We start from the raw sequence: 54,879 nt of genomic DNA, 5'->3' as shown, positions 1-54,879 counted from the left end.
GTGCTCTGAAGGGGCATGGGGCGGGCTCTGATCGACGGAGCCCGTTTTTTATTCTCGGTGGACGGACAAGTCAATTCCTTAACTGACTGGCATTAGGGCAAGCCCGGCTCCCACGGGGATTTGCGATCCGCCTGAGACGGTTATCTGTGGGAGATTCTATGTTGGCCTGCAAGGGTGGTACCGGTGGGAGCGAATTCATTCGCGAATGCGTCTTTTCAGGCGACAGAAGTATTGAATCTGCCGGCCCTTTCCCGAATAAATTCGGTCCCACAGGTTTTGCATAAGCTTGAGATGCACCGCTCCCACGTAAAACAGTCACCGCATGTTATTCGTCGTCGAAGTTATAACTGCCTGGTGCGAGGTTTTCAAAGCGGGTGTATTTGCCAATGAACGCCAGCCGCGTCGTACCAATAGGCCCGTTACGCTGCTTACCGATGATGATCTCGGCGATGCCTTTATGCTCGGTTTCCGGGTGATACACCTCGTCCCGGTAAACGAACATGATGACGTCGGCATCCTGCTCGATCGCTCCGGATTCCCGCAAGTCGGAGTTGATCGGGCGCTTGTTCGGACGTTGCTCCAGGGAGCGGTTGAGCTGCGACAGGGCAACCACCGGGCAGTTGAATTCCTTGGCGAGGGCTTTCAACGAGCGGGAAATCTCGGAAATCTCGTTGGTCCGGTTATCACCGCCTGAACCGGGGATCTGCATCAACTGCAGGTAGTCGATCATGATCAGGGCAATGTCGCCGTGTTCACGCACCAGACGCCGCGTCCGGGCGCGCATTTCCGACGGACTGATACCGGCCGTATCGTCGATGAATAGCTTGCGCTCGTTGAGCAGATTGACCGCCGACGTCAGGCGTGGCCAGTCATCGTCTTCCAGGCGACCGGCCCGGACCTTGGTCTGGTCGATACGGCCCAGCGAAGACAGCATACGCATGATCAGCGATTCACCTGGCATCTCAAGCGAGTAAACCAGTACCGCCTTGTCGCTGCGTAAAACGGCGTTTTCCACCAGGTTCATCGCAAAGGTAGTTTTACCCATGGAGGGACGACCGGCAACGATGATCAAGTCAGCCGGTTGCAGGCCGCTGGTCTTCTCATCCAGGTCGGTATAACCGGTAGACAGGCCGGTAATCGCGTTGTCAGTGTTGAACAGGGTATCGATACGGTCGATGGCCTTGGTCAACAGGTCGGTCACGCTAACCGGGCCACCGGTCTTCGGACGCGCTTCGGCAATCTGGAAAATCTGCCGCTCGGCTTCGTCGAGGATCTCAGCAGCGTTGCGCCCTTCCGGATTGAACGCGCTGTCGGCGATTTCCGTGCTGATGCCGATCAGTTGACGCAGCGTCGCCCGTTCACGGACGATTTGCGCATAGGCCTTGATGTTGGCAACCGACGGAATGTTTTTCGCCAGTTCGCTGAGGTAACCCAGCCCGCCAACCTGCGAGGTCTGGCCTTCTTTTTCCAGCTGCTCGGCCAGCGTGACCACGTCGATGGGCTGGTTCTGGTCAGCCAGACGGGCGATGGCGCGAAAAATCAAACGGTGGTCATGTCGATAGAAATCGCCATCCGACACCTGATCGAGCACGCGCTCCCAGGCGTTGTTGTCCAGCATCAGACCACCGAGTACGGCCTGTTCGGCCTCGATGGAATGCGGCGGCACCTTCAGCGCGGCGGTTTGCAGATCATATTGCTCAGGGGCGGAGATATCGTTCATGACCACTCAGAATCAGGGGTTGTGAAAAAACCAACTGTACAGAAAGACAAAGGGCACGACCTGTAAACAGGATCGTGCCCGATGTTAATCCTCTAGCGAGCAAGTCGCCAGACGATTACGTACTGCTTAAGCAGCCACCACAACAACGCGAACGGTTGCTTCTACGTCGCTGTGCAGGTGCACGGCTACGTCGAATTCGCCAACGTTACGGATGGTGCCGTTCGGCAGACGAACTTCGCTTTTTGCAACTTCAACGCCAGAGGCGGTCAGTGCATCAGCGATGTCGTGGGTGCCGATCGAACCGAACAGCTTGCCTTCGTCACCAGCAGTGGCAGTGATAGTCACTTCCAGCTCAGCCAGTTGGGCAGCGCGAGTTTCGGCAGAAGCTTTTTTGTCTGCAGCCAGTTTTTCCAGCTCGGCACGACGCTCTTCGAACGCAGCAATGTTAGCAGCGGTCGCAGCGGTAGCTTTGCCGTAAGGCAGCAGGTAGTTACGACCGTAACCGGCCTTAACATTTACTTTGTCGCCCAGGTTGCCCAGGTTCGCGACTTTTTCCAGAAGGATCAGTTGCATGTGAAAATCCTCTTAACTTTTAACCTTCACCGTTCGCGCTATCGGAGTCTTTCGATCCCAGACGACCGCGAAAATCAATCAGGCTGTCGACAATGGCAATAACCACGAGCAACGGACCTATCAGGTGCATGAATGGCACCAGCGTGACGTACATCCCCACCAGCCAGAAACTGGCCAGTTTTTTCTGCGCCACCAGCCCGTGAATCAGGGCTAGCCCGGCGAAGGCCAACGGTATGCTCAACAACGGCAACAAAATCAACATCTGTACGCCAAGCATCGGCCCTACAAACATCGCTGCCAGCAACGATAACGCCAGTCCTTTCGGGATTCTGATCTGACGAAACTCGCGACCAAAACCACCGGGGTTGTACAACAACGCCTGCCAATAGCGCCCAAGAATCAGGCACAACACACTGAAAACCTGAAGCGTAACCGCCATCGAACCGATGATCAGGGGTGGAATCAGTGAAGCGAAGGTAACTCGCTGGTCGGCCGAGAGTTTCTCGTAGACCTCACCGAAAGCCTGAGGCATGAGTTTCTCGAACTCCTGACTCAAACTGTCAACCATGGGACTGAAAACCGTTCCAAAGCTCACTGCACACAACAACCCGACTACCACGCTGACCAGCAGCGCGCGATTCCAGGTGTGGCCTGCGCGTAAAACCAGCGACAGACCACAAGCCCCAAGCAACACTAAAAGTGCACCGGGATCTTTCTGGAAGTACCAGCAAACCAACGCTGAAAGCACTCCCACACCAATGACGCCAATGGCGTCCGAACCGCGCCGCAGTAGCACAAGGCTAGCTGCAGCGGCACCCACACAGTACAACAACGGCAATGCCGCAAATCCGGCCACAACCAGCATGGCCTGCAAGCGTCCCCGCATGATGAATTCAGCCAAGGCGCGCATGCATTAGATCCTTACTACTTTGTCGACTGCCCGGTCTCAGCGGCCGTGGCTGTCGGTGTAGGCCAGCAGGGCCAGGAAGCGGGCACGCTTGATAGCGGTGGCCAGCTGACGCTGATAACGTGCTTTGGTACCAGTGATACGGCTTGGAACGATTTTGCCGGTCTCGGATACGTATGCTTTCAGAGTGTTGAGATCTTTGTAATCGATCTCTTTCACGTCTTCAGCGGTGAAGCGGCAGAATTTACGACGACGGAAGAAACGTGCCATGTGATTGGCTCCTTAAAAGGTCCGTGGATTACTCGTCAGCGTTATCGCTGTTGTCGCTGTCATCACCATCAACGCCATCGGCGCTGTCGGAGTGCTCAGGACGGTCGCGACGCTCACGGCGCTCACTGCGGTTTTCTTCAGCCTTGAGCATCTCGGACTGGCCAGTTACGGCTTCGTCACGACGGATGACCAGGTTACGGATCACTGCATCGTTGTAGCGGAAGTTGTCTTCCAGCTCGGCCAGAGCCTTGCCAGTGCACTCAACGTTCAGCATCACGTAGTGAGCCTTGTGAACATTGTTGATTGCGTAAGCCAGTTGACGACGGCCCCAATCTTCCAGACGGTGGATTTTGCCGCCGTCTTCTTCGATCAGCTTGGTGTAACGCTCTACCATGCCGCCGACTTGCTCGCTTTGATCCGGGTGGACCAAAAAGATGATTTCGTAATGACGCATGAATGCTCCTTACGGGTTGTAGCCTGCCGCCAATAAGCGGTCAGACAAGGAGTGAATGACACTGTTAGTCTTGCTCAGGGACAGGCACATGAGCGCCTGCCGTGACAGCAAGGGGCGCAATTGTAGAGAAGGGGATGAAGAGGCGCAAGGCAATTGGTGAATATTTGAGCAATTACCATAAACCACCGCAGGAGGTGCCAAAGGCTGCGAAGGTCCGATGGACCCTCGTCGCGATTGAAGGCCAATCGCAGCCTGCGGCAGCTCTCCTGCGGGGATATTACTTCTTGGTTCCCGCCGCCTTTACGTTGCGCTGACGCAACGCTTCAAACAGGCAAACGCCGGTTGCAACCGAGACGTTCAGGCTGCTGACGCTACCCGCCATCGGCAGGCGCACCAGGTAATCGCAGTGCTCACGCGTCAGACGGCGCATGCCTTTGCCCTCAGCACCCATGATCAGGATGGTCGGGCCCGTGAGGTCTTGCTGATACAACTCCTGCTCAGCCTCCCCCGCAGTACCGACAACCCACAGGCCGCGCTGCTGGAGTTTCTCCAGGGTTCGCGCGAGGTTGGTCACGGCAACCAACGGGATCACTTCAGCCGCGCCGCAAGCCACTTTACGCACTGCTGGCGTCAGGGTTGCAGACTTGTCTTTGGGCACGACCACCGCCAGCGCTCCGGCAGCATCGGCAGTGCGCAGGCATGCGCCGAGGTTGTGCGGATCGGTTACACCGTCAAGCACCAGAATCAACGGCGCGCCTTCGGTACGATCCAGCAACTCATCGAGCATTGCCTCGCCCCAGACCTGACTAGGACTGACTTCCGCAACAACGCCCTGATGCACCCCCTCGACCCATGCGTCCATCTCACGCCGCTCGGCCTGACCGATCGACACGCGATTTTCACCAGCCAGCGCAACCAGCACCTGCACACGAGGATCATTACGACCCTCGGCCAGCCAGATTTGCTTGACCCGCTTGGGGTGGTGACGCAGTAGCGCTTCTACGGCATGCACGCCGTAGATTTTTTCCAACGAACTCATGACTTGGCCTTAGGCTTGCGCGCCCCGCCGCTTTTCGCGGCTGGAGCAGAACCCGCTTTCGGCGGGCCTTTACGGTGTTTGCTAGGTTTAGCAGGTCTGTCCGATGATGGCGCAGAACCGGCTTTACCGGACTTTCCCGACGATGCCTTGCTACCACCCTTCGCTTCAGCCAACAGAGCCTGTTTCAGTTCGCGACTTTTGCGCACTTCAGCGTTTTTCGCGGCTGCATCACTAGGCCGGTAGGCCTCTGGCTCAGCGCTGGCCTTGGCTTTAGCCTTGGCCGGACGCTTGCTCGGTGCGCGCTCTGAAGCAGCGGCTTTTTCAACTGGCTGCGGCTCTGCACCGCGACGCTTGCGGCCAATTGGGGCGCTGATGGTTTTCTCGGCCATCTCGAAGTCGATCTTGCGCTCATCCAGATCAACGCGCATGACGCGCACTTCAACGGTATCGCCCAAGCGGAAGCTACGACCGGTACGCTCGCCCGCCAGGCGGTGATGCAGCGGATCGAAGTGATAATAATCGCCCGGCAAAGCAGTGACGTGCACCAGACCTTCGACATAGATATCAGTCAGTTCTACAAATAGACCAAAACCAGTCACAGCGGTGATCACACCAGGGAAAGATTCGCCTACGCGGTCTTTCATGAACTCACACTTGAGCCAATTGACCACGTCACGCGTAGCTTCATCGGCGCGGCGCTCGTTCATCGAACACTGTTCGCCCAACTGTTCGAGAATGGCATCGTCATACGGATAGATACGAGCTTTCGGGATTACCGCGGCGCCCGCTCGGCGCACGTGCGGGGTGTCCTGCTTCGAGCGGATCACACTGCGGATTGCGCGGTGAGTCAGCAGGTCCGGATAACGACGAATCGGCGAGGTAAAGTGGGTATACGCCTCGTAATTCAGACCGAAGTGGCCGTTATTGTCAGAGCTGTAAACCGCCTGACTCAACGAACGCAGCATGACGGTCTGAATCAGGTGATAGTCCGGACGATCACGTACGGTTTCCAGCAACGCCTGATAATCCTTCGGAGTTGGACCGTCCTTGCCTTTGTGAAGAGACAGACCCAGCTCACCCAGGAACGCACGGAGTTTTTCCAGACGCTCAGGCGGCGGGCCATCGTGCACGCGGTAAAGCGCAGGAATTTCGTGCTTCTTGAGGAACTCGGCAGTGGCGACGTTAGCAGCCAGCATGCATTCCTCGATCAGCTTGTGAGCATCGTTACGCGTAGTCGGGCGGATTTCAGCGATTTTGCGCTCGGTCCCGAAGATGATGCGGGTTTCCTGTGTTTCAAAATCGATAGCGCCACGCACATGACGAGCACCGAGCAACACCTTGTACAGCGCATAAAGCTGCTTCAGGTGCGGCAGCACGTCAGGGTATTCGCCACGCAACTGGCGAGCGTCGCTGCTTTTCGGCTGTTCCAGCATGGTACTGACCTTGTTGTAGGTCAGACGCGCATGGGAGTGGATGACAGCTTCATAGAACACGTAATCAGTCATCTCGCCGGTTTTGGAGATGGTCATCTCACAAACCATGGCCAGACGATCAACGTGCGGATTCAGCGAGCACAAGCCGTTGGAAAGCTGCTCAGGCAGCATTGGCACAACCCGCTCGGGGAAGTAAACCGAGGTGCCACGCACCTGCGACTCGGCGTCCAGAGCAGAGCCGATCTTCACGTAGCTCGACACGTCAGCGATAGCGACGTAGAGCTTCCAGCCACCCGAGAACAGACGCAATTTGCCGGGCTTGGCTTCGCAATAAACAGCGTCATCGAAGTCGCGAGCATCTTCACCGTCGATGGTGACGAACGGCAGATGGCGCAGGTCGACGCGATTTTCTTTGTCTTTTTCTTCCACTTCCGGCTTGAGTTTGGCGGCTTCTTTAAGCACGGCCTCTGGCCAGACGTGAGGAATATCGTAGGTACGCAGCGCGACATCGATTTCCATGCCGGGCGCCATGTAGTTGCCTACGACCTCGACAATATCGCCCTGAGGCTGGAAGCGCGGCGTTGGCCAGTGGGTGATTTTCACCTCGACGAACTGACCGATCTTCGCGTTGTTATTGCGACCGGGAGTAACCAGCACTTCCTGCTGAATTTTTGGATTGTCAGGAATGACAAAACCAATGCCGCTCTCTTCGAAGTATCGGCCGACCACGGACTCGTGGGCGCGGGAAATCACTTCGACGATCACGCCTTCGCGGCGACCGCGGCGGTCCAGGCCGGAAACGCGCGCCAGGGCACGGTCTCCATCGAACACCAGACGCATCTGGGCCGGACTCATGAACAGGTCATCGCTGCCATCGTCAGGAACCAGGAAGCCGAAACCATCACGATGCCCGGAGATTCGCCCCAGGATCAGGTCCAGCTTGTCCACCGGGGCATAGGTGCCACGACGGGTGTAGATCAACTGAGCGTCGCGCTCCATTGCTCGCAAACGGCGGCGCAGGGCTTCGAACTGATCTTCAGTTGTCAGGCCAAATTCTTCCACCAGCTGCTCACGGCTCGCAGGCGAACCGCGATCGGAGAGGTGAGCCAGAATCAATTCACGGCTGGGGATAGGGTTTTCATATTTTTCCGCTTCACGAGCGGCCTCGGGATCGAGGGACTGCCAATCGGCCATTAGATAGTTTTCACCTTGTCTATATGGGGGCTAGTTTGGCATACACCTATTGAAACGGGAAATTTCACACTCGAACATCGCCTGAAAAACCCGTGACCGGATGCAAAAAAGCCTTTAAATACACCGCCTGCGAATTTTTTCAAATATTTTAACCACTGGGGGTTTACAGTGCAAAAGGCGCTCCGTATAGTGCGCGCCATCGACAGGTAGACGCTTGTCGATATTGCCCAGATGGTGAAATTGGTAGACACGCCAGCTTCAGGTGCTGGTGACCGCAAGGTCGTGGAAGTTCGAGTCTTCTTCTGGGCACCAATTCAGAGCAGCAGATTAAATCTGATGACTCTCCCAAAAACCCGCGAAAGCGGGTTTTTGCATTTCAGGGTTTAGGTTTTGTGCTTTTGATTATTGCGTCTGTTGCCGATTTTGTTTGCCTCAGCGGAAAAACCATTTATTAAAACCAAAACAGGGGTTTACAGATCAAAACCCGCTCCGTATAGTGCGCTCCATCAACGGCGTGCAACGCTGCTGATGCTGCCCAGATGGTGAAATTGGTAGACACGCCAGCTTCAGGTGCTGGTGACCGCAAGGTCGTGGAAGTTCGAGTCTTCTTCTGGGCACCAATTCAAACAAAACCGAGCCATGTGCTCGGTTTTGTGCTTTCTGGGGTTTGGAAAATAGCAGCTCACCCGTGAGAGCAAAGCTTGGTCTGCTCCCACAAGGTTACCCACCAAGCAATCCCGGCAATCAAGCCCTGAATTGCCCCAGACTCGCCTTCAACTGCGCCGCGAGGCCATCCAGCACTTTGCCGCTCGCCGTAGTTTCTTCAACGACCTGCGCCGCACGCTGGGCCTGGGCGTGAATCACTTCTACGCGCCCGCGAACCGCGTGCGCGCCTTCTGCCTGATGCACTGCCGCCTTGGTTGCCAGACCAATCGCCGTATGGACCTGCTCAACAGACTCCTGCACGGATTGCTGCAACTTGACGCTGTTGCGCAGTACCGCCAGCCCCTCATTGGCCTGCCGCCCCGCCAGACCAATCGCCGCAACGGCCTCTTTGGCACCCGACTGCAACGCACCGATGTGCGCCTGAATATCCCCCGTGGAGCTTTGGGTCTTGCTCGCCAAAGCACGAACCTCATCGGCCACCACAGCAAAACCGCGCCCTGTTTCCCCAGCCCGCGCAGCCTCAATGGCCGCGTTCAGTGCCAACAGGTTAGTCTGTTCGGCAATGCCATGAATGACCTCCAGCACCACTTCGATCTGCTCGCTCTGCTGCGCCAGCCGCTCGATGACTTTAGAACCGGTTTCAACCTGCCCCGCCAGCGCCTCAATCAAGCCGCCCACTTGATTCGATGTGCGCGTGTTTTCATCAGTCGCCTGACGAATATCCACCACCTGCCTCAAAGCAGCCTGCATGGCATGGCTCTCGGACTGAGCCTCGTCGGCCATGTGCTCAAGCGCTTGCAGACTGGCAGCCACTTCATCGCGCTGCATCGCGGCCGCAGCACCTGCACCCGCATTGCGCTGACTCATCGCATTGATCTCAACACCGGTGCGCTGCGCAACATCTCCGGCCTCGCGAACAATGGGCTGTAGCTTGGCAACAAAACGATTGACTGCTGCCGCCATGTCCCCGATCTCGTCATTACTGTCGATTTTGACGCGCTTGGTCAGATCGCCCTCGCCCGCCGCCAGATCATCCAGCGCCGCGATCAACAGCAGCAGCTTGTTGACTACCCTGCGCCCCAGCACTACCGCCAATACCAAAAGGACGCCCAACCCAACCAGGGCCAAGCCCATGCCTATCCGCCAGCGCAGTGTTTCAGACGCTTCCTTTACCGCTGATGTCGTGTTTGTAGCCATGGCAGAAGCCGCGCCTTGCGCAGAATCAAGTCGTGAACGCAGTGCGGCCGAGCTTTCTTTCGAAGCGCCGGTCAGGCTTTCGGAAACCAGTTGCCCGCCACTGGTAATCAGCGTCGCAAAACGCTTGTCGAGAGCGACGAGGTTTTCTTCAACGGTGGCAGTGGAAACACCCATGCGCACCTTGCCGATTTCAACACCGTTAGGGCTGATGGATGCCTCGACGTAGTAAACCGAACTGTCGGTCCTGGCAGCGTTCAGCACTTTATCCATTGCCCGCTCGCCCTCGCCCTTGGCAAGCAACGCCTGGATCAGCGGGTTTTCGCGGTTCAGATAACGGGTCAAGTGCTCGCCCGCCGCGTCGTCATAAATCACGAACAACACATTAGGATTGCGCTGCGCGCGACGAGCGAATTCGGACAACGTCGGCGTATCGTTATCCCACATGGCGCGGGGCGCCACAGCGGCCAGCAATTCAGCCATATCGGTGGCTGAGTCTCTGAGGTCTTTTTCCAGTGTGGCGCGCAGCTGTGCCTGCTCATCCTTCAGACGAGCGGCAAGGCCCGTACTCAAGCGCTGACTGGTACTGGTAGCAAGATTATCGAGACTGGAGGTTACTTCTCGACTTGCCTGTTCCAGTTCAGCGGACAAGTGTTGCGAATCTACACCCAGGCGATTGGCCAAATCAGCTTCAAGCGCAGCAACAGTGCTCCGGGTGAGAGCAACGGCGACCAGCACCTGCACCAAAAGAGCGATGCCAAGTGCAATAAACACGGGCCGCAGCAAGCGGCTCCGCAAAAGAGAGAGGACAGCTGACACGGGGAATCCCTCCACCACCGGCGCCATTAAAATGATGGCACCTTTTCTGACGCTTTTTACAGCAATCGCCGTGCCGTTCCAGTGGCCACGGTCAAACCAGAAAAAACAAAGGGCCGCATCTGCGACCCTTTGTTTTTACATCAACAACTTATCAGCCAAACGGATGACGCAACACGATGGTTTCGTTGCGATCAGGGCCCGTCGAAATAATGTCGATAGGTGCGCCCACCAGCTCTTCCAGACGCTTGATATAAGCGCGAGCGTTAGCTGGCAGCTCTTCCAGAGTCTTGGCACCCAGCGTCGATTCAGTCCAGCCCGGCACTTGCTCGTACACAGGCTTGAGGCCCAGGTAGCTGTCAGCGTCGGTCGGTGCTTCGATCACTGCACCGTGCTCGTTCTCGTAACCGATGCAAATGTTGATGGTTTCGAGGCCATCCAGCACGTCGAGCTTGGTCAGGCAGATGCCGGAGATGCTGTTGATTTCGATAGCGCGACGCAGGATCACGGCATCGAACCAGCCGCAGCGACGAGCACGGCCAGTGGTTGCACCGAATTCGTGCCCACGCTTGGCCAGGAATGCACCAACGTCGTCGAACAGCTCAGTCGGGAATGGACCCGAACCTACACGTGTGGTGTAAGCCTTGGTGATACCCAGGATGTAATCCAGGTACATCGGACCAAAACCCGAACCCGTGGCGATACCGCCCGCCGTGGTGTTGGAGCTGGTGACGTACGGATAAGTACCGTGGTCGATGTCCAGCAGCGAACCTTGAGCGCCTTCGAACATGATGTCTTTGCCGTCGCGACGCATTTCATGCAGCGCAGCAGTAACGTCGAGCATCAGCGGCTTGAGCAGCTCGGCGTATTCCATGCACTCGTCGAGAGTTTTCTGGAAATCGATGGCGGGCTCTTTGTAGTAATTGACCAGCACAAAGTTGTGATAGTCGAGCAGCTCGCCCAGCTTGGCGGCGAAACGCTCGCGGTGGAACAAGTCACCAATGCGCAGGCCACGACGTGCAACCTTGTCTTCATAAGCCGGGCCGATGCCACGACCGGTAGTACCGATCTTGAACTCGCCACGGGCCTTTTCACGCGCCTGATCCAGCGCAACGTGATAGGACAGGATCAGCGGGCAGGACGGGCTGATGCGCAGACGCTCGCGCACTGGAATGCCTTTCTCTTCCAGCTTGATGATTTCGCGCATCAGCGCATCCGGCGCAACGACCACACCGTTACCGATGAGGCACTGCACGCCTTCGCGCAGCACACCGGACGGAATCAGGTGCAATACGGTTTTTTCGCCGTCGATCACCAGAGTGTGACCCGCGTTGTGGCCACCCTGGTAACGCACTACAGCGGTAGCATGTTCGGTCAGCAGATCAACGATCTTGCCTTTGCCCTCATCACCCCATTGGGTGCCCAGGACTACGACATTCTTACCCATAACACTTGTCCTCATTCACGCAAACTTGGTGTCGGCGGCCGCCGACAGGAAAACTCAAGAAGCCAGCGGCACGACTTGCCAACGCTCGCCATGCTGAATCAATTGCCGATCGCAATCGGCCTCACGCGCTGCGGCCACCTGTTGCCCAGGCAATGCCTGCACAACACGCTGACCTTCACTGCGCAACTGACAAACCTGCTGCCAGAGTGCTGCATCCGTACTGTCCGGCATCCAGATACCGCCGGAAGGCAATTCGATTTCTGCACGACCCAGTGTCACCAAAGTCTTCAGGTCCGTGGAAAAACCGGTGGCCGGGCGAGCCCGACCGAAATCCGCACCGATGTCATCATAGCGACCGCCCTGAGCAATGGATTGACCCACGCCCGGAACGAAAACAGCAAAGACAACACCCGTGTGATAGTGATAACCGCGCAACTCACCCAGATCGAAATACAACGGCAGCTCAGGGAAACGGGTCGCAAGGCGCTCAGCCACGGTCAACAGGTCATCAAGCGCAGCCAGCACTGGCGCTGGCGCGTTGGCCAGGCGATCACGCGCAGCCGCCAATACTTCACGACCACCGCACAGATCGACCAATGCACGCAGCATCGACGCCAGATCGGCAGGCAGATTGGCTGTCAGCTCGATCACTTCGTCGATGGCCTTGCGTTGCAGGGCATCAAACAACAGCTGTTCAACCTCGCCAGACAAACCAGCTGCGCGGGCCAGGCCGCGGTAGATACCGACATGCCCCAGATCCATGTGAACGTCTGGAACATCAGCCAGTTGCAGCATGGCCAGCATCAGGCTGATGACTTCGACGTCACTGCTCGGGCTTGCATCGCCATACAACTCGGCGCCCAGTTGAATAGGGCTACGCGAAGAAGACAGGGCACGCGGCTGCGCATGCAGCACGCTACCGGCATAGCAAAGACGGCTCGGCCCTTCACGACGCAGGGTATGCGCATCGATGCGCGCCACTTGCGGCGTGATGTCGGCACGAAAGCCCATTTGCCGACCCGACTGCGGGTCGATCACTTTGAAGGTGCGCAGATCCAGGTCCGAGCCCGCGCCAGTGAGCAAGGATTCAAGGTATTCGATATGAGGGGTGACTACGAATTCATAGCCCCAGCTCTGGAACAGATCCAACACCTGACGGCGCGCTACTTCTATGCGCGCCGCTTCAGGCGGCAGTACTTCTTCGATGCCATCTGGTAGCAGCCAGCGGTCAACCGTTGCCATTACGCCTTTCCCCTATGATCCGGGCGACCCGCGCCGAGGCGGGCCTTGAGTAAAGCAGAGAGTGGTCAGGTGCTGCGCCCGTTACTGCGGGCACGGCAAGCGCCCGAGAATGGCTGTTTCAGACCACTGTCCTCGAAAATCATGCCACTGCTGTGGCCAATCAATCGTGCAGACGCAAAAAAGCCGGGAATTTCCCGGCTGCCGCATCATACACACGTTTTACCGCATGATCACCCCGCCGGACGGTTTTGCCGCCCGGCGGGTAGATTACGGCGTTCAGATCACGGCTTGGATTTTTCCAGATAGCGGAAGAAATCGCTGCTCGGATCCAGAACCATCACGTCACTCTTGTTCGCGAAGCTTTCACGGTAGGCGCGCAGGCTACGGTAGAACGCGTAGAACTCCTGATCCTGGCCGTAGGCCTTGGAGTAGATCGCGGAAGCTTGGGCATCACCATCACCGCGGGCCTCTTCAGACTCACGATAGGCTTCAGCCAGCAGTACGCGACGCTGACGATCGGCGTCGGCACGGATGCCTTCAGCCAGCTCGTTACCCTTGGCGCGATGCTCACGCGCTTCACGTTCACGCTCGGTACTCATCCGTTCGAAAACGCTGCGGTTCACTTCTTTCGGCAGGTCGATAGCCTTGACCCGAACATCGATAACTTCGATGCCCAGCTCCTTGTTTGCCATCGCGTTCAGCGAAGCGGTGATGTCAGCCATCAACGCATCACGCTCGCCCGACACAGCTTCGTGCAAGGTGCGCTTACCGAACTGGTCACGCAGACCGGATTCGAGACGACGAGACAGACGTTCATCAGCGATTTGCTTGAGGCCCGACGTTGCGGTGTAGAACACTTCCGCGTTCTTCACACGCCACTTGGCGTAGGCATCTACCATGACCGCTTTCTTTTCAAGCGTCAGGAAGCGTTGGGTCGGAGCATCCAGCGTCAGCAGGCGACCGTCGAACTTGCGCACCTGGTTGACGTAAGGAATCTTCACATGCAGACCCGGCTGAATATCGGGTTCAACCACGCGACCAAATTGCAGCATTACGGCACGTTCTGTCTGGGACACGATAAACAGGCTGTTCCAGGCAACCACCGCCAGCACTACAGCAACAATCAGGGCGATCAGCGATTTATTGCTCATCAGCGAGTCTCCCTTGTACGCGGCTGCTGAATCTCTGCGGCGCGAGCACCGACATCAGCTCCTGCAGTGTTAGCACCGGTAGTCGGGGCATTGCTGTTACCGCTACGGCCGTTTTCGATCATCTTGTCCAGCGGCAGATAAAGCAGGTTGTTCCCGCCTTTATCGCCAGTCACGAGAACCTTGCTGGTATTGGTGAACAGCTCTTGCATAGTGTCCAGGTACAGACGTTCACGCGTGACTTCTGGAGCCTTGCGATACTCGGCAACCAGCTTGGTAAAGCGATCAGCTTCACCCTTGGCGCGGGAGATCACTTCGTCGCGATAACCGTTGGCGTCTTCGATGATCCGCTGAGCCTGACCACGTGCTTCCGGAATCACACCGTTAGCGTAGGTTTCAGCCTGGTTACGGGAACGTTGCTCGTCTTCACGTGCACGAATCACATCATCGAATGCTTCCTGAACCTCACGAGGTGCAGCAGCGCTCTGTACGTTGACCTGGGTCACCGTGATACCGGTGCGATAAGTGTCGAGGAAGCGTTGCAGACGCTCCTTGATCTCACTCGCCATCAGTTCACGACCTTCAGTCAGCACCTGATCCATGGCCGTGGAACCCACGACATGACGCAGCGCACTTTCAGTAGCGTGTTGCAGACTGACTTCCGGTTGATCAACGTTCAGCACGAAATCACGCAGGTTGGAGATTTTGTACTGCACGGTCAGCGGCACTTCGACGATGTTTTCGTCTTCAGTCAGCATCTGGCCCTGTTTGCTGTAGGCACGTTCGCGAGTCACGTTTTCCATGTACTTGCGATCGAACGGCGGGAAATAGATGTTCAGACCCGAACCTACGGTTTCGTGGTACTGACCGAAGCGCAGCACAACGGCCTGCTCCTGCTCGTCCACGACGTAAATGGCGCTGTACAGCCAGATCGCAACCAGCACGACCAGGCCAATGCCCAGCAAGCCGAAACCGCCACCCTTGCCAGGGTTGCCGTTACCACCACCGTCACCACCACTGCGTTTCTTGCCACCACCGAACAAACCATTAAGGCTTTCCTGCAGCTTTCGGAAGGCCTCGTCGAGATCCGGTGGCCCCTTGCGGTCGCCGCCCTTGCGCTTACCACCCCAAGGATCCTGATTATTCGAGTTGCCACCCGGCTCATTCCAAGCCATAGCGCTCTCCATCTGATAAAGCAAAGACGCGCCCGCGGCGCGCCGACCAATGCTACAGAATGCCTGAGAGAGCCGTACAACGGCTTTCTCACGCTTTTATTGCAAAGTGTGTTGCTCGATGAATTCCAGCGGCTGCAGTCCTTCGCGACTCACCAGACGATTGAACTCAACGCGCGGTAAACGTACTGCCAACAAGCTGCTGCCCTGCTCGTCATACTCTTCGCTCTGCACCGCACCCAATTCGAAAAACTGGGCGCGCAACCGGGCGAAATCCTGAGACAGGTGCAAAGTACCGACAAACAGATCGTCGCCGAGCAATTCGGCAACCGCCTGTTTGAGCAGGTCCAGCCCTCGACCATCACGGGCGGAGACCCAGACACGTTGCGGTTTGCCATCGGCATCGCGCTGTATCTGCGGCTCTACCCCTTCGAGCAGGTCGAGTTTGTTATAGACCTCAAGTATCGGCAAGCCCTCGGCACCGATCTCGCCAAGTACCGCCATGACCTGTTCGATCTGCTCCATGCGATCAGGCTCGTGAGAGTCGATGACGTGGAGCAGCAGATCGGAGTTGCTGGACTCTTCGAGCGTGGCGCGAAAGGCTTCGACCAGTTTGTGCGGCAGGTGGCGAATAAAGCCCACAGTGTCAGCCAGCACGATAGGCCCCAGGTCGTCGAGTTGCAGACGGCGCAGGGTCGGGTCGAGCGTGGCGAAGAGCTGATCTGCAGCAAACACATCGGAATCAGTCACAGCATTGAACAATGTCGATTTGCCGGCGTTGGTATAGCCCACCAGAGAAACCGAAGGGATGTCGGCGCGCTTGCGCCCGCGACGAGCCTGCTCACGCTGGCTGCGAACCTTTTCAAGACGGCCCTTGATCTGCCGCAGACGAACCCGCAACAGACGCCGGTCAGTTTCCAGCTGGGTTTCACCGGGACCACGCAGGCCAATACCACCGCCCTGGCGTTCAAGGTGAGTCCAGCCGCGAACCAGCCGCGTGCTCATGTGCTCGAGCTGTGCCAGCTCGACCTGCAATTTGCCTTCATGAGTACGCGCGCGCTGCGCGAAGATGTCGAGGATCAACCCCGTGCGATCAAGTACGCGACACTCGAAAACGCGCTCGAGGTTACGTTCCTGACTGGGTGTCAGCACGTGATTGAAGATGACGATATCGATTTTTTCGGCTTTGACCTGGTCGCGAAGTTCCTCGACCTTGCCACTGCCAATCAGATATTTGGCCGATGGCCGATGACGCGGCACGTTGACGAACGCGACGGTATCGGCGCCAGCTGATATGGCCAGTTCCCGAAACTCCTGCGGATCTTCACGCGCCTCAGGGTCCTGACCATCCAGGTGAACGAGTATTGCGCGTTCACCACCACTGTGGCGCTCAAAGAACAAAGCAGACTCCTATCAGGCGTTACCTGGCTCAGCGTCGCCCTGCTCACCTTCGGTTGCGCTAGGCAGACGAATCGGGCGAACCGGAACAACGGTAGAGATTGCGTGCTTGTAGACCATTTGGCTGACAGTGTTCTTCAGCAAAATAACAAACTGGTCAAAAGACTCGATCGTGCCTTGCAGCTTGATGCCGTTGACGAGATAGATCGAAACCCCAACCTTCTCTTTACGCAGGGTGTTCAGGTAAGGGTCTTGTAGCGAATGCCCTTTTGACATGTGCCGCACTCCTTTAAGGATCAATAATAATTCGAATTCAGTTGGCTTGAACCGCCACCCCCCAAGGATAGACGGCTATTGCAAGGACTCAGCTCAATATGGAGACCGACCCCAGGTATTTCAAGGCGCGTGGCAAATTGTCGCTGGCCAGACTGTCCAACCAGTGTAAATCGTCCCAGCTGCGTAGCCAGGTAAACTGTCGCTTGGCCAGTTGGCGCGTGGCAATGATCCCACGCTCCTGCATCTCAGCCCATGTCAGCTTTCCATCCAGATGATCCCAGACCTGACGATAACCGACGGCTCTTATCGATGGCAGACCCGCATGCAGGTCACCTCTTGAGCGTAACGCCAGAACTTCGTCCAGGAATCCCTGGTCCAGCATTGTTGAAAATCTTGATGCTATACGGCCATGCAACACCTTGCGATCTGCCGGAGCAATGGCCAGGCTGGCGACAGTATAGGGCAATTGCGGTCTACCAGAAGCCGCAGCATCAGTAGTTTGCGCACTTTGTTGCTTTCTATGCGCCGTCATGCTCAACCCACTGACCCTGTAAACCTCCAGCGCACGTATCAATCGCTGCGGGTCATTGGGGTGGATTCGCGCCGCAGACACCGGATCCACTGCCGCCAACTGGTCATGCAACGCCTGCCAGCCATGGGCTGCAGCCTGTGCTTCCAGTTCTGCACGAACACCTGAGTCAGCAGCCGGCATGTCTGCCAACCCGTCCAATAGAGCCTTGAAATACAACATAGTGCCGCCAACCAGCAGCGGAATTTTTCCGCGGGCGGTTATTTCTGCCATGGCAGACAGCGCATCTGCACGAAAATCAGCCGCCGAGTAGCTTTCGGCAGGATCGAGAATATCCACCAAACGGTGGGGAAACTCGGCCAACTGCGCCTTGGAAGGCTTGGCAGTACCAATATCCATGCCGCGATAAACCAGCGCCGAATCGACACTGATCAGCTCGCAAGGCAGGACTTTGCAGAGTTCCATGGCCAGATCGGTTTTACCTGAAGCCGTCGGCCCCATCAGAAAGATGGCCGGAGGTAGAGCGCTCATTCAGCGACCGCGCAGGAAGAGTTTGTCCAGATCATCCAGCCCCATTTGGGTCCAGGTAGGTCGGCCATGGTTGCATTGACCGCTGCGCTCGGTGTTTTCCATGTCGCGCAGCAGACCGTTCATTTCCGGGATGGCCAGACGGCGATTGGCCCGGATTGCCCCATGGCACGCCATGGTGCCCAACAATTCGTTCATGTGAGCCTGAACCCGGTCACTGGTGCCGTATTCCATCAGGTCGGCCAGCACATCGCTGACCAGCCGATTGGCCTCGGCCTGTTTCAACAGGGCCGGAATCTGCCGGATCGCCAGACTTTCAGGACCGAGACGTTGCAACTCGAAGCCCAGACGCTGGAATGTCTCGATGTGCTCTTCAGCGCAATCGGCTTCGCGCTGACTGACTGCAATGGACTCAGGCACCAGCAACGGCTGACCGCTCAGGCCTTCGCTTGCCATCGCAATCTTCAGACGCTCGTACATGATCCGCTCGTGGGCGGCATGCATGTCTACCAGCACCAGACCGTGAGCGTTCTCCGCCAGAATATAAATACCCTTGAGTTGCGCCAAGGCGTAGCCCAGCGGAGGAATGTCGCCCTGAGTCTCCGGCAACGACACGGCAGGCGTACCGGGCAACGGTGCATAAAACTCGCGATAAGCGCTTTGCGCTTCGGCGGCAGGCAACGTCGCTGTAGGGCGCGGCGTGTACTGATATTGATAACCAGCGCCTGCACCTGAACCGGCTGGCGGCGCATAGGGCTGAGCCTGGGGTTGCTCCAGCAGATTGTTGGCCAGGCGCATTTCACCCTGCGGGCCGAACTCACCGGCTTGCGGGCCGGTGGGTCGCTCGATGGCAGTCACTGGCGCAGCGCCTGCCAGTTGATCTTCGGGACGCACATCGCCCAGCGCGCGGTGCAAGGTGCCATAAAGGAAGTCGTGCACCATGCGCCCGTCGCGGAAGCGGACTTCGTGCTTGGTCGGGTGCACGTTAACGTCAACGACGGCGGGATCAACCTCGAAAAACAGCACGAAGGTCGGATGACGGCCATTGAACAGCACGTCGCGATAGGCTTGGCGCACCGCGTGAGCCACGAGCTTGTCGCGCACTGCCCGGCCATTCACAAAGAAATACTGCAAGTCCGCCTGACTACGGGAAAAAGTCGGCAACCCGACCCAGCCCCACAGATGCAAGCCGTTGCGCTCGATCTCGATGGGCAGCGCCTGCTCCAGAAAACCGGGGCCGCAAATGGCTGATACGCGTCTGGCGCGAGCCGTGTCGTCGTTGGCTTCATGCAGGCTGAGAATCGTCTTGCCGTTGTGCCGCAAGTGAAACGCCACGTCGAAGCGCGCCAGTGCCATGCGCTTGATCACTTCCTGCAAGTGATCGAATTCGGTTTTTTCCGCCTTGAGAAACTTGCGCCGCGCCGGGGTATTGAAGAACAGGTCGCGGACTTCAACGGAGGTCCCCACCGGATGCGCCGCAGGCTGAACCCGTGAAGCCATATCGCGGCCTTCGGTTTCCACTTGCCAGGCCTGGTCAGCGTCACGTGTTCGGGAGGTCAGCGTCAGTCGTGCCACAGAGCTGATCGACGCCAGCGCCTCGCCGCGAAAGCCAAGGCTCATGACGCGCTCAAGGTCTTCCAGCTCGCGAATCTTGCTGGTGGCGTGACGAGCCAGAGCCAAAGGCAGGTCATCAGAAGAAATGCCGCTGCCATCATCACGGACCCGCAGCAGTTTGATACCCGCCTGCTCAACATCGACATCAATGCGCTTGGCACCGGAATCCAGACTGTTTTCCAGCAACTCCTTGATGACCGATGCTGGCCGCTCGACCACCTCACCCGCTGCGATCTGGTTGGCCAGCCGTGGGCTGAGCAGTTCGATCCGGGCAGCATTTAGAGCTGCAGCGCTGGCAGAAGCCTGTACTTCAGGCTCGATACTGTCGAGAAGAAGATCGGTCATGGTTGAGCCGCCACCTCGGAGCTAGGGATTTTCAGGTCCTGCCCAATGCGCAGTTCATCCGTTTTCAGGTTATTGGCGCTGCGCAGAGCCGCAGCGCTCATGTCGTAGCGAGCCGCCAGCATGGCCAGTGTTTCACCCGAGCGAACCACGTGATTACGCGGCCCCTGGGCGAGTTTGCCGTTATCGCGCAGCCACGCGATGTAAGTACCTTGCGGTGGATTCTGCTGGAAGAATTGCTTCACGCCAGAGTTGATCGAACGCGCCAATGCCTGTTGGTGCGAAGCAGCGCTGAGCTTGGCCGCTTCGGCATTGTTGGAGATGAAGCCCGTTTCGACCAGAATCGACGGGATATCAGGCGACTTGAGCACCATAAAGCCTGCTTGCTCAACCCGGGATTTGTGCAGCGACGTCACTCGACCAATGTTGGTGAGGACTTTCTGCCCGACATTGAGGCTTGAAGACAGCGAAGCGGTCATGGACAAGTCCAGCAACACCCCCGCCAGCATGCGGTCCTTGTCGTCCAGACTCACGGCACCGGCACCACCGATCAAGTCGGAACGGTTTTCACTGTCGGCCAGCCAGCGGGCGGTTTCAGACGTGGCGCCACGCTCGGACAGAGCAAATACCGAAGCACCGAACGCAGCCCTTGAAGGCGCAGCATCGGCGTGAATCGACACAAACAGATCCGCGCCTTTGGCTCGGGCAATTTCCGTACGCTTGCGCAGCGGGATGAAGTAATCGCCGGTGCGGGTCAGCTCGGCGCGGTAGCCTTTTTCAGCATTGATCTGTCGTTGCAGCTCTTTGGCGATGGCCAGTACCAGATTCTTTTCTTTCTGACCGCTACTGCCGGACGCTCCCGGATCTTCACCGCCGTGACCGGCATCAATCACGATCACAATGTCGCGCTTGCCGTTGGGCACAGGTGTGAGTTTGATCTCGGGCTTCGCCGGACTGACCGGCACGGCAGGCGCAGTGTTCGCGGCCGTGTCAGGAATGGTCGGGCTCGGATTGGCATCGCCCGGCTCGTCGAACAGATCGACAACCAGACGGTTACCATATTGCTGGTTCGGGGCCAGGGTGAAGCTCTTGGGCGTCACGGCCTTTTTCAGGTCGATGACCACGCGCAAATCCGTCGCGGTGCGCTGGGCAGAACGCATGCTGGTAATGGGCGTATTGGCCATGGGTACATTCAGCGGACCACCGAGGGTCGCACCGTTGATATCGATAACCAGTCGATCAGGAGAAGTCAGGGTGAACACGCTGTGCTGGACGGGTCCGGAGAGGTCAAAAACCAGTCGTGTGTTATCTGGTGCGCGCCATAGGCGGACACTTTTTACCTGTGTTGCAGCCAGCGCATCAACAGCCAGGACTGTCAAAAGCAGACCCACTACAGTAACCAGCGCGCGAATGCGCATACCTAACCCCATTTCTATTTGAATTCCAACGCCAAAGCGGCACACCAGGTTTCGCCACGCGAGCCAATCGGGCTCAAAGTCAGTGCTCGACCTTGCGCATGCGGCCTAATGGTAATGGTCAGGTCAGGCTTTGGCAAAAAGCCTGCACCGAGCTGGGGCCACTCGATCAAACAAAGTGCATCGCCTTCCAGGTAATCGCGGATCCCCAGGTACTCCAGCTCCTCTGGGTCAACCAATCGATACAGGTCAAAGTGGAATACACGAACCGGGCCTATTTCATAGGGTTCAACCAGGGTGAAGGTCGGGCTCTTGACCGCACCTTCGTGCCCGAGGCCACGGATGATGCCCCGCGAAAGCGTGGTTTTACCTGCCCCCAGATCACCTTCCAGAAAAATCACGCCTACCCCTTTGGTGACCTCGGCAATGCGCTCACCAAAGTGGGTCATGGCCTCTTCACCGACCAAATGCAGCGTTAACTCAGACACGGTTGCTGCTCCTCCAATAACTGACGAATGGCTGGAATCAAATCACTGGCCCCCAGCCCACGGCCCGCTTCGCCCAAGCGCTGCCCGGCGCTGGCATGCAGCCAGACCGCCAGAGAAGCTGCATCGAACGGCTTCATTTTTTGCGCCATCAATGCGCCGATCAGCCCGGCGAGCACGTCGCCCAAACCAGCGGTCGCCATGGCCGGATGGCCGCGATCACAGAGCATCAACTGACCGTCGACATCAGCGATCAGGCTACCGCTGCCCTTCAATACACAAACCGCCTGGTACTTATCGGCCAGCGCTCGCGCAGCAGCAGGGCGGTCCGCCTGGATTTGTTTAGTCGTCACCCCCAGCAAGCGCGCAGCTTCGCCGGGATGCGGGGTAATGACGCTGCCCTCGGGAAGCGAAACAAAACCTTGTGCCAATTGGTTAAGGGCATCGGCGTCCCACACTTGCGGACGTTGAGCGTTGGCGGCGGCTGAAAGCAAGCTGCGCCCCCAGGAACCTTGACCCAGCCCGGGGCCTGCCACCAGAACACTGGCGGGTTCAATCAATGCCATCAACTGGTTGGCAGAACGGATAGCCGCGCTCATTACTTCGGGCATGCGAGTCAATGCAGCAGGAACATGTTCGGGTCGGGTCGCCAACGTGACCATGCCTGCGCCACTGCGCAAGGCACTTTCAGCGCTCAGCAGACAGGCCCCGCCGAAACCATGATCGCCACCAATGACCAGCACTCGGCCATACAGGCCTTTATGAGCAGTACGAGGGCGTGCAGCCAGACGCGGCAGATTAAATGTATCAAGACGAGTCGCGCTGCGAGTGGTCTTGGCGACAACGGCCGGATCTGCCTGCAAGTCGTCAAACACCAACTCGCCGACCAGGTCCGCGGCATCACCGGTAAGGAGGCCGAGCTTCAAGCCTATATAAGTCACCGTCAGATCGGCTCCCACCGCAACGCCAAGGATACGTCCGGTATCGGCGCTTAGCCCGGAAGGAATATCCACCGCCACGACCGGCAAAACACTGGTATTAATCGACTCGATTGCCGCCGCGTAGGGCTGGCGAACGTCACCGTTCAAGCCAGTTCCCAGCAGCGCATCCAGCACGATGCCGCGCAAAGGTTGATCGGCCCACGGTTGAACATCGAGACCCGCAGCGATTGCCGCGCCATAAGCGTCAGCGGCATCGCCAGCCAGTGTCGCGGGATCGGCCACGCTGAACACATGAACATTCCACCCGGCCTTTTGCGCCAGCGTCGCAATCAGATACCCGTTGCCAGCGTTGTTGCCGCGCCCGGCCAGTACGCTCAATTCCCGCGCTTCGGGCCAGCGTCGACGCAGCGCGCGCCACGTCGCATGGGCGGCCCGTTGCATCAATTCACTGCCGCACGTTCCCGCAGCAATGAGCTGTGCGTCCAGTTCGCGGACCTGCGCGGCGCTGTACAGTGCGTCGGGTAATTGGGGATTCGTGTCGACCATGCGTTTCTTGGCTCCGATGTCTGGCAGAATTATACGCACCTCCACCCGGTTTCTCCTTGCGCATGCCCGTTATTACTGTTGATTCGCCCAATACTGTTGACCTCGCCACCCTCGCTCAATCGATCAAGGAGTGGGGCCGCGAGCTGGGCTTTCAGCAAGTCGGGATTGCCGGGCTGGATCTCGCCGAACACGAGCAACACCTTGAGCGCTGGCTTGAGGCGGGCTATCACGGCGAGATGGACTATATGGCAGCGCATGGCAGCAAACGTTCGCACCCTGAGGAACTGGTGCCGGGCACCTTGCGGGTGGTCTCGTTGCGCATGGATTACCTGCCCGGCGACACCGAGATGACTCAGCGTCTGACCGAGCCGGAAAAAGCCTACGTGTCCCGCTACGCGCTGGGCCGCGACTATCACAAGCTGATCCGCAAACGCGTGCAGCAACTGGCCGAACGCATCCAGCAGGCCATTGGTCCATTCGGCTATCGCGCCTTCGTCGACAGCGCTCCGGTGCTGGAAAAAGCCATTGCCGAACAGGCCGGACTGGGCTGGATCGGCAAGAACACGCTGGTGCTCAATCGCAAGGCGGGGAGTTTCTTTTTCCTCAGCGAGCTGTTTGTTGACCTGCCATTGCCCGAGGATCCACCTCACGCCACTGAACACTGCGGTCGCTGCACCGCGTGTCTGGACATCTGCCCTACCGCTGCATTCGTCGGGCCTTATGTGCTGGATGCGAGGCGCTGCATTTCTTATCTGACCATTGAACTGAAAACCGCCATCCCGGAGGAGTTACGTCCGCTGATTGGCAACCGGGTGTTCGGTTGCGATGACTGCCAGATCGTTTGCCCGTGGAATCGCTTTGCCCGCCCCACCGACCAAAGTGATTTCCAGCCACGCCACAATCTGGATAACGCCGGTTTGGCCGAGTTATTCATGTGGGACGAGGATAAATTCCTCAGCAACACGGAAGGCTCTCCCCTGCGCCGGGCCGGTTACGAACGCTGGCTGCGCAATCTGGCAGTAGGGTTAGGCAATGCGCCATCGACGATCCCCGTGCTGGAGGCGCTTGAGGCAAGACGGGAGTATCCGTCGGAGCTGGTGAGGGAACATGTGGAGTGGGCGTTGCGGCAGCACCAACACCGCTGAGCCGCCTGCGATCATCTATGGGGTTCTATGATCCCACTACACCCCGGCAGCGCAGAACCTGTAGGCGCCGAGCTTGCTCGCGATAAGGCTGGATCCGGTCCACTTTAGATCGCATCCAGCCTTATCGCGAGCAAGCTCGGCTCCCACGCCCAAAGGGCGTAGCTCAATGCTCATCGCCCTTGTAGACAAACTTCGGCATGTTCCAGTTAAAGCGGATAGCCATTAGCCGCAGCAACAGACCGCCGAACAGGGTGATAAGGATGCTCTGCTCTTCTGGCAATTGCAGGTGCTGACACAGCAGAAAGCACCAGGCCGCGAGGAATGACACGCTGGCATACAGCTCGCGACGGAATACCAAGGGGATGTCGTTGCAGAAAATATCCCGCAGGATGCCGCCAAATACCCCGGTGATTACGCCGCACACTGACGCCACCAGCAGACCGGTCCCGACTTCGAGTGCGGTCATCGTGCCGATCAGGGTGAAGGCCACCAGCCCCAAGGCATCGAGTACCAGAAACAGCGAGCGCAGATGGCGCATCAACGGCGCAATGAAAATGGTCAGCAGTGCCGCAACGCTGGTCAGGATCAGATATTCGGGGTGCTTGACCCATGTCAGCGGGTAATGACCGAGCAACACATCGCGCACCGAACCGCCGCCAAGGGCTGTGACGCACGCGATCAGTACCACGCCAAACCAGTCCATGCCCCGCCGTCCGGCAGACAGCGCGCCAGTCATGGCTTCAGCGGTAATAGCGATCAGATAAAGCATCAACAACATGGCGGCAGTCCCTGCGACGAAGCCGCGCAGTGTAGGGCAAGCACCAAAAGAGGGCAAAGAGCGAAACTACCGATCACAACCAATTTCTGTAGGAGCTGCCGAAGGCTGCGAAACCGTCGCATCTGACACGCCGCAATCGCAGCCTTCGGCAGCTCCTACAGGAATGATGTAAGCATCAGCCTTTAATGAAATGCTCGCGATAGAACCGCAGCTCGGCGATTGACTCGCGGATGTCGTCCAGCGCCAGGTGGGTGCTGCCCTTCTGGAACTTCAAGTCAGGCGACCAACGGGCGGCCAGCTCTTTGAGCGTGGAAACGTCCAGATTGCGGTAGTGAAAGTAGTGCTCCAGGGTAGGCATGTGCCGATAAAGGAAGCGACGATCCTGGCAAATACTGTTGCCACAGATCGGTGAACTGCGTTCCGGCACCCATTGCTTGATGAACTCCAACGTCTGGGCTTCCGCTTCAGCCATGCTGATGACACTGTCGCGAACCCGCTGGGTCAGGCCCGAACCGCCGTGCTGACGGGTGTTCCACTCGTCCATTCTGGCCAGGGTTTCATCACTCTGGTGCACAGCGATGACCGGGCCTTCAGCCAGGGTGTTGAGTTCGCTGTCAGTGATGATCGTCGCCATTTCGATAATGACGTCGGTGTCCGGGTCCAGGCCGGTCATTTCCAGATCGATCCAGATCAGGTTCTGCTTGTTCTGCATATTGGGCTCCTCAGCGTAGGCACGCAGTTTAGCTCACCCCGCCGTGCTAGACTCCCCCGCGTTTACTTATCAGCTGCTTTATCACTCGGAACACCCATGGCCAAACGCCAACTCAATCGTCGTCAAAACTGGCGCATCGAAAAAATTCAAGGCGAGCGCGCTGCCCGTGCCGCCAAACGCGAATCACAAACCCTGGAAACACTTGAGGGCGGCGATCTTGGCCCCGAGCAAACCGGGTTGGTGATCGCTCACTTCGGCGTACAAGTCGAAGTGGAAGCAAAGGAAGGCGACCAGGCAGGTCAGGTTTTCCGCTGCCACTTGCGCGCCAACCTGCCTGCACTGGTGACCGGCGATCGCGTCGTCTGGCGCGCTGGCAATCAGGGCATCGGCGTTATCGTCGCGCAACTGCCGCGCACCACTGAGCTGTGCCGTCCTGATAGCCGTGGGCAACTCAAGCCGGTTGCCGCCAACGTCGATCTGATTGTCATTGTGTTCGCGCCGATGCCTGAGCCTCACGCTAACCTGATCGACCGTTATCTGGTGGCCGCCGAGCACGCTGGCATTCGTCCGTTGCTGCTGTTGAACAAGTTCGACCTGATCAACGAACAGAATGCTCCGGCACTCAACGCGTTGCTGGAGGTTTACCGGACGCTGGGTTATCCAGTTCTGGAAGTCTCTGCGCACCACGGCGACGGCATGCAACAGCTGCAAGCCCAGCTGGACGGGCATATCAGCGTGTTTGTCGGTCAGTCTGGCGTCGGCAAGTCATCCCTGGTCAACAGCCTGCTGCCTGAAGTCGAAACCCGCGTCGGGCCGCTGTCCGAACTGTCCGGGCAAGGCACGCACACCACGACGACTGCCCGCCTGTTCCACTTCCCCCGTGGCGGCGACCTGATCGACTCCCCGGGTATTCGTGAATTCGGTCTGGGTCATGTAAGCCGTGCGGATGTCGAAGCGGGCTTCATCGAGTTCAACGACCTGATCGGCACCTGCCGATTCCGCGATTGCAAACACGACCGTGAACCTGGCTGCGCTCTGCTGATCGCCCTGGAAGAAGGCCGCGTGCAACAACAGCGCATGAACAGCTATCGCTCGATCATCGCCAGCTTGCCGGAAAGCAGCTACTAGCTGCGCCTTGTAGGAGCTGCCGCAGGCTGCGAAACGCGTACTGTCTGGAAGAATGCCTTCGCAGCCTTCGGCAGCTCCTACAGATTTGCGGCCGACAAAAAAGCCCGGACTCTCACGAGTCCGGGCTTTTTACTTGCAGCTTTAGGCTTGTAGCTTGCGGCTAGAACGCTAGTTCTTCGTCTCATCCAGCTTCAACGTGCCGTCTTCAAACAAGTTCAGCTTTTGCCGAATCTCGTGCGGCTGGGCGTAGGCCTGTGGATCATCCGGCGGCTGGATTCTAGGATTGACTGGCGCAGCCGGTGCAGGCTCAGTGGCCGTGGCTTTGCCCTGGCCGCCCCTGTAAACCTGACTGCCTTCAATACGCTGCATGGCCTTCTTGGTCAGAACCATGATATCGATGCGCCGGTTGACCGGGCTTTGCGGATGCTCGCCGTCATACAGCATCGACGATGCATAGCCGACTACCCGCGCCACCTGGTTTTCCGGGTAGGTGCCGGCAACCAGAGCGCGACGTGCCGAGTTGGCCCGATTAGCCGACAGCTCCCAGTTACCGAACTCGCCGTTACCCACATAAGGCTTGCCATCTGTGTGCCCGCTGATGCTGATTTTGTTGGGCACCGCTTTGATGGTATCAGCCATGGCCAGCAGAATGTCTTCGAAATAGGGCTTGAGGCGCGCACTGCCCAGGTCGAACATCGGCCGGTTATCAGCGTCTGTAATCTGGATCCGCAGACCATCCTGAGTAATCTCGAAATGGATCTGGTCCTTGAATTTCTGCAGTTCAGGATTCTCTTCGATCTTGTTCTGCAACTCCTGCAGCAACAACTCCAGACGCTCTTGCTCGACCTCTTCCGCCTTGGCCTCTGCGGTCTCGGCTTCGATAGGTACAGTGTCCGGTGTCGGGGTGTTCTTGATTTCCGGGTTCAAGGTCTGATCAGGCGACATTTCCGGCGATCCACCTAGATCAATCACGTAGGGCGAACCACTGTCCGAGAACCCGACCGGGTCTTTAAAATAACCGGCGATAGCGACTAACTGCTCCGGGGTTGCCGCAGACAACAGCCACAGCACCAGAAAGAACGCCATCATGGCGGTTGCAAAGTCCGCGAAGGCGATTTTCCAGGCGCCACCGTGGTGACCGGCTTCATAGCGCTTGACGCGCTTGATGATTATCGGCTGATTATTTTCCATGACTCAGCGACCGCGAACCGCTTGTTCCAGCTCACTGAAGCTGGGCCGGTGTGCCGGATAGAGAACCTTGCGGCCAAACTCGACAGCCAGCGAAGGAGGCATGCCGGAGGCGGATGCCACCAGCGAAGCCTTGATCGCCTCATAGACGTTGAGCTCTTCTTTGGCATCGTGGGCAAGGCAGCTCGCCAGAGGACCGAAGAACCCGTAGGCGGCAATGATACCCAGGAAGGTACCCACCAGCGCTGCACCCACGTGGTTACCAATGGCAGCCTTGTCGCCGTCACCCAGGGAAGCCATGGTGATCACGATGCCGAGTACTGCCGCCACAATACCGAAACCGGGCAGGCCGTCGGCGATACCGGTTACGGCGTGGGATGGATGACCCAGCTCTTCCTTGATGCTCTGCAACTCCATGTCAAACAGGCCTTCCAGTTCATGAGGAGCCATGTTGCCGGATGACATGATGCGCAGGTAATCACAGATGTAAGCGGTCATGCGCTCATCTTTCAGCACGCCGGGATACTTGGCGAAAATCGGGCTCGCCGACGCGTCTTCGATGTCCCCTTCAATCGCCATCATGCCTTCACGACGGCTCTTGTTGAGGATCTCGTACACCAGGCCCAGCACTTCAAGATAGAAGGCGTGCGTGAAACGCGTACCGAACATCTTCAGCGACTTCTTCATGACGTGCATGGTCATGTAGCCTGGGTTGGCCTGCAGAAATGCGCCAAGACAGGCACCACCGATGATCAACACCTCGAAAGGCTGGATCAGCGCGCCAATCTTACCGTGAGAAAGTACGTAGCCTGCGAGAACACTCGCGAAGACGACGATGATGCCGATAATTTTAGCCATAGGTAGAAAGTACTTACTGAGTCGGGTTCAGGGACATGCGCGGAAGTTCATGAAACTCTTGTTCTACTTATCGGCATATGTGGGCCAGACTGTAGCCAGAAAAATCGAAAAGCCAGTTAACCGGTGAACGGGGGCCCGTAAATTAGGGTCTTACCCATTGATTTCGCAGTGTCCACTGCCTACATTTTCAGTCGCACGGGCCATGATGCATGCCTCCAGAAACGTCGCCACAGCTTCCCGTCCCGAACACGCTCGATGCGTGGCTCAAGCAATTGGACAGCATTGCATTGCCGGTCCCTCTGCCCAGCCACAATAAGGTCCGTAGCGCACTGAATGATAGCCGCCGTTCCCTGCGCGACATCGCCGACATGATGCAGGACAGCCCGGCACTGGTCCTGAGCGTGATGCGCGAAGCCAACCATCAAAGCACCGGTCTGACCGAACCTGCCGAAAGCCTCGAAGTGGCGATCACTCGTCTGGGCCTGGGGCGCACCGAGGTGCTGCTCAATCGCCTGCCCGCTCTGGAAAACGAGAAGATTCCGACCGCGTTCCGCCAGTTGCTACTGATCAGCCAGCACGCTACGCAGCAGGCCAACGGACTGTTCGCAGCTCGCCTTGCGCGGCTCTGGCAGGATATCCACCTGGGTAGCCTGTTGTTTCTGGCACCGCTGTGGCCAATGGCACTGGCGCACCCGAAATTGCTTGAAGAATGGGAACTGCGGGTTATCCACAAAGGTGAGTCTTCCCGCTCAGTGGAGAAAGCACTGTTTGGCGTCAGTCTGCTAGAGCTCTGCATGGAACTGGCGACCTTGTGGCGCCTGCCTTTATGGGTGACTCAAGGCTACAAGCTACTGATCAGCGAGCGACGCCAATTGGTGAAGGCTCTGCATGTGGCTCGGGCTAACGACGATCCATTGCAACAGCAACAGTTGATGGACGCAGATCCAAACCTGCGTCGCTGGTTCAATCAACCCGCCAATACCGTATTGCTGGGCAACGGCCTGGCGCTGGCCGCTCAACAGGCATGGGACAGCCCGCACTGCCTGCGCTGGGAGTTACTGAGCAGCCTGTACTTGCAGCAATCCATGGACAGCGTGCAACAGCAGGCTCACCAGAATGCAGTCAGCAGTGCTCGCAACCACAATGACCCGAGTCTTTGGCACCCTGCCGAAGCTCTGATCTGGCCGTGGGCAACCCGCCGGATTCATAGCAAACTGCAAGCAGCACCGCCGCCATCGCCCGATGCCTTGCAGAGCTGGCGCAAGCTATGCGCAGAATTGCTGGCCAACCCGAGCCCCTTCAGTAACGCCATGCACCTGACTACCACGGCGCGGGACGCTCTGGTTTCCTGCGGCATGGAGCGCGTGATGTTGCTGATGGCAGACAAGACCGGCACCCAGCTGCGCGTCCATCAGATCGCCGGGTTGAGACCTGAAGCAACGTCGCTGGCGCTCTCTATAAAGGAAAGCACCGTGCTGCAGCGTTTGCTGGCACAGCCGACCCAACTGCGCATGACACCCGCCAACATCGATCAATTCTCGGCACTGCTGCCGGGTAATCTTCGGGCTTTGTTCCCGGGCAAACACTGGCTGATCCGGTCGCTGAGCAGCAACAACAAGGTGTTGATACTGGTGGTGGCGGATCAGGGCGGCGGACAGTTTTCGGAAACTTCGGTGCAGGCGTTCGGTAAAACCTGCCAATGCATCGAGCGGGCGCTGACGAGCTTTAGTAGTCGCAAAGCCTGACAGCTGGGCTACAATTCGCCTCTTTTTTTGAATTGGAGGCTGCACATGTCCGTCTTCTTTGGCTTGCCGCTGGTTATCGAGCCAAGCGACCTGAAGGATCGCCTGGATGCTCCGGAACTGATCCTGGTGGACCTGACCAGCAGCGCCCGGTACGACGCCGGACACATACCCGGCGCGCGTTTCGTTGACCCGAAACGCACTCAGTTGGGCCAGCCTCCAGCACCAGGTTTGCTACCTGCCCATGCAGACCTGCAAGCGCTGTTCGGTGAACTGGGCCACAACGCCGATGCGGTGTATGTGGTCTACGACGACGAAGGCGGCGGCTGGGCCGGACGCTTTATTTGGTTACTGGATGTGATCGGCCACAGCCAATATCACTATGTCGATGGCGGCCTGCTGGCCTGGCAGGCCGATGGTTTGCCCTTGTCCACTGCGGTTCCACCTTCGGCAGGCGGGCCTGTTGCCTTGCAACTGCATGAAGAACCCACCGCCACACGCGAGTATCTGCAAAGTCGCCTGGGCGCTGCCGATCTGGCAATCTGGGACGCGCGTGGCCCGCTTGAATATTCCGGCGAAAAAGTCGTCGCGGCCAAAGGTGGACACATTCCCGGCGCGATCAACTTCGAGTGGACCGCGGGCATGGATAAGGCGCGTGACCTGCGCATCCGTGAAGACATCGCGGAGATCCTCGACAGCCTGGGCATCACTGCCGACAAAGAAATCATTACTCACTGCCAGACACACCATCGGTCGGGCTTCACGTATCTGGTGGCCAAGGCGCTGGGTTACCCTCGGGTCAAAGGCTACGCCGGCTCCTGGGGCGAATGGGGCAACCACCCCGATACGCCAGTCGAACGCTGAAACCCTGTCCACTTCAAGTATTACATTCAGGAATTTTGATGAAAGAGCGTCTGTTTATCCTCAGCCAGTACCTGCTGCCGCATCACTTGCTGTCACGCCTGGCTGGCTGTGTTGCCGAGTGCCGCGTGCGCTGGTTCAAGAATGCCTTCACCGCATGGTTCGCCCGTCGCTACCAGGTCAACATGTCCGAAGCACAAGTCGAGGACTTGAGCGCCTATGAACACTTCAACGCCTTCTTCACTCGTGCTCTGAAACCCGGCGCACGTCCGCTCGATGAAACGCCCGGCGCAATCCTCAGCCCGGCGGATGGCGCAATCAGCCAACTGGGCCGCATCGAACAGGGCCGAATCTTCCAGGCCAAGGGCCACAGTTTCAGCGTGCTGGAATTGCTGGGCGGTGACCCGGCGTTGTCGGCGCCATTCATGGGTGGAGAATTCGCGACTGTCTACCTGTCGCCCAAGGACTACCATCGCGTGCACATGCCATTGGCCGGTACCTTGCGTGAAATGGTGTATGTGCCTGGCCGAATCTTCTCGGTTAACCAGACCACAGCCGAAAACGTGCCTGAGCTGTTCGCCCGTAACGAGCGCGTCGTCTGCATCTTCGACACCGAGCGCGGACCGATGGCCTTGGTGCTGGTTGGCGCGATGATCGTTGCTTCCGTCGAGACGGTCTGGGCCGGCTTGGTGACACCGCCAAAACGCGAACTGAGGACTTTCCGCTACGACGAAGCAGCACGTGCGCCGATCCACCTGGAGAAAGGCGCAGAAATGGGCCGCTTCAAGCTGGGCTCCACCGCCATCGTCCTGTTCGGCCCTGAGCAAGTGAAATGGGCCGAGCAATTGACTGCGACTTCACCCGTGCGCATGGGTCAGGCCCTGGCATTGCCCGCACAGGTTTGAAACAGTAAATAGTGGCACTATGTGCCACTATTTATCATCAGGTGGTTGTACCATGGCTGTTTTCGCTTGAGCCTGAGCTGATAGATTCGTCTGCGGTTGCTGCGACTATTGGCCAATGCTGCTAGAGTCCCAACACCGGCCCTGTCGGAAACCTGCATTTTATTGATGTAGATTTCGGCACCCGTCGGGAACTGTTATCGCTGCATCGATTCAAAGCAGCCGCTTGGTCCCGAGCGGGCAGTTGGAGTTAGCCTTTCACATGAGTAATTTGAGCCTTCCTGTGTTGTTGCGTGTTCCCGCGCCAACGCAGTCGAGCCTGACATTCTGTGAAGCGACGCCCAAAGATCTCAAGCGTTGGATCTCAACGCTGCCTAAAGCAAACCTGGGTGAAACGGCTCGTCAGCTCTACCAAGGCCTGACTGAACTCAATCAACTGCTGACGCCCAGTGAAAATCGCCTGCAACTGCTTGAACTGCTGCGTCCCGAAGTGCATTTCGTCTGCAAACATCTGGAACGCCACTTTCTCAATCAGGCTGTGGTGCTTGACGAACGTCCGCGCAAAGTCGCCAATCTTTGCCAGGCGCTTCAAAACCATCTGGCGGTCGGCTACAAACTGATTATCGAGCGAGTCAGCTCAAGACTCAGCAGAGACCGCATCCCGCTACTGACCACTGCACTGCAACGTGCAATTCAGTGTCTGAACGGACCGCTGATTCGTGCCAATCAACTGTACTGTCCTGTGCAGGAAGGCCTGTGGCTCGAGCTGCACAAGATCTATCAGATTGCCTGCGAACATCAATTGCAGAATCTACCGGTGGCCGATGAACAGGCGATCCACTCCCGCTCGCTGACGGTAGAACAGACTTACACCATTGCGCTGCTGATGGGCTGCTCGCGCTGCAACCAGATGCGTCAGCTCAACATCGGTCGGCTTGCTGATGTGCTGGATGCCTGGAGCCCGTTTGTGCGGCTGCAGTCACCCACAGACGAAACCAGCCTGTATGCGCTTTCAGCAAGACAGGACAAACCGCCGCTCTACAAATCACTGTTTCCCGAAGACCAGTACCCTACCCTGCTGGGTCTTAACACCCAGACTTTGGCAGCGATGATCACCCGCTATCTGGAAACCCCTGTAGATCAGCGGGCACAGTCACCGCTGTTGGTTCCACAAGGCTTTCCCCCTGACCTGCTGGAACATCTGGCTACTGCATGGGGCGATGTCGCAGAACGGACCTTTCAACGCACGCCCGGCCAGGGCACTCTGAGCCTGTGCATAGGCATGAGCGCTCTGCATTTCTATCTGGGCGGCAAACGCTCTTTCAGTGACATGCTGCAAGTCCCGGCTACCAAAGCCGCCGAGTTCAGCCTGCAGGTCGTGGACGACAAAGCTGACGACCCTTGGGCCAGCGCTTTTGACACCCAGCGCGGCAACACCTCGGCGCTGATGCTGCCTTACGAAGAAATCCAGTATGAACAGCCTGACGCCGATGGCGTAGACGCGGCGTCCAACGCCCAGCAGACGTTCCCGACCTTTGACCTGAACATCGTCAACCACAGCCCAGGCGGCTACTGCCTTGCGTGGCCAAAAGAGGTGCCTCAGCAGTTGCAGGCCGGAGAGTTGGTCGGGATTCAGGATGATGCCGGTCAGGGCTGGAGTGTTGCGGTGGTCCGTTGGGTGCGCCAGGTGCGCAGCGGTGGCACACAAATGGGTATCGAGCTAATCGCGCCATTTGCCCAGCCTTGCGGCTTGCAGGTCGTCCGGCCTGAACTGAACAGCCCTTACATGCGCTCTTTGCTGCTGCCGGAAATTCGCGCGATTGAACAGCCGGCGACGATACTGGCACCGCGCTTGCCCTTTAAAGAAGGCAATAACGTGATGATCAATATTGCCGGAGAAGAACACAGCGGCCTGCTGGGTCATCAACGCACCAGCAGCGGCAGCTACAACCAGTTCGAGTACGAGACCTTCGAACTGCCCGGCCAAACGGGCGGCGACACGCCAAAAGCGGAGCAGGAATTCGATTCGTTGTGGTCGTCACTGTAGAACTCCGACGTCCTCCCGGCGAAAGCCGGTCCTATGGGACTGCGTCGGTTCTGTAGGAGGGAGGCTTGCCCGCGATACAAGCACCGCGGTCTATCTGATAAACCGCGGCGCCCTTATCGCGGGCAAGCCTCGCTCCCACAGGTTCCGGTGCGATTCGGCGATTTCATTTTTGGTGGAGGGTTTTCACACAGCCTGCACCGAGGCTGTTACCGCCTTTTAGCCGCGCCCTTCTCGCTCCCTTACCCCCAACAGATAAAGCACGCCATCCAGACCCAGGGTCGAAATCGCCTGTTTGGCTGACTGCTTGACCAGTGGCTTGGCGCGAAACGCGACGCCCAGACCTGCGATGGCGAGCATTGGCAAGTCGTTGGCACCGTCACCCACTGCGATGGTCTGCTCAAGACTCAAACCTTCCTTCGCCGCCAGCTCCCGCAACAAATCGGCCTTGCGCTGGGCATTGACGATAGGCTCGATGGCCACGCCTGTGCACTTGCCATCCACGACTTCCAGCTCGTTGGCGAAGACATAGTCGATACCAAGTCTTGCCTGCAACTGCTTGGCAAAGTAAGTGAAGCCACCCGACAGAATCGCCGTTTTGTAGCCCAGACGCTTGAGCTCGGCAAAAAGAACCTCGGTCCCTTCAGTCAAACGCAGCGAAGCACCAATTTCGTCCAGCACGCTGACGTCCAGACCTTTGAGCAAGGCCAGACGCTCTTTGAAACTGGCACTGAAATCCAGCTCACCGCGCATGGCGCGCTCGGTGATTTCCGAAACCCGATCACCTACACCATGAGCTTTGGCCAGCTCATCGATAACCTCTGCTTCAATCAGGGTCGAGTCCATATCGAAAACCGCCAGACGACGATTGCGGCGATACAGCGAGTCCTGCTGGAAAGCGATGTCCACGTTCAGCTCTTGAGCAACCTGCAGGAACTCGGCCTGCAAGGCCTTGGTGTCAGCGGGCTCGCCACGCACGGAAAATTCGACGCATCCTTTGCCTTGATCAGTAGAAGCGTCCAGCGGCATGCGTTTGGACAAACGATCAATCTTGTCAATGCTCAGGCCGTGTTGCGCCGTGATGGCGCTGACACGTTGCAATTGCCCGGCAGTGATCTTGCGGGTCAGCAGCGTCACGATGTGTCGCGGGCTGCCCTGGTCATCTACCCACTTCTGATAGTCCGCCTCGGACACAGGTGTAATGCGCACCTGTTGATCCAGCTTATGCGCCGCAGCCTGAATGTCCGCGAGGACCGAAGCCCCCTGCTCAGTGCCAGGGATTTCGACAAGAATGCCGAACGACATGACGTCGTGAATCACCGCCTGGCCAATATCAAGGATGCTCACACCACCTTTGGCAAGCACGCCGGTGATGGTCGCAGTGAGACCGGGACGGTCTTCACCGGTGATGTTAATCAGGACGATTTCGCGCAAGGGACACCCCAGCAGTGGAAAAAAACCGCATTCTAACCACTTTCAGTGACCATCGGGCGAAGGCAGCGCTTTGCCGCCACTGGGTCGGTCGTTATACTGCGCGGCAACTTCTTCGAAAGAGCCGTGCTCTGTGAACCGGCCTAAGCCTGTTAAAACCGATAATTTCTTCCTGCTGATCTTCCGTGCACTGCGTCATCGCCGTGTACCGATTGCATTGCGCATCGCTAGCCATAACGTGATTCTCGTCTCCCTGGCGCTGATGATCTACGCCGGTGTGATGGGCTTGCAGTTCAAGCAGGCCATGCATGAGCAGGCCGACGCGCTGGGTCAGGCACTCACCACGCAAACTGCGACCTCCGCCACGGAGCTGCTGGTGTCCAACGACATCCTCAGCCTTAACGTGCTGTTGGGTAATCTGGTGAAGAACCCGCTGGTGGCGCATGCCGCGATCTACAGCGTGGACAATCGTATTCTTGCGGAAGCCGGTCAGCGCCCGAAAAACGGTCTGCTGGGTGAGGCCGAAGGGCTTTACGAAATCAAGATTACTTTCCAGGACACCATGGCCGGGCATCTGCGCATCAGCCTGGACATGTCCCAATTCCAGCAGCCGATGACCATCAGCCTGCAAAGCATGGGCATCCTGGCGGGTATTTTGCTGGCGCTCGCCCTGGCGTTGAGCCTGCGTCTGGGCCGACACATTTCCACTCCGCTGCTGCAATTGCGAATCTGGCTGCGTGATATCGATCCGTATACCCCGGCCATCGAGCGTCAGGACGAAATCGGTGATCTGGCCCGCCAGTTGCGCACGTCCTTTGCACCGCCGATGCCGGAACCGGAGCCTGAACCAGAGCCGGAATACGCCGAGGACGAGTCGGATGACCACTATGCTGAAGATGAAGCCGTAGAGCCCGCCGCCAAAAGCCGCTCTGCCCGCGAGCCAGGTTTTGACGATGCGCCCAAGCCACGCCTGCCTGCGCCGCCCGTACAACGCCGTCTGGTTGCCGAAGAAGATGAAGAAGACGAGGACGACCCGTTTGCCGACCTGCGCGACAGTTCCGACGCCGCGCCTCAGGTCACTAGAGCTGTGGCTCCGAGTACGCCGCAACCCAGCGCCGTGCTGGCCGTACAGCTCGGCTCCCAGGATCAACTACGTCGTTTGCCCCGGGCTCGCCTGACGGAGCTGCTGCAACGCTATCGCGATTGTCTGGATCAGGCTTCTTCGCTGTACGAAGGCGAACTGCATACCCTGAACGATGGCAGCACACTGATGCTGTTCCACAGCCAGGAAAGCGGTGAGGATTACCTCACCAATGCTATCTGCTGCGGCGAGCTGTTGCGTGCGCTGAGCCATGCATTGCAAATCGAGGTCGCAGACAGCGGCATCACCCTGCAATTGCAATTGGGTCTGACGCTGGGCGAAGGCCTGGCAGGTCTGAGTCAGATCGACTTGCTGCTGACTGAAACCGCACAGGATGCGCTGGCCCTGTCGCAACACAGTCGCAACCTGTTGCTGGTAGAGCGCAAGATCAATGACGACGCACTGATCCGTCAGCGCGCCCGAATCCGCCCGATTGCGAGCCCTGAAGGCGCTTGCTGTGTAGAGCGCCTGATGGAGCCTTACCCATCGATGCTAGAGCGCCAGTTGGCGCGTATGCATGAGACGGCACGCAAGGTGTGATCTGAACCTTGCTAGCTCTGCCATAACGGTAGGAGCGAACTTGTTCGCGAGGGGCCATTCAGGAAAAGCATCATTGGATGACCCTCCGCCTCGCCAACAAGTTGGCTCCTACAGGAGCACAACCCTGATCACCACCCACAAAAAAGCCCGCATCGCTGCGGGCTTTTTGTTTGCGCCAATCCTAGAAGCGGAACACTTCAAGATCAGTACGTATCGGTGAAGCCATTGGAATCTTTGGTTTATCAGGCTCTTTGGCCCGAGCTACCGGGGCTTTCTTCGGTTCTTCCAGAGGCTGCCAGGAAATCGGCTTGACCGCAGAACTCACCTGATCCGCCAGACGCTGAAGCAGCAGGCCTTGGGCACGCACCTGATCGGCAGACGTCCCGGCATGCAGCTCTTCAAGGTGCACAATCCGGCTGTCACGCACATTGCCCTTGCGGTCCACCAGACGCCATTGGGCATCGAGAATCGCAGGCTGCTTCGCGCCCGAGTCCAGACGGCTGATGGACAACACCACTTGCACATCAGGCGTGAAGTTTGCCGCAGCAGGTGCCAGCACTACGCGCTGGCTGTCCAGCTTCCACGCCAGTTGGCGCAGCAGCAGTTGGTCGATATCCGAAGACAGGCTACCTGCCCAACGACCGTCGGTCGAAGCGGTCAGGCTACCGTCAGGCTGACGCTGCAACAGTGTTTCGCGCTGCAGGTAATCCGCCACTGAGACTGGCCCAAGTAAAACTGCCAGGCCCTTATTGTGCGTAGGTTGCCCCGGTGTGCCGCTGTCGAGCTGATAAAGCGAGGTCGGTTGGTTCACACTGCAACCAGCCAGACCCAAAACACCGGTCATCAACAAAACAAAGGGAAGGCGTAGAAGATTCATCGTCCCATCCAGGTGGCCGCCGTCAAGCAAGCCACAGTGTATAACTCAACAAAAGTCGTGCAGGCACTCAGCCACGCTTGCGCCTCAAGACGTCATATCATCCGTGAATATGCGTCATGACTCCAGCGATTATGCGTCGATCTTCATGGCAAAACGAAGACCGATAGCTCTAAACGAGGATTAAGAGGCGTTTTCCACCAAAAGCGCATCAACCCTCTGGAAGCCTCGCGGCAGCTTATTACCCCGACGTCCACGCTCCCCCTTGTAATGTTCCAGATCATCAGGCTTGAGTGACAGGTTACGTTTGCCTGCCTGCAAGACCAGTGTCGAACCTTGCGGTATGACGGCGACATCAGTCACATATTCTTCACGACTGGCCACTCGATCACCCGGAATCCCGATGATCTTGTTGCCCTTGCCTTTGCTCAATTGCGGAAGGTCACTGATCTTGAAGATCAGCAGACGTCCTTCAGTGGTCACAGCGGCGAGCCAGTTTTGCTCGCGATCAGCCACTGGACGCGGCTGCATCACCTTGGCCCCTTTCGGCAGGCTCAACAGCGCTTTACCTGCCTTGTTCTTGGCCTGCAGATCCTCGCCTTTGACCACGAAGCCGTAGCCTGCGTCCGACGCGATGACATAAAGCGCGTCATCTTCAGGCAGCAACACACATTCAAATGTCGCGCCCGGCGGTGGCTGAAGCTTGCCGGTCAACGGCTCGCCCTGTCCCCGCGCCGATGGCAAGGTGTGCGCCGCCAGCGAATAGCTGCGCCCGGTAGAGTCGATAAATACCGCGTATTGGTTGGAGCGGCCCATTGCAGCGGTCTGGAACCCGTCACCCGCCTTGTAGGAAAGCCCGGTCGCGTCGATATCGTGGCCTTTGGCAGAGCGTACCCAGCCTTTTTCCGACAGTACGACGGTCACTTTCTCATTCGGCAGCAGGTCATGCTCGGTCATGGCCTTGGCTTCGGCACGCTCCACGATAGGCGAGCGGCGGTCGTCGCCATAAGTTTCGGCATCTTTAAGCAGCTCGGTGCGGACCAGCTTCTTCAGCTTGGCTTCGCTGCCCAGCAGCGCCAATAATTTGGTTCGCTCTTTGTTCAGCTCATCCTGTTCATTGCGTAGCTTCATTTCTTCGAGACGCGCCAGCTGTCGCAGGCGGGTGTCCAGAATGTAGTCTGCCTGGATTTCGCTCAGCTCGAAGCGTTCGATCAGCTTCGCCTTCGGATGCTCCTCAGTACGGATGATATGGATCACTTCATCCAGATTGAGGTAAGCGATCAACAAACCGTCCAACAGGTGCAGGCGACGCTCCACCTTGTCCAGGCGGAATTGCAGGCGGCGACGCACCGTGCGGACACGGAACTCCAACCACTCCACCAGCAATGCACGCAGGTTTTTAAGTTGCGGTTTGCCATCCAGACCAATGATGTTGATGTTGACCCTGTAGCTGGACTCCAGATCGGTGCTGGCAAACAGGTGCTGCATCAGCGCTTCGTGATCGACCCGGCTGTTCACCGGAATGATCACGATGCGGCAAGGGTTTTCGTGGTCCGACTCATCACGCAGGTCCGCGACCTGCGGTGCTTTGGAAGGTTTGGCCTGCATCAGCCCGGCAATCTGCTCCAGCACCTTGGCGCCGGAAACCTGATGCGGCAGCGCCGTAACGATGATGTCGCCATCTTCCACGTGGTACACGGCGCGCATGCGCACCGAGCCCTTGCCGGTTTCGTACATTTTCAGCAGGTCGGCACGCGGCGTGATGATCTCTGCTTCAGTCGGGTAATCCGGGCCCTGAATGTGTTCAACCAGCTGTTCAACGGTGGCTTTCGGCTCATCAAGCAAACGAACACAGGCCGTCGCGACCTCACGCAGGTTATGCGGCGGCACGTCAGTGGCCATGCCCACGGCGATTCCGGTGGTGCCGTTAAGGAGAATGTTCGGCAAACGTGCCGGCAAAACCGCTGGTTCATCGAGAGTACCGTCGAAGTTCGGCACCCAGTCCGCAGTGCCCTGACCCAGTTCGCTGAGCAGTACTTCGGAGTAACGCGACAAGCGCGCTTCGGTGTAACGCATGGCAGCGAAGGATTTCGGATCATCCGGGGCACCCCAGTTGCCCTGCCCGTCTACCAGCGTATAGCGGTAGCTGAACGGCTGGGCCATGAGCACCATGGCTTCATAACAGGCCGAGTCGCCGTGGGGGTGAAACTTGCCGAGCACGTCGCCGACGGTACGCGCCGACTTCTTGTGCTTGGAATCAGCGTCCAGGCCTAGCTCGCTCATGGCGTAGACGATGCGCCGCTGCACGGGCTTGAGGCCGTCGCCGATATGCGGCAAGGCACGGTCCATGATCACGTACATGGAGTAGTTGAGGTAGGCCTGTTCGGTGAAGTCAGCCAGTGACCGGCGTTCTACACCATCCAGGCTGAGGTCAAGGGAGTCGCTCATGCGTGCCTCATTATTTCGTGGTCTGACGCAGCAGCATGGTGCCGCCGCGCTGAGTGAATTCGAGTTGTTTCATTGCGCTCATACCCAGCAGCACTTGTTCGCCGTCCAGACCGGGCACCACCAGGGCGCGTACGTTGTGCAGGACGATATCGCCCAGTTGCAGGCGCTCGATGGAAGTCCGAAAGCCTTCGCTGCGGCCATTGGCCGTGTTGACCCAGACCGGCGCACCGCGCTGCAACCGCAAGGTGTCGGCCACCTCGCCCGGAACCGCCACATCAGTGGCGCCGGTATCCAGCAAAAACTGCACGAGATGATCGTTGATCTTCCCGGTGCTGACAAAGTGCCCCTGGCGATTGCCCACCAATTGCACTTCGACGTAACCATCACCGTGCTGGGAGGTGACCACGGCGTTGGGATTTTCCTGTTTGTCTTCCCACTCACCAAAAAAGCGTGTCGCGAGAAACAGCCCCGCCGCCCAGGCAACGATCATCAGGACCTTTCCCGCCCGCTTGCCGGGAGGCTGCTGACTCACGGTTTAGCACTCCAGCCACCCGCAGGAGCCGCGAAACGCCACACAATCGGGCGTTCCTCGCCATCAGCGCGCTTGCCAAAATTGTTGTCGACACCAATCCAGGCACCCGTCTCGTCGACGACCAGTGCTTCAGTCAGGCCAAACGCCTGATCATAAAGTCGATTCGGCATCAGGGCTTCTTTGGCGAACGACCAGCACTGCTCGGTCTTGCCGGTTTCCAGATCGCGCCGACAGATGCGATAAGCCGAACGCTCCAAGGTAAACAGCTTGCCGTTGAACAGTGACAGATCCGCGAAATCACGGGATACCGATTTGCCACCCACTTGAGGCGGCAACACTTCTTTGCCGGGTTCAGTCCGCAAGACGCAACTGCCTTTGCAGCGCCAGGCATCCGACTCGCGGCTGACTACCAGTAAACCGCGCTGCTCGCGTTCGGCAGCCAGCCACAAGCGATCACCCTGGGGGCTGACAGCCAAGCCTTCGAAAATGGCGTTGAAGTGTTGCAACATGCCCTTGGCACGCGCCTGTGCGACCAACTCGCTCGGCAATTTCAACCAGCCCGGGTTTCCTTCCACGGGCACCTTGAGGACCTCGGCATGCGCTTCGCTGACGACATATTTATTGCCCGCCGCGTCGCAACTGATGCCTTCGAAATCCAGACTGCCACCGCGGACGAAGGACGACAGTTTGGCCAATGAACGCAGGTTGGCGGGTAAATCGCTCTCCGGCGCAGGCGGTACATCAATCTTTTCCGACTGGGCCTGCCAGACGGTTTTCGTCATATCCATGCGGTAGAGCAAGTCGTCATCGCGGTCCGAAATTGCCCATAACTGGCCGTTGCACATTGCCAGGCCTGACAGGTTACCCCCGACCATGCTGTCTACGGGATGCTCGGAGACGAGCGTCAGCTCTGGTAGAGGGGCTGCGAATGCCGGCGCGGCCAGCAGAGCTGCAAGCAGCCCGCCCCACACATATCTCCTGTCGGAGCGCGCTTGCCCGCGATCCGGCCGATCAGTCGCGACATGCATCGACTGACACACCTCCATCGCGGGCAAGCGCGCTCCTACAGCGGTCGTGCGTACTACGCAGTTTTGTATCAAACGCGCAATCCTGTAGGAGCGCGCTTGCCCGCGATTAGGTCGAGCAGGCGCAACATCCATCGACTGGCACACCCCCATCGCGGGCAAGCGCACTTCTGCAGGTTTGGCGCTATCGCGCGGTGTCAGGGACACCGGGGCGATTTGCATCAGGTCAGAACCTCGGCAAGGTTGCCTTTGGACTCCAGCCAGTTTTTGCGATCGCCGGCGCGCTTTTTGGCCAGCAACATGTCCATCATTTCCGAAGCCACCTCGAAATCATCCAGCGTCAGTTGCACCAGACGGCGAGTGTTCGGGTCCATGGTGGTTTCACGCAGCTGTGGCGGGTTCATTTCACCCAGACCTTTGAATCGAGTGACCTGCGGCTTGCCGCGTTTCTTCTCGGCCACCAGACGGTCCAGAATCCCGTCGCGCTCGGCTTCGTCCAGTGCGTAGTAAATCTCTTTACCCAAGTCGATGCGATACAGCGGCGGCATGGCGACATACACGTGCCCGGCGTCTACCAGCGGGCGGAAATGCTGGACGAACAACGCACACAACAAGGTCGCAATGTGCAAACCATCGGAGTCGGCGTCGGCAAGGATGCAGATCTTGCCGTAGCGCAGCTGGCTCATGTCCGCGGCGCCCGGATCGACACCTATGGCGACGGCAATGTTGTGGACTTCCTGACTGGCAAGCACTTCGCCACCATCGACTTCCCACGTGTTGAGGATCTTGCCGCGCAACGGCAGGATCGCCTGAAACTCCTTGTCCCGCGCCTGCTTGGCCGAACCGCCAGCGGAGTCACCTTCCACCAGGAACAGCTCGGAACGCATCGGGTCTTGCCCGGCGCAATCAGCCAGCTTGCCAGGCAACGCCGGACCTTGAGTAATGCGCTTGCGCTCGACCTTCTTACTGGCCTTGAGTCGGCGACCGGCGTTGTTGATCGCCAATTCGGCCAGTTGCATGCCCAGATCGGAGTTGGCGTTGAGCCACAGGCTGAAAGCGTCTTTGACGACACCTGACACAAACGCCGCCGCTTCACGAGAAGACAAGCGCTCTTTGGTCTGGCCGGAAAACTGCGGCTCCTGCATTTTCATCGAGAGCACGAATGCGATGCGCTCCCAGACGTCTTCCGGCGCGAGCTTCACGCCACGCGGCAGCAGATTGCGGTATTCGCAGAACTCGCGCATCGCATCAAGCAAGCCCTGACGCAGACCGTTGACGTGAGTGCCGCCTTGCGCCGTCGGGATCAGGTTGACGTAGCTTTCCTGAACGCTGTCGCCGCCTTCCGGCAACCAGAGCAGCGCCCAGTCGACCGCTTCTTTATTACCAGCAAAACTACCGCAGAACGGTTCGTCCGGCAGGCGCAGGAAGTCGCTGACCGAGTCCTGCAAGTAGGAACGCAGGCCGTCTTCGTAATGCCATTCGACTTTTTCGCCGGTGGCTTTGTCTTCAAAGCTGACCAGCAGCCCCGGACACAGCACGGCTTTGGCCTTGAGCACATGCTTGAGACGGCTGACCGAAAACTTCGGGGTATCGAAATACTTGGGGTCCGGCGAGAAATAAACGCTCGTCCCGGTGTTGCGTTTACCGACCGTCCCGACAACTTCCAGCTCCGACGCCTTGTAGCCGTCGGTGAAGGACATTTCGTATTCGTTGCCATCGCGCTTGACCCGAACCTTGACCAGGGTCGACAGCGCGTTGACCACGGAAATACCCACACCGTGAAGACCGCCGGAGAACTGGTAGTTCTTGTTGGAGAACTTGCCGCCCGCGTGAAGCTTGGTGAGGATCAGCTCGACACCCGAAACTCCTTCCTCCGGGTGAATATCCACCGGCATGCCGCGACCATCGTCGGACACTTCCAGCGAGTTATCGGCATGCAGGATGACCTGCACCGATTTGGCATGCCCGGCCAGCGCTTCGTCGACGCTGTTGTCGATGACTTCCTGGGCAAGGTGGTTCGGTCGCGAAGTGTCGGTGTACATGCCCGGACGCTTTCGAACCGGGTCGAGGCCCGAGAGGACTTCGATGGCGTCTGCGTTATAAGAGCTAGCGCTGGGATTGGCCATGGGGTCTCGTCATCAGTTGTTCGTGGGGTTACAGAGTTGAAAACCTGTAGGAGCTGCCGAAGGCTGCGATCCGCCTAAGCCAGGCTTTCGAACCAATCGCAGCCTTCGGCAGCTCCTACATTTAATCCGGCTATACATTCAAAGCGTCGAAACATCCACCGCCTGTAACAACTCAGGGGCGAATCCGGCAAAGCTCAACAATGCGGGCAATTGCCCGGCAAAGCCTTGGTAACTGTGGTCGCCACCGGCCTGAATACGCAAGGCGCATGCACGATAAAACGATTCGGCGCGGCGATAATCAAGGGTCTCATCCCCGGTTTGCAGCCAGACCTGAATACGCGTGGGGTCCTGAGGTGCTGGTACTTCCAGTTCGGCCAGAGCCTTGACGTGGTCGTGGGTCAGCTCCCAGGTTTCGCCGGTATAAAGGTTTTGCTGCGTACCGACAAATCCGTCGAACAGCTGGTGCGGGTTGACTGCCGGGTTGATCAGCACGGCTTTGAGGCCGTGACGCTGCGCCAAGTGTGTCGCATAGTAGCCGCCGAGCGAGCTGCCGACCAGCAATGGCCGCCCCAGTTCTTCGATAGCGGATTCGAGCTGAACCATGGCTTGACGCGGATGGTGATGCAACTCAGGGACACGCACCTGCTCACTCAACCCCAGCGAGCGCATCAGCGCGATCAATTGAGTAGCTTTTTTCGACAGCGCCGAACTGTTCAGGCCGTGGATATAAAGCAGTGTGGGGTTTTCGCTGGTCACGCCGTCCGCTCCTGAATCACTGAGTGGTGCAAAGCCGCGCAGTTTACAGGGACTAACGCTGAAAGACTCGCACAGGTGTGTATCACGCCAAAAAGATCAGTAGCCCTTGCCGCCGTAATCCACTTCGAAATCCAGGCCAACCACCCGGGATACGCCGGTTTCCAGCGTCCCATCGTTGTAAAGACGCAGCCAGCGGTAGCCTGGAGCGGTGGTATCAACTTTGAAATCAACGCTACCGGGCGCGAACTGAATGCAGGTTGAAGGCGACGCCAGCAGCCGGACGGTATCGCGCATCTGGTCGTATTCCTGATGAACATGCCCCCAGAGCACTGCTCGCACCTGTGGAAAACGCTCCAGTGCCGCAAACAGCGCGTCGGGATTACGCAGGCCGATGGGATTCATCCACTCGCAGCCAATCGGCACTGGATTGTGATGCAGACACACCAAATGATGTCGCTCGGGCGCTTCACTCAATGACTGGACCAGCAACTGCAGTTGCTGATCAGACAAATACCCGGGTACGGAACCCGGTACCGAGGAGTCCAGCAGCGTCACTCGCCAATTGCCTATATCGATGACAGGGTCGAGCAGGTCGCTTTGTTGCGCAGCCTGAAGCATTTCCTGAGATTCGTCATGATTACCGGGGAACCAGCGCTTCGGCGCCTCGATCTGCGCGCTCAACCGCCGAAAAGCCTCATAAGACTCAACACTGCCATCTTGCGAGACATCCCCGCTGGCAACCACCAGATCCACCTGCGGTTGTTCGGCCAACACCAATTCGATGACTTTTTGCAGACTGTCGCGGGTACACATCCCCAGCAGCGTACCGTCCGCATTGGCGAACAAATGGCTGTCGGACAGCTGGACCAACAGGACTGAGTCTTTAACGGGGGCGTTTGGCAAAGCCATCTCCTTGGGCAGAGTCTGGCGATTATGGTGGGAAGCGATCAGGTCGGCAAATCCGGGAATGAGTGGCAGGTCTCAGTTACGAACGATTGGCCTGTAGGAGCTGCCGAAGGCTGCGATGGCGGTGTGTCAGATAAATGCTTTCGCAGCCTTCGGCAGCTCCTACAAGAAATGTATTTCTCTGAAAGACGGAATATAACGCTTACCGCACCGCCTCAAATTCATGCCCGCATGCCAGGCAATGGCTTAGCCACTCTCCCAAAAACAGATTCAACTGGGCTTTTTCATCCGGCTGATGCATCTCCGCATTGGGATACGGATAGATCCCCCGAAAGCGCCGCGCATGTTCAGCGCCGATGACTTCGGCCATGCGCGCGTCGTGGTAGACCTGGACTTCCAGGCTGGGCACCGGCAGCCACGGCAGGCTGTGTTCCTGGCGGACTTGCAGGGTCGTGGTGTAAGGACAATCGAGAAGTACTTCAACCGCCAGCACGCCGAGCATTTGATCGCCCTGGGTTACCGCCACCCGACGTGAGCGTTGTTCGTTGCGCATGTCCGGCAACAATCGCATCAAGCGCGCATAGTTGGCCTCGCAGGCGGCTTGCAGGCCGGCGAGGTCAACACGATAGCGCTCGCGCAATGGATTCACGACCATAACCCCCTGACTTCAGCACGATTCAACGCCAGCCATTGCAGCGCAATAATCGTCGAAGCATTGATAATTCGACCGTCACGTACGGCTTGCAGTGCGTCATCGAACGACCAGACGGTGACGCGGATATCTTCGCCCTCAGACTCCAGTCCGTGCAATCCCCCTGCACCCTCGCTTTCACAACGCCCTAAGTACAGATGAACGAACTCATCGCTGCCACCCGGCGACGGAAAGTATTTAGTGATAGGCCACAAAGCGCTGAAGACGATATCAGCTTCCTCTTCTGCCTCACGGTGGGCAACCTCTTCAGGCTGCTCATCTTTGTCGATCAAACCGGCGACCAGTTCAATCAGCCAAGGGTTGGCAGTCTTGTTCAGCGCACCAACGCGAAACTGCTCGATCAAGACCACTTCGTCACGTTTGGCGTCATACGGCAGGACACACACCGCGTCGTGACGCACGAACAGCTCGCGACTGATCTCCTTGCCCAGGCCACCGGCAAACAGCTCGTGACGCAGGATCACTTTGTCCAGTCTATAAAAGCCCTGAAAGCAGTTTTCCCGTTTGGTGATTTCAAACGCTGTCGGGGTCGATCGGGTCGGGTCGGTCATGGGCTTCTCGCTTCGGGTAAATCGTGACGTGACGCCATCCTAACGCGCATCGCCAACCAGATGCAGCCCCCTCTTGAACATGCAGGGTAGACGGGTGATGGCGAAACGAACTCTAATCCGCCCAGCGGCGAACCGATGCCACCGTTTGCAGTCCAAGCAGCCTGAACTCGAACAACGTAACCGTCTTCATTGCCACCGCAAAGGATCAACATGTCGTTATTGAGGATCGCTTCACTGGCTTGCCTGGCACTTATGCTGGGCGCTTGTCAGAGCCTGTTCCAACCCAATTACCGTGCGCCCCTGCAAGTGCAGCGCGATGCGTCCGAGCTGATCAAGCCGGGCTGTACGGCCGCCGATTGCCCGCTGGTGAATATCGACACCGTGCACTTCCCCGATGAGCCCAAGCTGGACGCCATCGTGCAGAAGACCCTGCTGCAACTGACTCGTACGGATTCCAGCGGACCGCTGCCGGTCTCGCTCAAAGCGTATCAAGAGCAATACCTGCGTGATTCCCAAGGCCGCAACGCCAGCTATTTGCAAGCCAAGGTACGCGAGCAACATGACGGTATCGTAGTCGTCGAACTGTCCAGCTATCTGGAGACCGGCGGTGCACACGGCGCTCCAGGTCGCGCGTTCATCAACTACTCACGCCCGCAAGAGAAAGTGCTGACCCTGGCAGACATGATTGTGCCGGGCAAGGAAGGCGAGTTCTGGCAGAAGGCCGAACTGGCGCATCAGGGCTGGTTGTTGTCGACCAAAATGAACGAAGACCCTGAGTTCATGAAAACCTGGCCGTTCAAACGCACCCCGCACATCGCCCTGACGTACGGCGCGTTCATCCTCAAGTATCAGGTGGACACCATCGCGCCTTACTCCATGGGCCACATCGAGCTGAAGATTCCTTATCCACAGCTCAATGGCATCCTCAAACCGGAGCTGTTCCCCGGTCGCGGTTGAGGTTCTTACCCGGCAACTTTTTTACCCAGCAACAACTGCAGCACGCCAGCGACGATGAGCGCTGGCAGTGTTGCGCCGATATCGGGATAAAGATTGGCCAGCAAGTGGTAGGTGCTGACCCCGCCCAGCCAGGCCAGCAACGTCATCCATTGAAATCCGACATTAGCCGCCCCGCTTTTGCGTCCTCGCAGCACAAAGTGATCCACCAGCACCACGCCAAACAACGGCGCGAACACCGAGCCGATGAGCAGCAGGAAGTTCTGATACTGCGCCAACGGTGCAAAACAGGCGATCAGGGTGCAGATGACGCCAATCGCTAACTCCAGATGCTCGACTTTCAGCCCTGAAAGCATCCCGCTGGAGACCGCCGCCGAGTGAATATCGGCAAAAGCGTTTTCCGACTCGTCGAGCAGGATCAACAGTAATGGAATCCCCAACCCCGCCCCTGCCAGCGCCAGCAACAACGCATTGACCTCACCACTCGGCGCAAACGCCAGGGTGTAAGCAACGCCAAGGCTCATCAGCCAGAAATTACCGATGAAGAACCCCAGCGCGGTGCCGCCGAAGACGTTTTTTGCGCGCTTGCCGAAACGTGAGTAATCGGCAATCAATGGCAGCCACGACAGCGGCATGGCGATCGCAATGTCAAAGCCAACGGCAAAGGGCAACGACCCGTCACCGGTCTGAGCCCAAAGCGCAGCCAGATCAGCCTTGGCGAATAGATTCCAGGTCAGCCACAGGCAAGCCGCCAGCAACAGCCAGATGCCCCACTTACGCAGGATCTGCCGGACAAATGTCAGCGGGCCACTGACCGCCAGCAATGTCGCCAGCCCACCGAAGAACAAGGTCCAGAGCAGCGGACTGGTCCACGGGCTGCCTTCGCCAAAAGCGCGGGTGCCCAGCAGGCTGGCGGCATCGCGCATGACGATGATTTCGAACGAACCCCAACCGATCAACTGCAACAGGTTGAGCAGCGCGGGAAGTGAGGCGCCTTTGCTACCCAGGCTGACTTTCAGCGCGGCCATGGACGACAAACCGGTGTCGCTGCCGATCACGCCGACAGCGGCCAGCAGCAATACGCCCACCAGCGTGCCAAGGAAGATCGCCATCAACGAACCCGACAGGCCCAGCCCTGGCGCCAACAGCGCGCCGGTTTGCAGGACCATCAGACCAATGCCGAGGGAAAACCACAGAGAAAACAGATCACGCCCGCCGAAGACGCGCTTTTCTGCGGGAACAGGGGAATCGGGTGAGTAGGTGCTGGGGGTGGTCATGGGGGGGGCTCGCAAATGATCAGCTGGAACGCGGACCTGTGGGAGCGAGGCTTGCCCGCGATAAGGCTGGACGCGGTTTACTTTAGATCGCGTAGGACCTTATCGCGGGCAAGCCTCGCTCCCACAGGAGATTGGCTCCAGCAGGTTTATCTAATGAAATAAATCAGACCTTCTTGTAAAGCTGGCTGCCTTCCTGCTTGAAGCGCTCGGCCTGTTCCGCCAGCCCTTGGGCGACGTCCAGGTCAATGGCTTCAATCTTCTGGTTAGCCGCGTACTCGCGAACTTCCTGAGTGATTTTCATCGAGCAGAATTTCGGCCCGCACATGGAGCAGAAATGCGCGACCTTGGCGGAGTCTTTTGGCAAGGTTTCGTCGTGGTACGAACGTGCGGTGTCCGGGTCCAGACCAAGGTTGAACTGGTCTTCCCAACGGAATTCAAAACGCGCCTTGCTCAGTGCGTTATCACGGATCTGCGCGCCCGGATGGCCCTTGGCAAGGTCCGCCGCATGCGCCGCGATCTTGTACGTGATGATCCCGGTCTTCACGTCATCCTTGTTCGGCAGGCCCAAGTGCTCTTTGGGCGTGACGTAACAAAGCATCGCACAACCGAACCAGCCGATCATCGCTGCCCCGATCCCGGAGGTGATGTGGTCGTAACCCGGCGCAATATCCGTGGTCAGCGGGCCGAGGGTGTAGAACGGCGCTTCATCACAGCACTCAAGCTGCTTGTCCATGTTCTCTTTGATCAACTGCATCGGCACATGGCCCGGGCCTTCGATCATGGTCTGCACGTCGTGCTTCCAGGCGATTTTGGTCAGTTCACCCAGAGTTTCCAGTTCACCGAATTGCGCGGCGTCGTTGGCATCGGCAATTGATCCCGGACGCAAGCCATCGCCCAGCGAGAAGCTGACGTCGTAGGCTTTCATGATTTCGCAGATGTCTTCAAAGTGCGTGTAGAGGAAGTTCTCTTTGTGGTGCGCCAGGCACCACTTGGCCATGATCGAACCGCCACGGCTGACGATACCGGTGACGCGTTTGGCCGTCAGTGGCACGTAGCGCAGCAATACACCGGCGTGAATCGTGAAGTAATCGACGCCCTGCTCCGCCTGCTCGATCAGCGTGTCACGGAACAGCTCCCACGTCAGGTCTTCGGCGGCGCCGCCAACTTTTTCCAGCGCCTGATAGATCGGCACCGTACCGATCGGCACTGGCGAGTTACGGATGATCCACTCACGGGTTTCGTGAATGTGTTTGCCCGTGGACAAGTCCATGACCGTGTCCGAGCCCCAGCGAATACCCCAGGTCAGTTTTGCGACTTCCTCTTCGATGGAAGAACCCAGCGCGCTGTTGCCGATGTTGCCGTTGATCTTCACCAGGAAGTTGCGGCCAATGATCATCGGCTCCAGCTCGGTGTGGTTGATGTTGGCCGGGATGATTGCGCGACCGCGAGCGATTTCTTCGCGCACGAACTCAGCGGTGATTTCTTTGGGGATGTTCGCGCCGAAGCTATGCCCGGCGTGTTGCTGAGTGAGCAGACCGGCAGCACGGGCTTCTTGCAGCTTCATATTTTCGCGGATGGCGACGTATTCCATCTCCGCCGTGATGATGCCCTGACGCGCGTAATGCATCTGGCTCACGTTGGCCCCGGCCTTGGCTCGACGAGGGTTGCGTACGTGGGCGAAACGCAGACGGGTCAGCTCGGCATCGGCCAGTCGCTGCTGGCCGAAGTTCGACGTCAGGCCGTCGAGACGCTCGGTGTCGTTGCGCGAGTCGATCCACGGCGAACGTACATCGGCCAGGCCTTTGCGCACATCAATAACGACGTTCGGGTCAGTGTAAGGACCCGACGTGTCGTAGACGGTGACCGGCGCATTGATCTCGCCGCCAAAATCGGTCGGTGTGACATCAAGATGGATTTCGCGCATGGGCACGCGGATGTCAGGGCGAGAGCCCTGAACATAGATTTTTTGCGAGCGGGTAAACGGCTGCACCGATCCAGAGTCGACTTGTGCGGACTCACTCAGGTTGGCGGCATTTTTTGGATTTGTACTCATCACGGCTCTCCAGACATCATCCAGCGGCGGATTAATTGTCGGAGCGAACCTGAAGACGGAAAGACGCACCAAGACTGGTGCTGAGTATCGAGCGGAGAGTGTTGATTCATTTCAAGGCTTTCAGAAATGAACCATCGACCCCGGACGACACTCAAGAGGACTCGCCGGGAGACGAGAAATCTTGTTCCCTACGCAGGCGCTAACCTGATCAGGTTCAACGGGATCCGGTTTAACCGATCTCAGCCTCAAAGCAAGGCACCCCGACAAGAACGTCGCCAGTCTAGTCGCGACGAGCCCGGAACGCCAAGCGCGTTTTCAAACGCTGGATAAATGGCCTGCCTGATTGTTGCCACGGCCCCCAGCCTCTACACTCGCAAGCCAGCTTCTTCGAATCGGACTGGCACCATAATCATGAACAGGGAACGCCCCATGCTGCACAAAATTTCATTGGCCATTGCCGTGTCATGTGCCTGCAGTTCGATTGCCTGGGCAGCCGACTTGCCCCTGCCGACCAAAACCGGGCTGGTCAGTGTTTACCAGGAAGCTGTCGACAACAACGCCGATCTTGCAGCAGCACGCGCCGATTATGCCGCTCGCAAGGAAGTTGTACCGCAGGCCCGCGCCGGCTTGCTGCCGAACCTGTCTGCCGGTGCCGACGTCAACAATACCCGTACCAGCATCGACCAACCCAACGCCGTTGCCACCCGCAGCGGCACGGTGTATCAGGCGACACTGAGCCAACCGATTTTCCGTGCAGACCGCTGGTTCCAGTTGCAGGCTGCCGAAGCAGTCGATGAACAGGCAGCGCTCGAACTCTCGGCCACAGAGCAGAACCTGATTCTGCAGAGCGCGCAAAGTTACTTCACCGTGCTGCGCGCCCAGGACAACCTGGCCTCGACCAAAGCAGAAGAAGCAGCCTTCAAACGTCAGCTGGATCAAGCCAATGAGCGCTTCGACGTTGGGCTTTCCGACAAGACCGACGTGTTGCAGGCTCAGGCCAGTTACGACACTGCCCGGGCCAGCCGGATCGTTGCCAAGCGTCAGGTGGATGATGCTTTTCAGGCCTTGGTCACGTTGACCAATCGTGAGTACAACTCCATTGAAGGGATCGTCCACACGTTGCCGATTCTGGCGCCAATGCCCAACGACGCGAAAGCCTGGGTTGATACGGCCGCGCAGCAGAACCTCAACCTGCTGGCCAGCAATTACGCAGTGAACGCCGCAGAAGAAACCTTGCGTCAGCGCAAGGCCGGGCACGCCCCGACCCTTGATGCGGTGGCTCAATACAAGCGCGGCGATAACGATGCGCTGGGCTTCAGCAATCCGAACTACACGGGGCAGAATTACGGTGGCGACGTGGAGCAGCGCAGCATTGGTGTACAGCTGAATATCCCGATCTACAGCGGTGGCCTTACCAGCTCGCAAGTGCGAGAAGCGTATTCAAGACTGAGCCAGAGTGAGCAACGTCGCGAAGGCTTGCGTCGTCAGGTGGTGGAGAACACCCGCAACCTGCACCGCGCCGTGAATACCGATGTGGAGCAGGTTCAGGCTCGCAAGCAGTCAATCATCTCTAACCAGAGCGCATTGGAAGCCACGGAAATCGGCTATCAGGTGGGAACTCGCAACATCGTCGACGTTCTGGATGCCCAGCGCCAGTTGTACGCCTCGGTGCGCGATTACAACAACACCCGCTATGACTACATCCTCGACAACCTGCGCTTGAAGCAGGCGGCGGGAACGTTGAATCCTGGCGACTTGCAGGATTTGTCACGCTACCTGAAAGCCGACTACAACCCGGACAAAGACTTCCTGCCGCCGGATCTTGCCGCGGCCGCGAAGAAAAATTTCGAAAGACCGCCGCAGCGTTAAAACGCTTCTTGCAAACCCTGCGGAGGATCTGTGTCTGCCTGCAGGCGCGATCCTGCAGGACCGGCCGGGAAAGCGCGGTCTCTGTGAGAGATTCTATGCCTGCTAGCTCAAATCCCTGTGGGAGCGAATTTATTCGCGAAGGGGCCAGTACATCCGCAGCCTTTGTATCAATTGAAATACCGAATTCGCGAATAAATTCGCTCCCACAGAGTTTGCGCCAGCCTCAAATCCATCGCGATGCCGTGGGACCGGCTTTAGCCGGGAAGAGGCAGGAACAGTCACTGATAACGGGTCGTCAGAAATACCGCCTTCCCAGCTAAAGCCGGTCCCACGGAAAAATGCATCACAGACAAAACTTCATTTAACCAACCTTCCAAGCCCATACAGCAATCGCTGTAACGCGCCTTGATTGGCCTTCATCACCGCCAACCCTGCTTGTGCCATATCGCGCGCCTTTTGCGGCTGGTCGAACAGTTGCTGTACAGCGGCCGAAAGACTCGCCGCATCGCGGCATTCGATCAACGCCTCGGCATTGCACAACATGGCGGCGATCTCGAGGAAATTGAACAGGTGCGGGCCGCTCAAAACAGGCTTGGCCAACGCGGCAGGCTCCAGCAGGTTGTGACCACCATTGGGCACCAGACTGCCACCCACAAAAGCAATGTCGGCCAAGGCATAGAGAAACAGAAGTTCGCCCATGGTGTCGCCTACCAGCACCGAAGTCTGCGCTGTCACTGGCTGACCGGATGAGCGACGCACCGTAGCAAAACCTTGCTGCACTACAAGATCATGCACGCTGTTAAAACGCTCCGGATGGCGCGGCACCAAAACCAGCAGTGCATCGGGATGGCTGCTCAGCAATTGCCGATGAGCCGCCAGAACAATTTCATCCTCACCCGCATGGGTGCTGGCCGCGATCCAGACAGGGCGCTCAGTCGCCTGCCATTGTTCGCGTAACTGCGCGGCTTGGGTCAGCA

45 protein-coding genes, 2 tRNA genes and 1 riboswitch (1 of these 48 cut by a window edge) are annotated in these 54,879 nt (G+C 58.1%); of the genes, 11 read left to right on the top strand and 36 right to left on the bottom strand.

Going from position 1 to position 54,879, the window contains the following annotated elements:
* Positions 1–325 precede the first annotated feature (325 nt).
* The 7 genes from dnaB to rnr all read right to left on the bottom strand — a co-directional run bounded on the left by dnaB (position 326) and on the right by rnr (position 7,590).
* A complete protein-coding gene (gene dnaB / locus KDX30_RS10530; protein ID WP_122808430.1) occupies positions 326–1,720 on the bottom strand; it encodes a replicative DNA helicase in 1,395 nt (464 codons plus the stop codon).
* A 126-nt stretch (positions 1,721–1,846) separates the two neighbouring features.
* Positions 1,847–2,293, bottom strand: coding sequence for a 50S ribosomal protein L9 (gene rplI / locus KDX30_RS10525; RefSeq protein WP_020293665.1), 447 nt, complete (start codon positions 2,291–2,293; stop codon positions 1,847–1,849).
* Positions 2,294–2,312: 19 nt separating this feature from the next.
* The gene (locus KDX30_RS10520) at positions 2,313–3,203 is read right to left on the bottom strand and encodes a hypothetical protein (protein WP_027900434.1); all 891 of its coding nucleotides are present in this window, start codon (positions 3,201–3,203) and stop codon (positions 2,313–2,315) included.
* Positions 3,204–3,239: 36 nt separating this feature from the next.
* Complete coding sequence (gene rpsR / locus KDX30_RS10515) at positions 3,240–3,470, bottom strand: 30S ribosomal protein S18 (protein ID WP_002551829.1); 231 nt, start codon at positions 3,468–3,470, stop codon at positions 3,240–3,242.
* Between the two features lie 28 nt (positions 3,471–3,498).
* Positions 3,499–3,924, bottom strand: coding sequence for a 30S ribosomal protein S6 (gene rpsF / locus KDX30_RS10510; protein WP_027900435.1), 426 nt, complete (start codon positions 3,922–3,924; stop codon positions 3,499–3,501).
* Positions 3,925–4,201: 277 nt separating this feature from the next.
* Positions 4,202–4,963 (bottom strand): 23S rRNA (guanosine(2251)-2'-O)-methyltransferase RlmB, encoded by a 762-nt coding sequence (gene rlmB, locus KDX30_RS10505; RefSeq protein ID WP_027900436.1) that lies wholly within the window; start codon positions 4,961–4,963, stop codon positions 4,202–4,204.
* Entirely contained in the window at positions 4,960–7,590 is a 2,631-nt protein-coding gene (gene rnr, locus KDX30_RS10500) for a ribonuclease R (RefSeq protein ID WP_099267772.1), read from the bottom strand. The genes rlmB and rnr overlap by 4 nt, the downstream gene beginning before the upstream one ends.
* Before the next feature lie 225 nt (positions 7,591–7,815).
* Between rnr and KDX30_RS10495 the strand changes: the two genes are divergently transcribed.
* Positions 7,816–7,902, top strand: a tRNA-Leu gene (locus tag KDX30_RS10495).
* Positions 7,903–8,123: 221 nt separating this feature from the next.
* A tRNA-Leu gene (locus KDX30_RS10490) sits at positions 8,124–8,210 on the top strand.
* Between the two features lie 124 nt (positions 8,211–8,334).
* Here KDX30_RS10490 and KDX30_RS10485 read toward each other — a convergent pair.
* The 12 genes from KDX30_RS10485 to KDX30_RS10430 all read right to left on the bottom strand — a co-directional run bounded on the left by KDX30_RS10485 (position 8,335) and on the right by KDX30_RS10430 (position 23,349).
* Entirely contained in the window at positions 8,335–10,269 is a 1,935-nt protein-coding gene (locus KDX30_RS10485; protein ID WP_122708752.1) for a methyl-accepting chemotaxis protein, read from the bottom strand.
* Between the two features lie 151 nt (positions 10,270–10,420).
* Positions 10,421–11,713 carry an adenylosuccinate synthase gene (locus tag KDX30_RS10480; protein ID WP_027900439.1) on the bottom strand — a complete coding sequence of 431 codons (1,293 nt, stop codon included), beginning with the start codon at positions 11,711–11,713 and terminating at the stop codon, positions 10,421–10,423.
* Between the two features lie 54 nt (positions 11,714–11,767).
* A complete protein-coding gene (locus KDX30_RS10475; RefSeq protein ID WP_122395206.1) occupies positions 11,768–12,955 on the bottom strand; it encodes an ATP phosphoribosyltransferase regulatory subunit in 1,188 nt (395 codons plus the stop codon).
* Between the two features lie 281 nt (positions 12,956–13,236).
* Positions 13,237–14,106 (bottom strand): protease modulator HflC, encoded by an 870-nt coding sequence (gene hflC, locus KDX30_RS10470; protein ID WP_231675698.1) that lies wholly within the window; start codon positions 14,104–14,106, stop codon positions 13,237–13,239.
* The gene (gene hflK / locus KDX30_RS10465) at positions 14,106–15,278 is read right to left on the bottom strand and encodes an FtsH protease activity modulator HflK (protein ID WP_099267770.1); all 1,173 of its coding nucleotides are present in this window, start codon (positions 15,276–15,278) and stop codon (positions 14,106–14,108) included. The genes hflC and hflK overlap by 1 nt, the downstream gene beginning before the upstream one ends.
* Positions 15,279–15,374: 96 nt before the next feature.
* Complete coding sequence (hflX, locus tag KDX30_RS10460; protein ID WP_027900443.1) at positions 15,375–16,676, bottom strand: ribosome rescue GTPase HflX; 1,302 nt, start codon at positions 16,674–16,676, stop codon at positions 15,375–15,377.
* 12 nt (positions 16,677–16,688) lie between these two features.
* A complete protein-coding gene (gene hfq, locus KDX30_RS10455) occupies positions 16,689–16,949 on the bottom strand; it encodes an RNA chaperone Hfq (RefSeq protein ID WP_027900444.1) in 261 nt (86 codons plus the stop codon).
* 88 nt (positions 16,950–17,037) lie between these two features.
* Positions 17,038–18,009 (bottom strand): tRNA (adenosine(37)-N6)-dimethylallyltransferase MiaA, encoded by a 972-nt coding sequence (miaA, locus tag KDX30_RS10450; protein WP_231675697.1) that lies wholly within the window; start codon positions 18,007–18,009, stop codon positions 17,038–17,040.
* Positions 18,010–19,965 carry a DNA mismatch repair endonuclease MutL gene (mutL, locus tag KDX30_RS10445; protein WP_122708742.1) on the bottom strand — a complete coding sequence of 652 codons (1,956 nt, stop codon included), beginning with the start codon at positions 19,963–19,965 and terminating at the stop codon, positions 18,010–18,012. It abuts the gene before it with no gap.
* On the bottom strand, positions 19,962–21,392 hold the full coding sequence (locus KDX30_RS10440; RefSeq protein WP_200866077.1) for an N-acetylmuramoyl-L-alanine amidase: 1,431 nt from the start codon (positions 21,390–21,392) through the stop codon (positions 19,962–19,964). The genes mutL and KDX30_RS10440 overlap by 4 nt, the downstream gene beginning before the upstream one ends.
* Positions 21,393–21,394: 2 nt before the next feature.
* Positions 21,395–21,865 carry a tRNA (adenosine(37)-N6)-threonylcarbamoyltransferase complex ATPase subunit type 1 TsaE gene (tsaE, locus tag KDX30_RS10435; RefSeq protein WP_164581837.1) on the bottom strand — a complete coding sequence of 157 codons (471 nt, stop codon included), beginning with the start codon at positions 21,863–21,865 and terminating at the stop codon, positions 21,395–21,397.
* Positions 21,853–23,349 (bottom strand): NAD(P)H-hydrate dehydratase, encoded by a 1,497-nt coding sequence (locus KDX30_RS10430; protein ID WP_231675701.1) that lies wholly within the window; start codon positions 23,347–23,349, stop codon positions 21,853–21,855. Before KDX30_RS10430 ends, tsaE begins: the two co-directional genes overlap by 13 nt.
* A gap of 62 nt (positions 23,350–23,411) precedes the next feature.
* On the opposite strand from KDX30_RS10430, the gene queG reads away from it, so the two are divergent.
* Complete coding sequence (gene queG, locus KDX30_RS10425) at positions 23,412–24,494, top strand: tRNA epoxyqueuosine(34) reductase QueG (RefSeq protein WP_122708744.1); 1,083 nt, start codon at positions 23,412–23,414, stop codon at positions 24,492–24,494.
* 163 nt (positions 24,495–24,657) lie between these two features.
* Here queG and KDX30_RS10420 read toward each other — a convergent pair whose 3' ends face one another.
* Together KDX30_RS10420 and orn are read right to left on the bottom strand one after the other, a co-directional pair.
* Entirely contained in the window at positions 24,658–25,272 is a 615-nt protein-coding gene (locus KDX30_RS10420; RefSeq protein WP_099267764.1) for a trimeric intracellular cation channel family protein, read from the bottom strand.
* Positions 25,273–25,447: 175 nt separating this feature from the next.
* The gene (orn, locus tag KDX30_RS10415; RefSeq protein ID WP_231675696.1) at positions 25,448–25,984 is read right to left on the bottom strand and encodes an oligoribonuclease; all 537 of its coding nucleotides are present in this window, start codon (positions 25,982–25,984) and stop codon (positions 25,448–25,450) included.
* Positions 25,985–26,080: 96 nt separating this feature from the next.
* On the opposite strand from orn, the gene rsgA reads away from it, so the two are divergent.
* Entirely contained in the window at positions 26,081–27,112 is a 1,032-nt protein-coding gene (gene rsgA, locus KDX30_RS10410; RefSeq protein ID WP_027898821.1) for a small ribosomal subunit biogenesis GTPase RsgA, read from the top strand.
* A gap of 168 nt (positions 27,113–27,280) precedes the next feature.
* On the opposite strand, the gene motB is transcribed toward rsgA, so the two are convergent.
* Positions 27,281–28,303: a flagellar motor protein MotB gene (gene motB, locus KDX30_RS10405; protein ID WP_122808424.1), complete on the bottom strand. Its 1,023-nt coding sequence runs from the start codon at positions 28,301–28,303 to the stop codon at positions 27,281–27,283.
* 3 nt (positions 28,304–28,306) lie between these two features.
* Complete coding sequence (motA, locus tag KDX30_RS10400) at positions 28,307–29,158, bottom strand: flagellar motor stator protein MotA (protein ID WP_027898819.1); 852 nt, start codon at positions 29,156–29,158, stop codon at positions 28,307–28,309.
* A 209-nt stretch (positions 29,159–29,367) separates the two neighbouring features.
* Here motA and KDX30_RS10395 point away from each other — a divergent pair, with 209 nt between their 5' ends.
* The 4 genes from KDX30_RS10395 to KDX30_RS10380 all read left to right on the top strand — a co-directional run bounded on the left by KDX30_RS10395 (position 29,368) and on the right by KDX30_RS10380 (position 34,710).
* Positions 29,368–30,903, top strand: a complete 1,536-nt coding sequence (locus KDX30_RS10395; protein ID WP_231675695.1) for an HDOD domain-containing protein — start codon at positions 29,368–29,370, stop codon at positions 30,901–30,903.
* Positions 30,904–30,948: 45 nt separating this feature from the next.
* On the top strand, positions 30,949–31,764 hold the full coding sequence (gene rhdA / locus KDX30_RS10390) for a thiosulfate sulfurtransferase (RefSeq protein ID WP_231675694.1): 816 nt from the start codon (positions 30,949–30,951) through the stop codon (positions 31,762–31,764).
* Between the two features lie 32 nt (positions 31,765–31,796).
* Positions 31,797–32,666: an archaetidylserine decarboxylase gene (gene asd / locus KDX30_RS10385; protein ID WP_161628563.1), complete on the top strand. Its 870-nt coding sequence runs from the start codon at positions 31,797–31,799 to the stop codon at positions 32,664–32,666.
* 259 nt (positions 32,667–32,925) lie between these two features.
* Positions 32,926–34,710 (top strand): molecular chaperone, encoded by a 1,785-nt coding sequence (locus KDX30_RS10380; RefSeq protein ID WP_231675693.1) that lies wholly within the window; start codon positions 32,926–32,928, stop codon positions 34,708–34,710.
* Between the two features lie 216 nt (positions 34,711–34,926).
* On the opposite strand, the gene serB is transcribed toward KDX30_RS10380, so the two are convergent.
* Entirely contained in the window at positions 34,927–36,141 is a 1,215-nt protein-coding gene (serB, locus tag KDX30_RS10375) for a phosphoserine phosphatase SerB (RefSeq protein WP_231675692.1), read from the bottom strand.
* Between the two features lie 130 nt (positions 36,142–36,271).
* On the opposite strand from serB, the gene KDX30_RS10370 reads away from it, so the two are divergent.
* Positions 36,272–37,819, top strand: coding sequence for an AhpA/YtjB family protein (locus tag KDX30_RS10370; protein WP_231675691.1), 1,548 nt, complete (start codon positions 36,272–36,274; stop codon positions 37,817–37,819).
* A 181-nt stretch (positions 37,820–38,000) separates the two neighbouring features.
* Here KDX30_RS10370 and KDX30_RS10365 read toward each other — a convergent pair whose 3' ends face one another.
* From KDX30_RS10365 to KDX30_RS10325, 9 genes are all read right to left on the bottom strand, one after another.
* Complete coding sequence (locus tag KDX30_RS10365; RefSeq protein WP_027902524.1) at positions 38,001–38,696, bottom strand: PqiC family protein; 696 nt, start codon at positions 38,694–38,696, stop codon at positions 38,001–38,003.
* Between the two features lie 180 nt (positions 38,697–38,876).
* A complete protein-coding gene (parC, locus tag KDX30_RS10360) occupies positions 38,877–41,141 on the bottom strand; it encodes a DNA topoisomerase IV subunit A (RefSeq protein WP_099267756.1) in 2,265 nt (754 codons plus the stop codon).
* A gap of 10 nt (positions 41,142–41,151) precedes the next feature.
* Positions 41,152–41,631, bottom strand: a complete 480-nt coding sequence (locus KDX30_RS10355) for a retropepsin-like aspartic protease family protein (protein ID WP_264760247.1) — start codon at positions 41,629–41,631, stop codon at positions 41,152–41,154.
* A 38-nt stretch (positions 41,632–41,669) separates the two neighbouring features.
* Entirely contained in the window at positions 41,670–42,701 is a 1,032-nt protein-coding gene (locus KDX30_RS10350) for an esterase-like activity of phytase family protein (RefSeq protein ID WP_099267754.1), read from the bottom strand.
* 218 nt (positions 42,702–42,919) lie between these two features.
* Positions 42,920–44,824, bottom strand: coding sequence for a DNA topoisomerase IV subunit B (gene parE / locus KDX30_RS10345; protein ID WP_027902520.1), 1,905 nt, complete (start codon positions 44,822–44,824; stop codon positions 42,920–42,922).
* Positions 44,825–44,962: 138 nt separating this feature from the next.
* A complete protein-coding gene (locus KDX30_RS10340; RefSeq protein WP_231675690.1) occupies positions 44,963–45,580 on the bottom strand; it encodes a YqiA/YcfP family alpha/beta fold hydrolase in 618 nt (205 codons plus the stop codon).
* 96 nt (positions 45,581–45,676) lie between these two features.
* Complete coding sequence (gene cpdA / locus KDX30_RS10335) at positions 45,677–46,489, bottom strand: 3',5'-cyclic-AMP phosphodiesterase (protein ID WP_231675689.1); 813 nt, start codon at positions 46,487–46,489, stop codon at positions 45,677–45,679.
* 199 nt (positions 46,490–46,688) lie between these two features.
* Positions 46,689–47,141, bottom strand: coding sequence for a DUF1249 domain-containing protein (locus KDX30_RS10330; RefSeq protein WP_099267751.1), 453 nt, complete (start codon positions 47,139–47,141; stop codon positions 46,689–46,691).
* Positions 47,132–47,749: an NUDIX domain-containing protein gene (locus KDX30_RS10325; protein WP_099267750.1), complete on the bottom strand. Its 618-nt coding sequence runs from the start codon at positions 47,747–47,749 to the stop codon at positions 47,132–47,134. Before KDX30_RS10325 ends, KDX30_RS10330 begins: the two co-directional genes overlap by 10 nt.
* 210 nt (positions 47,750–47,959) lie before the next feature.
* Here KDX30_RS10325 and KDX30_RS10320 point away from each other — a divergent pair, with 210 nt between their 5' ends.
* Positions 47,960–48,706 carry an RsiV family protein gene (locus tag KDX30_RS10320; RefSeq protein WP_122808416.1) on the top strand — a complete coding sequence of 249 codons (747 nt, stop codon included), beginning with the start codon at positions 47,960–47,962 and terminating at the stop codon, positions 48,704–48,706.
* A gap of 5 nt (positions 48,707–48,711) precedes the next feature.
* On the opposite strand, the gene cytX is transcribed toward KDX30_RS10320, so the two are convergent.
* Both cytX and thiC read right to left on the bottom strand, forming a co-directional pair.
* Positions 48,712–49,980, bottom strand: coding sequence for a putative hydroxymethylpyrimidine transporter CytX (cytX, locus tag KDX30_RS10315; protein WP_231675688.1), 1,269 nt, complete (start codon positions 49,978–49,980; stop codon positions 48,712–48,714).
* A 163-nt stretch (positions 49,981–50,143) separates the two neighbouring features.
* The gene (thiC, locus tag KDX30_RS10310) at positions 50,144–52,033 is read right to left on the bottom strand and encodes a phosphomethylpyrimidine synthase ThiC (protein WP_122808414.1); all 1,890 of its coding nucleotides are present in this window, start codon (positions 52,031–52,033) and stop codon (positions 50,144–50,146) included.
* A 168-nt stretch (positions 52,034–52,201) separates the two neighbouring features.
* A riboswitch (TPP riboswitch) is annotated at positions 52,202–52,306 on the bottom strand.
* A 156-nt stretch (positions 52,307–52,462) separates the two neighbouring features.
* Here thiC and KDX30_RS10305 point away from each other — a divergent pair.
* Positions 52,463–53,902, top strand: a complete 1,440-nt coding sequence (locus tag KDX30_RS10305; protein ID WP_231675687.1) for a TolC family outer membrane protein — start codon at positions 52,463–52,465, stop codon at positions 53,900–53,902.
* Between the two features lie 357 nt (positions 53,903–54,259).
* On the opposite strand, the gene waaA is transcribed toward KDX30_RS10305, so the two are convergent.
* Positions 54,260–54,879: the 3' end of a lipid IV(A) 3-deoxy-D-manno-octulosonic acid transferase gene (gene waaA, locus KDX30_RS10300; RefSeq protein WP_231675686.1), read on the bottom strand. It continues 655 nt past the right edge of the window; only the last 620 of its 1,275 coding nucleotides appear in the window; its start codon lies off the right edge, out of view; the stop codon is at positions 54,260–54,262.

This window comes from Pseudomonas quasicaspiana (genome assembly GCF_021147825.1).
In the GTDB taxonomy this organism is placed as follows: Bacteria; Pseudomonadota; Gammaproteobacteria; order Pseudomonadales; family Pseudomonadaceae; genus Aquipseudomonas; species Aquipseudomonas quasicaspiana.
The sequence above is the reverse complement of the archived record's forward strand: the minus strand, read 5'-3'. Positions and strand labels throughout refer to the sequence as shown.

Excerpts from the sequence above, each read along its gene's own strand:
- hflK (WP_099267770.1), bottom strand. The coding sequence starts at position 15,278 with ATGGCTTGGAATGAGCCGGGTGGCAACTCGAATAATCAGGATCCTTGG.
- parE (WP_027902520.1), bottom strand. The coding sequence starts at position 44,824 with ATGGCCAATCCCAGCGCTAGCTCTTATAACGCAGACGCCATCGAAGTC.
- KDX30_RS10520 (WP_027900434.1), bottom strand. The coding sequence starts at position 3,203 with ATGCGCGCCTTGGCTGAATTCATCATGCGGGGACGCTTGCAGGCCATG.
- rpsR (WP_002551829.1), bottom strand. The coding sequence starts at position 3,470 with ATGGCACGTTTCTTCCGTCGTCGTAAATTCTGCCGCTTCACCGCTGAA.
- hflC (WP_231675698.1), bottom strand. The coding sequence starts at position 14,106 with ATGAGCAATAAATCGCTGATCGCCCTGATTGTTGCTGTAGTGCTGGCG.
- hfq (WP_027900444.1), bottom strand. The coding sequence starts at position 16,949 with ATGTCAAAAGGGCATTCGCTACAAGACCCTTACCTGAACACCCTGCGT.
- motA (WP_027898819.1), bottom strand. The coding sequence starts at position 29,158 with ATGGCTAAAATTATCGGCATCATCGTCGTCTTCGCGAGTGTTCTCGCA.
- cytX (WP_231675688.1), bottom strand. The coding sequence starts at position 49,980 with ATGACCACCCCCAGCACCTACTCACCCGATTCCCCTGTTCCCGCAGAA.
- parC (WP_099267756.1), bottom strand. The coding sequence starts at position 41,141 with ATGAGCGACTCCCTTGACCTCAGCCTGGATGGTGTAGAACGCCGGTCA.
- cpdA (WP_231675689.1), bottom strand. The coding sequence starts at position 46,489 with ATGGCTTTGCCAAACGCCCCCGTTAAAGACTCAGTCCTGTTGGTCCAG.
- miaA (WP_231675697.1), bottom strand. The coding sequence starts at position 18,009 with ATGAGCGCTCTACCTCCGGCCATCTTTCTGATGGGGCCGACGGCTTCA.
- KDX30_RS10355 (WP_264760247.1), bottom strand. The coding sequence starts at position 41,631 with ATGATCGTTGCCTGGGCGGCGGGGCTGTTTCTCGCGACACGCTTTTTT.
- KDX30_RS10305 (WP_231675687.1), top strand. The coding sequence starts at position 52,463 with ATGCTGCACAAAATTTCATTGGCCATTGCCGTGTCATGTGCCTGCAGT.
- KDX30_RS10365 (WP_027902524.1), bottom strand. The coding sequence starts at position 38,696 with ATGAATCTTCTACGCCTTCCCTTTGTTTTGTTGATGACCGGTGTTTTG.
- rpsF (WP_027900435.1), bottom strand. The coding sequence starts at position 3,924 with ATGCGTCATTACGAAATCATCTTTTTGGTCCACCCGGATCAAAGCGAG.
- orn (WP_231675696.1), bottom strand. The coding sequence starts at position 25,984 with ATGCAGAACAAGCAGAACCTGATCTGGATCGATCTGGAAATGACCGGC.
- motB (WP_122808424.1), bottom strand. The coding sequence starts at position 28,303 with ATGGAAAATAATCAGCCGATAATCATCAAGCGCGTCAAGCGCTATGAA.
- thiC (WP_122808414.1), bottom strand. The coding sequence starts at position 52,033 with ATGAGTACAAATCCAAAAAATGCCGCCAACCTGAGTGAGTCCGCACAA.
- KDX30_RS10430 (WP_231675701.1), bottom strand. The coding sequence starts at position 23,349 with ATGGTCGACACGAATCCCCAATTACCCGACGCACTGTACAGCGCCGCG.
- KDX30_RS10395 (WP_231675695.1), top strand. The coding sequence starts at position 29,368 with ATGCCTCCAGAAACGTCGCCACAGCTTCCCGTCCCGAACACGCTCGAT.
- KDX30_RS10325 (WP_099267750.1), bottom strand. The coding sequence starts at position 47,749 with ATGACCGACCCGACCCGATCGACCCCGACAGCGTTTGAAATCACCAAA.
- KDX30_RS10440 (WP_200866077.1), bottom strand. The coding sequence starts at position 21,392 with ATGGGGTTAGGTATGCGCATTCGCGCGCTGGTTACTGTAGTGGGTCTG.
- rplI (WP_020293665.1), bottom strand. The coding sequence starts at position 2,293 with ATGCAACTGATCCTTCTGGAAAAAGTCGCGAACCTGGGCAACCTGGGC.
- rhdA (WP_231675694.1), top strand. The coding sequence starts at position 30,949 with ATGTCCGTCTTCTTTGGCTTGCCGCTGGTTATCGAGCCAAGCGACCTG.
- rsgA (WP_027898821.1), top strand. The coding sequence starts at position 26,081 with ATGGCCAAACGCCAACTCAATCGTCGTCAAAACTGGCGCATCGAAAAA.
- dnaB (WP_122808430.1), bottom strand. The coding sequence starts at position 1,720 with ATGAACGATATCTCCGCCCCTGAGCAATATGATCTGCAAACCGCCGCG.
- KDX30_RS10350 (WP_099267754.1), bottom strand. The coding sequence starts at position 42,701 with ATGCATGTCGCGACTGATCGGCCGGATCGCGGGCAAGCGCGCTCCGAC.
- KDX30_RS10475 (WP_122395206.1), bottom strand. The coding sequence starts at position 12,955 with ATGGCAACGGTTGACCGCTGGCTGCTACCAGATGGCATCGAAGAAGTA.
- mutL (WP_122708742.1), bottom strand. The coding sequence starts at position 19,965 with ATGACCGATCTTCTTCTCGACAGTATCGAGCCTGAAGTACAGGCTTCT.
- rlmB (WP_027900436.1), bottom strand. The coding sequence starts at position 4,963 with ATGAGTTCGTTGGAAAAAATCTACGGCGTGCATGCCGTAGAAGCGCTA.
- KDX30_RS10420 (WP_099267764.1), bottom strand. The coding sequence starts at position 25,272 with ATGTTGTTGATGCTTTATCTGATCGCTATTACCGCTGAAGCCATGACT.
- queG (WP_122708744.1), top strand. The coding sequence starts at position 23,412 with ATGCCCGTTATTACTGTTGATTCGCCCAATACTGTTGACCTCGCCACC.
- KDX30_RS10480 (WP_027900439.1), bottom strand. The coding sequence starts at position 11,713 with ATGGGTAAGAATGTCGTAGTCCTGGGCACCCAATGGGGTGATGAGGGC.
- KDX30_RS10380 (WP_231675693.1), top strand. The coding sequence starts at position 32,926 with ATGAGTAATTTGAGCCTTCCTGTGTTGTTGCGTGTTCCCGCGCCAACG.
- KDX30_RS10320 (WP_122808416.1), top strand. The coding sequence starts at position 47,960 with ATGTCGTTATTGAGGATCGCTTCACTGGCTTGCCTGGCACTTATGCTG.
- rnr (WP_099267772.1), bottom strand. The coding sequence starts at position 7,590 with ATGGCCGATTGGCAGTCCCTCGATCCCGAGGCCGCTCGTGAAGCGGAA.
- KDX30_RS10330 (WP_099267751.1), bottom strand. The coding sequence starts at position 47,141 with ATGGTCGTGAATCCATTGCGCGAGCGCTATCGTGTTGACCTCGCCGGC.